44 protein-coding genes and 2 pseudogenes (1 of these 46 only partly in view) are annotated in these 49,470 nt (G+C 61.0%); 19 read left to right on the plus strand and 27 right to left on the minus strand.

Annotated features, from left to right (window positions below):
- On the plus strand, positions 1–154 hold the end of the coding sequence (locus tag AC1DMK_RS24520) for an efflux RND transporter permease subunit (protein WP_477862724.1). 3,044 nt of this gene lie to the left of the window's left edge; only the last 154 of its 3,198 coding nucleotides appear in the window; its start codon lies beyond the left edge, outside the window; the stop codon is at positions 152–154.
- Here the strand turns inward: AC1DMK_RS24520 and AC1DMK_RS24525 are convergent.
- The 4 genes from AC1DMK_RS24525 to AC1DMK_RS24540 all read right to left on the minus strand — a co-directional run bounded on the left by AC1DMK_RS24525 (position 149) and on the right by AC1DMK_RS24540 (position 4,527).
- Positions 149–1,156 (minus strand): acyltransferase family protein, encoded by a 1,008-nt coding sequence (locus AC1DMK_RS24525; protein WP_477862726.1) that lies wholly within the window; start codon positions 1,154–1,156, stop codon positions 149–151. The two genes, AC1DMK_RS24520 and AC1DMK_RS24525, sit on opposite strands and share 6 nt — an antisense overlap.
- A gap of 53 nt (positions 1,157–1,209) precedes the next feature.
- Complete coding sequence (locus AC1DMK_RS24530; RefSeq protein ID WP_477862727.1) at positions 1,210–2,475, minus strand: O-antigen ligase family protein; 1,266 nt, start codon at positions 2,473–2,475, stop codon at positions 1,210–1,212.
- Positions 2,476–2,484: 9 nt separating this feature from the next.
- The gene (locus tag AC1DMK_RS24535) at positions 2,485–3,771 is read right to left on the minus strand and encodes a polysaccharide biosynthesis/export family protein (RefSeq protein ID WP_477862729.1); all 1,287 of its coding nucleotides are present in this window, start codon (positions 3,769–3,771) and stop codon (positions 2,485–2,487) included.
- Positions 3,772–3,846: 75 nt separating this feature from the next.
- Positions 3,847–4,527 carry a sugar transferase gene (locus tag AC1DMK_RS24540; protein WP_037062496.1) on the minus strand — a complete coding sequence of 227 codons (681 nt, stop codon included), beginning with the start codon at positions 4,525–4,527 and terminating at the stop codon, positions 3,847–3,849.
- Between the two features lie 767 nt (positions 4,528–5,294).
- Between AC1DMK_RS24540 and AC1DMK_RS24545 the strand changes: the two genes are divergently transcribed.
- The gene (locus AC1DMK_RS24545; RefSeq protein WP_037062497.1) at positions 5,295–5,567 is read left to right on the plus strand and encodes an exopolysaccharide production repressor protein; all 273 of its coding nucleotides are present in this window, start codon (positions 5,295–5,297) and stop codon (positions 5,565–5,567) included.
- Positions 5,568–5,700: 133 nt separating this feature from the next.
- Entirely contained in the window at positions 5,701–6,702 is a 1,002-nt protein-coding gene (locus AC1DMK_RS24550) for a glycosyltransferase family 2 protein (RefSeq protein ID WP_477862732.1), read from the plus strand.
- A gap of 25 nt (positions 6,703–6,727) precedes the next feature.
- Here AC1DMK_RS24550 and AC1DMK_RS24555 read toward each other — a convergent pair whose 3' ends face one another.
- Positions 6,728–7,687, minus strand: a complete 960-nt coding sequence (locus AC1DMK_RS24555) for a glycosyltransferase family 2 protein (protein WP_477862734.1) — start codon at positions 7,685–7,687, stop codon at positions 6,728–6,730.
- A gap of 583 nt (positions 7,688–8,270) precedes the next feature.
- Between AC1DMK_RS24555 and AC1DMK_RS24560 the strand changes: the two genes are divergently transcribed.
- The 7 genes and pseudogenes from AC1DMK_RS24560 (at position 8,271) to AC1DMK_RS24590 (ending at position 16,675) form a co-directional block, all read left to right on the plus strand.
- Complete coding sequence (locus AC1DMK_RS24560) at positions 8,271–9,353, plus strand: acyltransferase family protein (protein ID WP_477862736.1); 1,083 nt, start codon at positions 8,271–8,273, stop codon at positions 9,351–9,353.
- 3 nt (positions 9,354–9,356) lie between these two features.
- A complete protein-coding gene (gene exoK, locus AC1DMK_RS24565) occupies positions 9,357–10,148 on the plus strand; it encodes an endo-1,3-1,4-beta-glycanase ExoK (protein WP_477862738.1) in 792 nt (263 codons plus the stop codon).
- Between the two features lie 30 nt (positions 10,149–10,178).
- Positions 10,179–11,315: pseudogene (locus AC1DMK_RS24570) on the plus strand (glycosyltransferase family protein); the annotation flags it as partial.
- 72 nt (positions 11,316–11,387) lie between these two features.
- Positions 11,388–12,386, plus strand: a complete 999-nt coding sequence (locus AC1DMK_RS24575) for a glycosyltransferase family 2 protein (protein WP_477862806.1) — start codon at positions 11,388–11,390, stop codon at positions 12,384–12,386.
- Complete coding sequence (locus AC1DMK_RS24580; protein ID WP_477862740.1) at positions 12,383–13,309, plus strand: glycosyltransferase family 2 protein; 927 nt, start codon at positions 12,383–12,385, stop codon at positions 13,307–13,309. Before AC1DMK_RS24575 ends, AC1DMK_RS24580 begins: the two co-directional genes overlap by 4 nt.
- Positions 13,306–14,313, plus strand: a complete 1,008-nt coding sequence (locus AC1DMK_RS24585; protein ID WP_477862742.1) for a glycosyltransferase family 2 protein — start codon at positions 13,306–13,308, stop codon at positions 14,311–14,313. The genes AC1DMK_RS24580 and AC1DMK_RS24585 overlap by 4 nt, the downstream gene beginning before the upstream one ends.
- A 4-nt stretch (positions 14,314–14,317) precedes the next feature.
- Positions 14,318–16,675: a polysaccharide biosynthesis tyrosine autokinase gene (locus AC1DMK_RS24590; RefSeq protein WP_477862744.1), complete on the plus strand. Its 2,358-nt coding sequence runs from the start codon at positions 14,318–14,320 to the stop codon at positions 16,673–16,675.
- Here the strand turns inward: AC1DMK_RS24590 and AC1DMK_RS24595 are convergent, their stop codons facing one another.
- Complete coding sequence (locus AC1DMK_RS24595) at positions 16,676–17,413, minus strand: metallophosphoesterase family protein (protein WP_037062507.1); 738 nt, start codon at positions 17,411–17,413, stop codon at positions 16,676–16,678.
- A 197-nt stretch (positions 17,414–17,610) separates the two neighbouring features.
- On the opposite strand from AC1DMK_RS24595, the gene AC1DMK_RS24600 reads away from it, so the two are divergent.
- Entirely contained in the window at positions 17,611–18,717 is a 1,107-nt protein-coding gene (locus AC1DMK_RS24600) for a monooxygenase (RefSeq protein ID WP_037062508.1), read from the plus strand.
- A 4-nt stretch (positions 18,718–18,721) separates the two neighbouring features.
- Here AC1DMK_RS24600 and AC1DMK_RS24605 read toward each other — a convergent pair whose 3' ends face one another.
- From AC1DMK_RS24605 to AC1DMK_RS24620, 4 genes are all read right to left on the minus strand, one after another.
- Positions 18,722–19,186, minus strand: coding sequence for an RrF2 family transcriptional regulator (locus tag AC1DMK_RS24605; protein WP_037062509.1), 465 nt, complete (start codon positions 19,184–19,186; stop codon positions 18,722–18,724).
- A gap of 223 nt (positions 19,187–19,409) precedes the next feature.
- The gene (locus AC1DMK_RS24610; RefSeq protein ID WP_477862747.1) at positions 19,410–19,634 is read right to left on the minus strand and encodes a hypothetical protein; all 225 of its coding nucleotides are present in this window, start codon (positions 19,632–19,634) and stop codon (positions 19,410–19,412) included.
- Between the two features lie 53 nt (positions 19,635–19,687).
- Positions 19,688–19,891, minus strand: coding sequence for a hypothetical protein (locus tag AC1DMK_RS24615; protein ID WP_477862749.1), 204 nt, complete (start codon positions 19,889–19,891; stop codon positions 19,688–19,690).
- A 79-nt stretch (positions 19,892–19,970) separates the two neighbouring features.
- Positions 19,971–22,022: an NAD(+) synthase gene (locus AC1DMK_RS24620; RefSeq protein WP_477862751.1), complete on the minus strand. Its 2,052-nt coding sequence runs from the start codon at positions 22,020–22,022 to the stop codon at positions 19,971–19,973.
- A 270-nt stretch (positions 22,023–22,292) separates the two neighbouring features.
- Between AC1DMK_RS24620 and AC1DMK_RS24625 the strand changes: the two genes are divergently transcribed.
- Both AC1DMK_RS24625 and AC1DMK_RS24630 read left to right on the plus strand, forming a co-directional pair.
- On the plus strand, positions 22,293–23,390 hold the full coding sequence (locus tag AC1DMK_RS24625) for a Rossmann-fold NAD(P)-binding domain-containing protein (protein WP_477862753.1): 1,098 nt from the start codon (positions 22,293–22,295) through the stop codon (positions 23,388–23,390).
- Positions 23,391–23,737: 347 nt separating this feature from the next.
- The gene (locus AC1DMK_RS24630; protein ID WP_477862755.1) at positions 23,738–24,769 is read left to right on the plus strand and encodes a porin; all 1,032 of its coding nucleotides are present in this window, start codon (positions 23,738–23,740) and stop codon (positions 24,767–24,769) included.
- A gap of 172 nt (positions 24,770–24,941) precedes the next feature.
- On the opposite strand, the gene AC1DMK_RS24635 is transcribed toward AC1DMK_RS24630, so the two are convergent.
- Both AC1DMK_RS24635 and AC1DMK_RS24640 read right to left on the minus strand, forming a co-directional pair.
- A complete protein-coding gene (locus AC1DMK_RS24635; RefSeq protein WP_037062512.1) occupies positions 24,942–25,415 on the minus strand; it encodes an Rrf2 family transcriptional regulator in 474 nt (157 codons plus the stop codon).
- A 174-nt stretch (positions 25,416–25,589) separates the two neighbouring features.
- A complete protein-coding gene (locus AC1DMK_RS24640; RefSeq protein ID WP_477862757.1) occupies positions 25,590–26,618 on the minus strand; it encodes a CorA family divalent cation transporter in 1,029 nt (342 codons plus the stop codon).
- Positions 26,619–27,308: 690 nt separating this feature from the next.
- Here AC1DMK_RS24640 and AC1DMK_RS24645 point away from each other — a divergent pair.
- The gene (locus AC1DMK_RS24645; RefSeq protein WP_477862759.1) at positions 27,309–28,058 is read left to right on the plus strand and encodes a hypothetical protein; all 750 of its coding nucleotides are present in this window, start codon (positions 27,309–27,311) and stop codon (positions 28,056–28,058) included.
- Positions 28,059–28,077: 19 nt separating this feature from the next.
- The gene (locus AC1DMK_RS24650; protein ID WP_477862761.1) at positions 28,078–29,394 is read left to right on the plus strand and encodes an alpha/beta hydrolase; all 1,317 of its coding nucleotides are present in this window, start codon (positions 28,078–28,080) and stop codon (positions 29,392–29,394) included.
- A 27-nt stretch (positions 29,395–29,421) separates the two neighbouring features.
- Here AC1DMK_RS24650 and AC1DMK_RS24655 read toward each other — a convergent pair whose 3' ends face one another.
- Positions 29,422–30,315: a LysR family transcriptional regulator gene (locus tag AC1DMK_RS24655; RefSeq protein WP_477862763.1), complete on the minus strand. Its 894-nt coding sequence runs from the start codon at positions 30,313–30,315 to the stop codon at positions 29,422–29,424.
- Positions 30,316–30,542: 227 nt separating this feature from the next.
- On the opposite strand from AC1DMK_RS24655, the gene AC1DMK_RS24660 reads away from it, so the two are divergent.
- Complete coding sequence (locus AC1DMK_RS24660; protein ID WP_477862765.1) at positions 30,543–31,784, plus strand: flavin monoamine oxidase family protein; 1,242 nt, start codon at positions 30,543–30,545, stop codon at positions 31,782–31,784.
- 71 nt (positions 31,785–31,855) lie between these two features.
- Here AC1DMK_RS24660 and AC1DMK_RS24665 read toward each other — a convergent pair whose 3' ends face one another.
- The 3 genes from AC1DMK_RS24665 to AC1DMK_RS24675 all read right to left on the minus strand — a co-directional run bounded on the left by AC1DMK_RS24665 (position 31,856) and on the right by AC1DMK_RS24675 (position 34,977).
- On the minus strand, positions 31,856–33,169 hold the full coding sequence (locus AC1DMK_RS24665; protein WP_477862767.1) for a multidrug effflux MFS transporter: 1,314 nt from the start codon (positions 33,167–33,169) through the stop codon (positions 31,856–31,858).
- 5 nt (positions 33,170–33,174) lie between these two features.
- Entirely contained in the window at positions 33,175–33,915 is a 741-nt protein-coding gene (locus AC1DMK_RS24670; protein ID WP_477862769.1) for an SDR family oxidoreductase, read from the minus strand.
- 72 nt (positions 33,916–33,987) lie between these two features.
- Positions 33,988–34,977, minus strand: a complete 990-nt coding sequence (locus AC1DMK_RS24675) for an aldo/keto reductase (RefSeq protein WP_477862771.1) — start codon at positions 34,975–34,977, stop codon at positions 33,988–33,990.
- A gap of 354 nt (positions 34,978–35,331) precedes the next feature.
- Here AC1DMK_RS24675 and AC1DMK_RS24680 point away from each other — a divergent pair, with 354 nt between their 5' ends.
- Complete coding sequence (locus AC1DMK_RS24680; protein ID WP_477862773.1) at positions 35,332–37,893, plus strand: GcvT family protein; 2,562 nt, start codon at positions 35,332–35,334, stop codon at positions 37,891–37,893.
- Between the two features lie 36 nt (positions 37,894–37,929).
- Here the strand turns inward: AC1DMK_RS24680 and AC1DMK_RS24685 are convergent, their stop codons facing one another.
- From AC1DMK_RS24685 to AC1DMK_RS24715, 7 genes and pseudogenes are all read right to left on the minus strand, one after another.
- The gene (locus AC1DMK_RS24685; RefSeq protein WP_477862775.1) at positions 37,930–38,283 is read right to left on the minus strand and encodes a hypothetical protein; all 354 of its coding nucleotides are present in this window, start codon (positions 38,281–38,283) and stop codon (positions 37,930–37,932) included.
- A gap of 46 nt (positions 38,284–38,329) precedes the next feature.
- Entirely contained in the window at positions 38,330–39,238 is a 909-nt protein-coding gene (locus AC1DMK_RS24690) for a DUF1214 domain-containing protein (protein ID WP_477862777.1), read from the minus strand.
- A gap of 92 nt (positions 39,239–39,330) precedes the next feature.
- Positions 39,331–39,462: pseudogene (locus AC1DMK_RS24695) on the minus strand (DUF1254 domain-containing protein); the annotation flags it as partial.
- Positions 39,463–39,958: 496 nt separating this feature from the next.
- On the minus strand, positions 39,959–40,354 hold the full coding sequence (locus AC1DMK_RS24700) for a sulfatase-like hydrolase/transferase (RefSeq protein ID WP_477862779.1): 396 nt from the start codon (positions 40,352–40,354) through the stop codon (positions 39,959–39,961).
- A 50-nt stretch (positions 40,355–40,404) separates the two neighbouring features.
- On the minus strand, positions 40,405–40,782 hold the full coding sequence (locus AC1DMK_RS24705; protein ID WP_477862781.1) for a response regulator transcription factor: 378 nt from the start codon (positions 40,780–40,782) through the stop codon (positions 40,405–40,407).
- A gap of 89 nt (positions 40,783–40,871) precedes the next feature.
- Positions 40,872–41,504 carry a response regulator transcription factor gene (locus AC1DMK_RS24710; protein WP_477862783.1) on the minus strand — a complete coding sequence of 211 codons (633 nt, stop codon included), beginning with the start codon at positions 41,502–41,504 and terminating at the stop codon, positions 40,872–40,874.
- A complete protein-coding gene (locus AC1DMK_RS24715) occupies positions 41,504–43,345 on the minus strand; it encodes a sensor histidine kinase (RefSeq protein WP_477862785.1) in 1,842 nt (613 codons plus the stop codon). The genes AC1DMK_RS24710 and AC1DMK_RS24715 overlap by 1 nt, the downstream gene beginning before the upstream one ends.
- Before the next feature lie 301 nt (positions 43,346–43,646).
- Between AC1DMK_RS24715 and AC1DMK_RS24720 the strand changes: the two genes are divergently transcribed.
- Both AC1DMK_RS24720 and AC1DMK_RS24725 read left to right on the plus strand, forming a co-directional pair.
- The gene (locus AC1DMK_RS24720) at positions 43,647–44,615 is read left to right on the plus strand and encodes an HAD family hydrolase (RefSeq protein WP_051974012.1); all 969 of its coding nucleotides are present in this window, start codon (positions 43,647–43,649) and stop codon (positions 44,613–44,615) included.
- Positions 44,616–44,719: 104 nt separating this feature from the next.
- Positions 44,720–45,547, plus strand: a complete 828-nt coding sequence (locus AC1DMK_RS24725; RefSeq protein WP_477862787.1) for a hypothetical protein — start codon at positions 44,720–44,722, stop codon at positions 45,545–45,547.
- 87 nt (positions 45,548–45,634) lie between these two features.
- Here AC1DMK_RS24725 and AC1DMK_RS24730 read toward each other — a convergent pair whose 3' ends face one another.
- The 4 genes from AC1DMK_RS24730 to AC1DMK_RS24745 form a co-directional block, all read right to left on the minus strand.
- Positions 45,635–46,066, minus strand: coding sequence for a DUF2721 domain-containing protein (locus tag AC1DMK_RS24730; protein ID WP_477862789.1), 432 nt, complete (start codon positions 46,064–46,066; stop codon positions 45,635–45,637).
- Positions 46,067–46,125: 59 nt separating this feature from the next.
- Positions 46,126–46,776, minus strand: coding sequence for a hypothetical protein (locus AC1DMK_RS24735; protein WP_477862791.1), 651 nt, complete (start codon positions 46,774–46,776; stop codon positions 46,126–46,128).
- A 104-nt stretch (positions 46,777–46,880) separates the two neighbouring features.
- Positions 46,881–48,554, minus strand: coding sequence for an arylsulfatase (locus tag AC1DMK_RS24740; RefSeq protein ID WP_477862809.1), 1,674 nt, complete (start codon positions 48,552–48,554; stop codon positions 46,881–46,883).
- A gap of 516 nt (positions 48,555–49,070) precedes the next feature.
- On the minus strand, positions 49,071–49,283 hold the full coding sequence (locus AC1DMK_RS24745; protein ID WP_477862793.1) for a hypothetical protein: 213 nt from the start codon (positions 49,281–49,283) through the stop codon (positions 49,071–49,073).
- Between the last annotated feature and the right edge of the window lie 187 nt (positions 49,284–49,470).

Here is a 49,470-nt window from a genome sequence, read left to right on the forward strand (position 1 = left end):
CGTTTTCTCCGGGATGCTTGGCGTAACGATCTTCGGCCTGTTCCTGACACCCGTTTTCTACGTCGTGCTGCGTGCACGCCGGCGGAAGCCTGCCCCGACCGCCGGAGCCGAAACGTCCGCCGCCGAAGAACCGGCGGTCGAAGCCTCGTCATGACGGCCGCCGCGCGAGCGCGCCCTGCTTCGGCCGCGTGCGGGAGAACAGCTTTCTCAAGGGCTTTTCGACGAGTTCGTAGGCCGCAACGCCAAGGATCGTTCCGCCGATGACCGCTACAAAGACGGTAGCGGCAGTCGAGAGGCCGACAACGCCGGCCGCCTTGACGATCACCGAGATTGCCAGCGTATGCCAGAGATAGATCGAGTAGGACGCATCGCCGAGATAGGTCAGAACCGGGACGCGGCCGATGCTTCCATCGGCTTCGAGCGACACCATGCCGTAGACGAGAGCCATTGCGAGGGGACCGCAGATCGCCTCATCGAAATCGGCTCCGATCAGGAAGATGGCAGCGAAGCCGGAGAGCGACGCGCCGATACAAGCCAACCCCAGGCTTGTGCCGGCAATCCAACGCCGCAGCCAGAGCTCCGCCAGGAACACACCGCCAAGAAATTCGAGGATGATCGGCCGGGTGTAGGTATGGAGAGCCGGTGACGCCGGTTGGACGATCAGTCCGATCAGGAAGAAGCCGCCGAAGGCAGCCGACAGGAAAATCAGCCTCCGGTTTCGCGGCAGGAAAAGAGCGCCCGCGAAGAGCACATAAAAGAAGATTTCGAAATTCAGCGTCCATCCCTGCACCAGAACCGGCCAGATCTCGCCGTTGCTCGGCGATATCATGGGAACGAAGAACAGCGAGGCGAGAACATGCGCCCCCGTCAGCTGGAGGTTCGGAAAGAGGCCTGCGACGGCACCGAGGATCATCACGGCAGTCACCAACCAGTAGGAGGGGGCGATCCGGCGAATGCGGTCGAGCAAAAAGCCCTGCGGCGTCATTGGCCGGCGCTCGCTGATCACCCACATGATGAAGCCGCTGATGACGAAGAACACGTCGACGCCCGCCGCACCGATCGCAAAGTGCTCGCCCGACTTTTCCGCCGCGTGAAAGACCACGACGGCAAGCGCCGCAAAGGCGCGCAGATATTGGATGCCGTAAAGAGTCTTCATCCGGTTCCCTCGAACAACCGGTCAGTGCCGGTCTGAAAATGCAAAAAATGACGTTATGGCATAACCGGTTGTGGCGGCCTCTCGCGTCGCCATGTCCCGGCAACCGGCTGGCGACGTGAGACCGCCAGTTTCCCGGCAGCGAAATAGAAGAGAAACGTGCCGACGTTGTAGGGCGTCAGAATGTCGATCTCGACGAAGGAGCGGATCGTGAGCAGCACCGCAATCGAGAACAGCAGATGCGACTCGTCATTCCTCAGGTCCTCGATCAGACGGCGAAGATGCCCCCACAGAACCTTCAGGAGCGTCACAGCAAGGATCAGCACCCCGGCCAACCCAAGCTCGACGGCCGCCTCGATGTAGGTATTGTGAAAGTGGAAGCCGCTTCGCGAGCCGATAAAGAACTCTTCCCACAGGCGCTCGGGTTCGGAGAACCCCTGAACCCAGTAGGCCTGGTATCCGACACCGAAAATCGGGTTCTGCGTTGCCGCCTCGATGCCCTGCTGCCAGAGATAGGTGCGCCCCGTCAGCGTCGAATCCTTGCCGAAGATACCGAGCACGGCATCGACCGCACCGAGATAGACGCCGGCGACCGCCAGCACGATGAAGGCGACGCCCCCGCCCACGACCAGCAGCTTTCGCTGATCGGGCGACAACGACAGGACGACCCGAAGCCCCAACATCAGCGCGATGACGACCACCGTCGTCAGCACCGATGTTGCCGATTGGCAGGCAAGCAGGCAATAGGCCGACAGCATCCCGACCACGCCCGCAGCTGCCATCCAAAGACGGCGCTCACCGAAGATGAAAACGGCAGCAACACAGACAATGAGACCGAGCGACGCATAAAAGCCGAGCTGGTTCTTGGAGGCGAAGGCACCGACGAAACTGAACGTGCCGTCAAGCGGGTCGTACTCGTAATAGCCGAACAGCAGGGAATAGATGAGCACGATGCCGACACCTGCGATCATGCCGACCGTCAGCGTCCTCACATCGAGCACCCGCACGGCAACCAGGGCGCAGATCACCTGCGTCAGATACTGGATGCTGGCGCGCATCGAAACACCGGGAACCGCAGACCAGAAGACCGACAGGAACGCCAGCGCGGCGAAGGCAAAGAGCCAGGTGTATCTGTTGTAGTTCCCAAGCACGGTCCGATAGTCGACCGCGATCAGCGGCAGCCAGAGCGCATAGTACAGCAGGATCGCCACCTGCCCGAATTTGATCGAATAGGCGAAGCAGAAAAGCGATAGCGCCACGGCGGGAACGGCATAGGCTGCATTCCCGCCGGGCTGAATGAGCGCCGACTTTGCGATACGCATGCTGCCTCGCTACCTCATATACAGTCCGGCAGTCACCTTGATCAGGTCGCCGGGCTGCAGTGCGGTATTCTCCTGCACCGGAATTTCCTTCGGCTGTCCGTCGACGTCGCGAATGATCGAATAGGCGATGCTCGCCGCACCGCTCGCATTGTCGAAACGCGCCGCGTCGGTCGACTGCGTGAGCGCCTCGGACATCAGCGAATTGCTGGTCGTGAGCTTGAGGTTGAGTTCGTCAAGCTGCGCATCGGCATTTTGAAGCTCCTGCGCAATCTGAGCATCCCGATCGTTTCGAAGCGTAATCTCGTCCTGGTTGGCCTTGCTGATGTCCTGCTTGGCCTTCAACGAATTGGTATCGATATCGAGAAGCGTCGCCTCGATATCTGCGGCACGCTGTTCGGCGGCCATCTTGCGGGCGCTCAGCGCCAGACCCTTCTCCGCCAGATCCTCGACCTTGTCGCGGTCTTCGGTTGCCAGCTGAAGCTGGCGGCTCTGCGTCTCGGTCTTCTTGGCCAGCGTCTCGACTTCGCTCTGCAGCAATGCCCTGAGATCATCGAGGGCCTGAAGCTGCAGCGTCAGCCGCTTCTTGCGCGACGTCATCAAARCCGCCTCGCTTCCAAAAAGCGCCTTTGCCTCGGGCTTGTCCTGAAGCTCCTTCGGCATCTCGAACGTCTCCTGGTTTGCTGCTTCGGCGCGCAGGCGGGCCTGCTTCACCAGCAGCCGTGCCCGATCCGCCAGGTAAACGACGGCATCGCCCTTGGCGTTGATGAAGTCGCGGGCGAAGCGTTGGCCGGCCTCTGCGCGGCGGAGCCCGCCGGCAATACTCACGGCCTTGACGACCGTAAGGTTCGGGGCGAAGGGATATTCGCCCGGCTTTTCGATGTCACCGGATAGATAGACAGGCCGGAACTGCGACAGCTCGACGGAGGCGGACGGCCGATCCTTCAGGGCAAATTGCTTCTGCAGAGCCGAACCGATCTCCTGTGCGATCGCATCCGTCGTCTTGCCGGAAGCAGGCATATCGCCGACGAACGGCAGGGAAATGCTTCCGGATGGCCCGACCGTGTAGTCCCCGCTGATGACAGACCAGTCGCGGATCGTTCCGTCCGCCGTCTGCCACTCGGCGACGCGAATAGCGAGCTTGTCCATCACCCCAAGGCGGTATTCATCCGCGCTGACAATGCAAGAGGACAGCAGAAAAGCACCCAACCCGGCCGCAACTGCGATACCGGATTGCAGAGCGCGGCTTCGCCCGGCCTTGCCATTCCCGACCTTGCCATCAATGAAGCGTTTTTCCATAACTTTACCCGTATGTCGGCACGACAAAGCCTAAGGCGTTGCCGCGCAGTTTCTCGTTGAGCTTTGGATGCGCGGCTAGTAGCTGCCGCGTTGAGCGCAAACCGCGGGGATCGTGCGTGCGATGATCACGACATCCCGGACCAGGGACCAGTTTTCGACGTAGTGGGTGTCGAAAGCAACGCGGGCTGCATAAGAGACATCGTTGCGTCCGCTGACCTGCCAGAGACCGGTGAGGCCCGGGCGCGATTGCAGATAATAGACGGCCGCATGCTCGTACATTTCAAGTTCGTCTTGAACGACGGGACGCGGGCCGACGATGCTCATTTCGCCGCGTATGATGTTGAAGAGCTGTGGCAGCTCATCAAGGCTCAACTTGCGCAATACGGCACCGACAGCAGTCACTCTGGGGTCATGCTGCAGTTTGCGCGTTGCACGCCATTCTTCCATGGCTTGGGGATTGTTTCGCAGATACTCCTGCAAGACCTTGTCCCCTTCGGTGACCATTGTCCTGAATTTCAGGCAACGGAACTCCTGGCCGTTATGGCCGATACGGCGATGCCCATAGAAGGCCGGACCTTTGTCCGACAGCTTCACAAGCAACATCACCATCAAAAAAATCGGGCTTAGAAAGACAAGCCCGAGGAAGGCAGCGGACACATCAAATGCCCGTTTCGCGAAACCGCCGGTGGGCGGAAACACGCTTTCGTGAACTACGCCATAAAATGGCGAACTGTCCGATCTCGTCGCAGACTTCATAGAGGTAACTCCACTTATGTTTGCCGTTTGGTCGGTGACTCAGGACGCTTAGCTAGCGCTGACGAATTCCAAGTGTATGAGCGGATTTTGTTTTTTTAAGCCACATTTTTAAAACCAATTGTTTTCGAAGGGTTTTGGCAACGTTTGTTCAACTTTTTGTTTTTCAGAAGTCACTTATACATCTCTACATCCGGACGACTTCCTTGAAATAACCTTGCTGCGTTGTAATAAAACCTGCCGGCATTGCTTCGGCGTCCAAAACTACTGAAGTCTAGGTCGATGCGGTGGATCGGCGCAAAGTCATCGTTTGCACGAACGGCTTCTGCATCAACCGGATATTTGATCTTCACGCACTGCATTTTATTGCATCGCAGCATTGATTTTGCGGCGCACGCGCAAATCGTTTGAAATTAAAACTGTGTAATAAAAGTTGAACGCACAACGACGTCGGACCCGCCCCGGGAGGCCGAATTGTGGCACGAACAAGAACGTGTATTGCCAAATTCGACGCAACCTTTGCGCATAACGCAACTTTAATGATGTTGAGTGTTTCGCCGGGTTTGGCACCGATAAGTGGCATTTTTACCAAACGCCGGAACAAACATTTAAGATCGTGCTTGTACTACCAGACCGCGGACGCAAAAAACGTCTCCAGAGCTTCAGTTATAAGGCGAAGTCCTGTAAACATATCTACATAAAGGTCCTGGTGGGAGCTTTCGTACTCAATGATTGTTCATTGAACGAGGCCCCGATGGGGAGGCAACACAATGTATGCACCTCGCGTTTTTGTCAGCATGCTCGGCGCACTGGGCGTTTTTGCTGTCGCGACCTATTTGCTGAGCGGCTCGGTCTCCGGCACCCTCATCAAGACGGCGATTTGTGCGATTCTCCTGCAGGCGGGCTATTTCGGCGGTGTATTGTATCTCGTCTGGAAAGAAGCCAGGAGCCGCAACGCCAACCAGGCTGCTCCCAGCCGAAGCGAAGAGCCTGAAAAGCTGCACGTGGCACCCTTCAACGGCTCCGAACCCTTCAACCGCTGAGCATCCCTGCTGCGCGAATATTCTCTGCCGCCTTCAGCCTGGGAACGCCCCTCCGTAACATCATGTGAACCGCCATGCGTTGTCTGCTGCGCTCCAACGTCCTAGTTCTGGGGCGAAACAACGGAGGTAAAGCGTGGCTCAAACGGCTAGCATATGTGTGATCATCGCCGCAAAGAACGCGGCCGACACGATCCAGACCGCTGTAAAATCTGCTCTTCTCGAGCCTGAGGTGGCCGAGGTTGTGGTCGTCGACGATGGATCCGATGACGACACCGCCGAAGTGGCCAGGCGCGCGGACGACGCCAGCGGCAGGCTTACGGTCGTTCGGTTCGAAAAGAACAAGGGGCCGTCGGCTGCCCGCAACCACGCAATCGCAATCTCCTCTGCGCCGCTGATCGCAATTCTCGATGCCGACGATTTCTTCTTCGCCGGGCGCTTCCGCCGCATGCTCGCGCAAGACGACTGGGAGTTCGTTGCCGACAACATCGCCTTCGTGGACGCCGAGACCGCGGCACAAGCGCCGCAGAAACTCGATCAGTTCGCGGAGAACCCGCTTTTTCTCGACCTGGCGACCTTCGTGGATGGCAACATCTCCAAACGCGGCGTCCGGCGCGGCGAGATCGGCTTTCTGAAGCCTGTCATGCGACGGAGCTTTCTCGACCAGCACGCGCTGCGCTACCGGGAAGACATGCGCCTTGGCGAAGACTACGACCTCTACATACGCGCTCTTGCAAATGGTGCGCGCTACAAGGTCATCCATAGCTGCGGCTACGGCGCCGTCGTGCGTGGCGATTCCCTGAGTGGCAGCCACCGTACGGAAGATCTCGGCCGGCTGTACGAGGCAGACCGGGCGTTGCTGTTGGCCTTCACACTGCCGCCGCAAGCCGCCGAAGCCGTGCGGCGGCACGAGCGGCACATCCGCGGCAAGTACGAGCTGCGCCGGTTTCTCGACATAAAGGGCAAATTGGGACCAGCCGCCGCTATCGCCTATGTCGCAGCACACCCCTCAGCCTTTCCGGCAATCGCCACGGGCATCTTGTCGGACAAGACCGAACGCTGGCGCAATCCGTCCGGCGTATCGGTCACCGCCCGAGGCGACAGGCTGAGATATCTGCTGGACGCGGCGGCGAAGTAGCCCGGCTACTTCACAATTTGCCGGGCTACCTGGCGAGTTTTCCCGCCGCGAGCTGCAGAGCGCTCTGCAGCAGGCGGGGATCCTGAAGCAACCAGCGCGCAAGCAAGGCGAAATCGGGACGACGGCGCTGGCGAAGCAGGCCAACCTGGCTCCATAGCGCCTGCTTTCTCGCCTGGCTCTTGTGCGCCTTGATGGTGGCGATCTCACGCGGCCTTGCCGAGAACCGGCTTTCGAGCCGGTCGAGCGCCATCCAGGTGATGAACTGCTGCTTCAGGAATTCCGGCGACGCGTTGTCGACGCCATGGAAGATGTTGACGCCCTCCCCGCGCAGCGCTCCCGCATCGGCGCAAAGCAGGATCTTTCGGGCGGCCAGCATGCAATCGCAGAAGAACAGCACGTCTTCGGCAGCCAGCCTCAAGGCCGCGTCGAAGCGCACGGTCTCGATCAGCGGCCGGCCGATGACCATGCATGACATATGCAGGAAGGCCCAGTTGTTGACCATCACGCCGGCGACATCAGGAACGTCCAGAACGAGCGGCTTTTCCATCAGCCGTCTTGCGCCCTCGATCTGCTCCAGCGCGGCAATACCGAAATGGTAGTCAAATTCCTCGCCGCCCTCGATCGACGCCCAGTAGCAATCGCCGCCAAGCGTCTGCATCGCGGTGAAGGCATTCTCAAGGTGATCCGGCGTCCAGATATCGTCGGAATCGAGAAAGGCCACATACTTCGTTTCTGCCGCAACATGGTCGAGGCCGGTGTTGCGGGCCCCGCCCGGTCCGGCGTTCTGCTGGCTGACGACCGTAATCCGCGCGCGCTCTGGTTCGGTCAAAGGCGCCAGCTCGTCTGCCGGCGAATACGGTGACTGGTCGTCGACGACAATGACCTCGAAATCCTCAAAGGTCTGCGAGAAGGCCGACGCAAGCGCCCGGCGGAGAATACCGTCATCCCGCTGATAGAACGGAATGATGATCGTGAACGTCGCCATACTCTCTCCTTGAGAGGTTCGAATTGGTGCTTCAGTCCATGCACCTAGCGTCCGAGGTGGCTGGGCGCAAGCTGCTGCACTGCACAATCATCAGGGTCATTTCGTCCGAAATTTGTCAAAGCCTGCAAACAGGAGTACAGCCCACCCCTGTTCCAAAATGCAGCGCCGTCACCGCGGATTGCCCCATTCTGGCCACAAAAGGCGCGGTGCAACGCCTCTGCGATTGTAACATTCTTCACCAACCCGCAAAAACTTTCGTGTTCGGCTGCGGGTCGGAAACGGCTAAGCCAGTGAATATAATCATTTTCTTGAATGCACTGCTGACGCTGGCTTTGACACTGCCTCACCGCACTCTGCAGATCGCCAATTGAGCTGCCGTTACGGCAGGCGGGGATCGTTTCAAAGCGGGACCGACGATCACTTTTTGCTGCGGTGCCATATTTTCTTCCGTGAATTAGCCCTAGCTTCTGGGCTGCGGGCTCGAGTCTGCTCTGATTGAAACGGTCGCAAGGGGAGGTGCGGCCCAAAAGGGGTGACTGATAGCGTGAATGTTGACGCCAACGTATCCTCACGGATCAACCTGATGCGGATCGTGCTCATCTCGGGCATTGTGTTCGTTCATATACCATTCGATGTCGGGAGCAGTCCGTTCGACGGGGCCTATGGCACCTTTGACTGGATCAGAGTGTTTCTGACGGAAGCGCTGTTCCGGGTCGGCGTGCCATGCCTTAGCGCGATCTCCGGCTACCTGCTGTTTCGCGGCGGGCTGGAGAACTTCAGCTATCTGAAAACCGTGCGCACGAAATCGCAGACGGTTCTCTTGCCGTTCCTGCTTTGGAACCTTGCGTTCTTTCTGGTGATCCTTGTCGCGCTCGGCCTGGGGATCGGGAATGGGTACGTACCGGATCCCTGGCACGCATCCGCCCGCGATCTGATGACGCAATTGCTTGCAGTAGAGGATTTCCCCGTCAACGTTCCGCTTTATTTCCTGCGCGATCTCTTCGTCTGCATCCTGCTCTCGCCTCTCCTGGCGTGGCTGATCCGTCGTGTGCCCCTGCTCACGCTGACGGCGTTGCTCGTGCTGGCGTTGATCCCGGAGATGCCGCTGTACTTGGTCCTCAAGCGTTCGATCCTTTTCAGCTTCAGCCTCGGCATCTATATCGGCCTCTACAAGGTCGACCTAAAGGCGCTCGATCGCTTCGCCCCGGTCGGCGTGGCACTTTTGATCGCCTGTTCAGCGCTTCTGGCAACCGCCATCTACACGACCGGACCGGTCATTCCAGACTGGGTGCAGCTATTGCGGAACATGCTGGCGATCGCCGGCGCGCTCGGCTTCTGGCTGCTCTCGGCGCCGCTGATCAAAACGCAGATCGGTCAACGCCTGTCGAAGACCGGGAGCCTGAGTTTCTGGATCTTCTGCGCCCACTACCCGCTCCTCGTCCTCCTCTGGATCGTCTGGGGCAAGACGGGCGTAAACATCTATCCGCTGTTCTTCATGCTCTCGCTGGCTCTCTTGTTTCCGTTCTTGGCACTCTCCAACAGCCTCTGCCGCAAAGCGGCCCCGCGCCTCTACGCGGTGCTGACGGGCGGACGCACCAGGAAACAGCTGGAAAAGCCGGTATCCGCCAGGAACACCCCACCCGAACTCGTCTCACAGCAAAGGTGACACATGACGACCAAAATCGCCCATGCGCGAAAACTTTGCCCGACCCTCAGCCTTTTCGGCGCCCTGCTGCTCGGCGCCTCGTCGGCGATCGCCCAGCCGGCCAGCACGTCCTTCGTCGAAAACTTCGACACGCTCGACCGCAGCATTTGGTACATATCCGACGGCTGGAACAACGGCGCGCATCAAAACTGCACCTGGTCGAAGGACCAGGTCAAGGTCGACGGCGGATCGCTGCAGCTGTCGTTTTCGGAAGGACAATCCAAGGATCGCAACTATCTTTGCGGCGAGATCCAGACCAAGAAACGCTACGGATATGGAACCTATGAAGCGCGCATGAAGGCCGGTACGGGCTCCGGCCTGAACTCCGCCTTCTTCACCTACATCGGCCCCGCCGACAAACAGCAGCAAGACGAGATCGACTTCGAGGTGCTGGGCAAGAACGCCGGCCAGGTGCAGGTCAATCAGTACGTCAAGGCCAAGGGCGGCAACGAAAAGCTTATCCCCGTCGGCAGCAACGCCGACGAGGGCTTCAACGACTATGCCTTCGTCTGGGAGCCGGGCCGCCTGCGCTATTACCTCAATGGCAAGCTCGTTCAGGATGTCACCGACCCATCGAAGATACCGAGCAGCCCGCAGAAGATTTTCTTCAGCCTCTGGGGCTCCGACACGTTGACCGACTGGATGGGCCGCTTTGCCTACACAAAGCCGACGACGCTCGAGGTCGAGCGCGTTGCCTACACGGCCGCCGGCGACAAGTGCCAATTCCCTCAATCCGTCGCGTGCGCGCTCAACTGATCGAAGCCATCGGCTCGTAAAGGAACATTGATGCTCAAAGTCCTCTATCTCGTGCACGATCTGGCCGATCCTGCCGTCCGGCGGCGGGTGCTGATGCTGCGCGAGGGTGGCGCCGATGTCGTGCTCGCCGGCTTTCGGCGGGGAGAAAACCGCCTTGCGGACGTGCATGGTGTGACGCCGATCGAACTCGGGCGGACGGCCGACGCCAGGTTCGCCCAGCGCATGGGCGCCGTCGCAAAGGCGATGGCCGGACTGAAGACCCTTTTGAAGAGCGTCGACAGGCCCGATCTCATCATCGGGCGCAATCTCGAGGCGCTGGCAGTCGCGCATCGCGCCAACAAGCTGTTCGGCGGCAACGTCCCCGTCGTCTACGAGTGCCTGGACATTCACCGCCTTCTGTCGCGCGACGATATCGTCGGCAAGGCGATGCGTGGAGCCGAAGCGTATTTCGGCCAGGACGCCAAACTCGTGCTCACGAGTTCGCCGGCGTTTATCGAACATCATTTCGCAAAACGCTCCGGCATCCGCGCAAGCAGCCTGCTCGTCGAAAACAAGGTCATCGCGCTCGATGAAGCCGCGACCGACACGTCGATCGCCCGCCCGCTCCGGCAGCCCGGCCAACCCTGGAAAATCGGTTGGTTCGGAGCCCTTCGCTGCCGCAAGTCGCTTGGTCTCCTCGCCGCCTTTTCCCGGCGCATGGAAGGGCGTGTCGAGATCGTGCTGCGCGGTCGCCCGGCCTATTCGGAATTCGAGGATTTCGACGCCTTCGTCCGCGACGAACCCTATCTCAGCTTCGAGGGTCCCTATCGCAACCCGGAGGATCTGCAGGCGATCTATGACGACGTCCATTTCGCCTGGGCGATCGATTTCTTTGAGGAAGGCCTCAATTCGAGCTGGCTGCTGCCGAACCGGCTCTACGAGGGCTGCCTCTACGGCACCGTCCCGATCGCGCTCGACGGAACCCAGACCGCACGCTTCCTGAGCGAAAGGGGTATTGGCCTCGTTCTGCCAGAGGCAAGCCCATTGGGGCTGGAAACGCTGTTCGAAGACCTGACGGGAGAGCAATACCGCGCCTTGAGCGGGGCCGTTTCTGCCCAGGACCGTAAAACCTGGCTTGCCGACCGCAGCGACTGCGAAGCGCTCGTTGCAAGCCTTTCCCGTCTTGCTCCGGCTTTCGCAAACAGGGGTGAAGCCGGAACAGCCATTCCCCAAGCAATACCTCAAGAAGGGTGGACAACCATGAAGCCTGATGTTTGTACAAGCGTCTCCAGTCTCATCATCATCCCCTGCCTGAACGAAGAAAAACACATCGAGCCCCTGCTTGCAAAGTTGAGCAAGGAGATCGACCACATGAACGCGACGATCGTCGTCGCCGATGGAGGCAGCAAGGATGCGACGCGCGAGATCGTCGCCGGCGTCAGCACCGCCGATCCACGCACCCTGCTGCTCGACAATCCGCGTCGCATTCAAAGCGCCGCCGTCAATCTGGCCGTCGCGACCTTCGGCCGCGACCATGACTATCTGATCCGCATCGATGCCCACGGAGACTACCCCGACGACTACTGCCGAAAACTGGTTGAGGAGGCTGTTTCGACACAGGCCGACTCCGTCGTCGTGGCAATGGAAACGGTCGGCTTCGGTACATTCCAGAAGGCGACGGCAGTTGCCCAGAACTCGAAGCTCGGCAATGGCGGCTCCAAGCACCGCGAGGGTGCAAAGGGCCACTGGACCAACCATGGCCATCACGCATTGATGCGCATCGCGGCCTTCGATGCCGTCGGAGGCTACGACGAGACCTTCAGCCACAACGAGGACGCCGAACTCGACTACCGCCTGAAGAAGGCCGGCTTCGGCATCTGGATGACCGACAAGACCCGGATGGTCTACTATCCGCGCGCAAGCGTCGGAAAGCTCTTTCGCCAGTACCTCGGCTACGGCCGCGGCCGGGCAAAGAACATTCTGAAGCACGGCAGCATGCCCAATCTGCGCCAGATGATGCCCCTTCTCGTCGTTCCGGTCTTCATCGGCGCCTTCCTCGCCGTTTTGAACTGGGCGGCGGTCATCCCCTTCAGCCTCTGGGCTGTTGCCTGCGTCGGCTACGGCTTCTGGATTGCCGTCGGGCAGCGCAACCCCTACGGGCCGCTGGCAGCGCTCTCCGCCATGGTCATGCACTTTGCCTGGTCGGCCGGCTTCTGGATGGAGCTTCTGAACTTCCGCGGACGAAAGGTGTCCCAATGAGCCACGAGAGATCCATCCTTTTCGATATCGGCATTTGTACCTACCGCCGCGCTTCGCTTGATGAAGCGCTGCTTTCGCTTGCCGTCCTTGCGGTGCCGGCCGGCACGAAACTGCGGATCATCGTTGCCGACAACGACAAGGCGCCAAGCGCGAGAGAACGCGTCGATGCCCTGCGCCCCACCATTCCGCACGAGATCGCCTACGTGCATTGCCCGGGCGCAAACATTTCGATCGCCCGCAATGCCTGCCTCGACAATGCGACCGGCGATTTCCTGGCATTCATCGACGACGACGAGGATGCCAGCGAAGAATGGCTGATCGAGCTCCTCGCCACCGCCGAAACAACAGGGGCGGATGCCGTCCTCGGCCCTGTTCGCAGCGTCTATTCGTCGACTGCTCCTGACTGGATGCGGGAGGGAGATTTCCATTCCACGCTGCCGGTCTGGGTCGGCGATGAGATTCGCACCGGCTACACCTGCAATGTCCTTTTGCGCCTTGCCTCTCCGCATGTCGCCGGTCGCCGCTTCAACCTCGCGCTCGGGCGCACGGGCGGCGAGGACACGGAGTTCTTCAGCCACATGCATGCCGAGGGCGGCAAGATCGCATTTGCCGAGAAAGCCTATGTCTACGAGCCGGTGACGGAAAGCCGCGCCGACCTTGCCTGGCTCGCCAAACGCCGCTTCCGCTTCGGACAGACGCACGGGCGACTGCTGCAGGAGAAGAGCCCGGGCTTCAAGCGGCTGAGGCAGATCGGTCTTGCCTCGGCAAAGGCCCTGTTCTGCTACGCGGCTGCCATCGGCTGCGTTTTCTCTGCTGTTCCCCGCTATCGCTATGCGCTCCGCGGTGTCATGCACTCAGGCGTCGCCAGCGGCCTGCTGGGGGTTCGCGAAATCCGTCAGTACGGAACGGCGGAGGCTGTATGACGCAAACCCAGCCGGACGTGAGCTTCATCATTGCCGCCTACAACGCGGCCGGAACGCTTGCCAAGGCGATCGACAGCGCCCTTGCCCAGCGCGGCGTCTCGGTCGAGGTGATCGTCGCAGATGACTGCTCGACGGACGAGACAAGAGCGGTTGCGGAGAGCTATGGCGGGCAGAATGTCCGCCTCCTGGCGCTCTCGCGCAACGGCGGCCCTTCCGTCGCCCGCAACACAGCGATGGCGAACGCCAGCGGCCGCTGGCTTGTGGTCCTCGATGCCGACGATACGGTGGAGCCGGACAGGCTGCTGCGCATGATCGCGCGTGCCGAAAAAGCAGGAGCGCAGATCGCCGTCGACAACCTGCGTGTCGTCAGGACCGATGGCACGCCGCCTGAGACGATGTTTGCCGAGCGATCGCTGTCGCAGACCCCCGAGCTGACGCTGCCGGCATTCATCCGCTCCAACGCCCTTTTTCAAACGACGCATAATTTCGGCTATCTCAAACCGATCTTTCAGCGCGCCTTCATCGAGAAACATGCACTTCGCTTCGATGAAGCGTTGAAGATCGGCGAGGACTATCTGTTCCTGGCGGCCGCAATGGCACGCGGCGGACGCTGCGTCATAGAGCCTGTTGCCGGCTACGACTACCATATTCGGGAGGGTTCCATTTCACGCGTTCTCGCCCTTCATCACATCGACGCCATGATCGAAGGCGATAAGGCCTTCCTTCGAAATCACACGCTGGATGCAGAGGCGGCCGCCGCGCAGGAATTCAGGACACGAAGCCTGCGCCGGGGACATGCGTTCCTCGTCCTCGTTCAGAATATCAAAGACAGGTCGGTCTTCGGAGCGATCAGGACAGCCTGGGGCAACCCGTCGGCGGTGGCGCATCTCAGCATGCCCATCGCCGCGCGGGCCAGCCGCGCGATCGCGCCGCTCCGCAAACTGATTGGCCAGCAGGCCGACCTCACAGCCATCGATGGCGCGACCCGCTCGCGCAAAGGATAGAGCCATGAACCAACGGAACCTCACCTTGCACAGCACTCTGCCGAAAGCGGCCGACGACTCCGATTCTTTCATCGACATCGACCGCTTGATCGCAATCGTGATACGCCGCGCCGGCTCTGTCGCGCTGTGCGTCGGCGCAATGGTGGCGCTGGCACTGGTCTATCTGCTGTTTTCCACGGCCCAGTACACGTCGATGACACAGATTCTGCTCGACGACAGCATGACCAAATACGCGCAGGACGCCGCTCCCGTGGCAAATTCCCAGCAGGTGGACATGCAGATCGCCAGCGCCGTCGAAATCCTGAAATCGAACGAGCTGGCCCTGCGTGTCGTCGACGCGGAAAAACTAGAGGACAACGGCACGATCCTCGATCCGCCACTATCGCCCGTCGCTCTCGTCAAATCGGGCGTCAGGCTGATCGCCAGCGCGCTGCTTCCGGGCAGACCGCCGGGCAACGAGGACGACGCCCGCAACGGACGCCGCCAGAAGGCAGCCGCCCTTCTGCAGGACGCCCTGACGGTGTCCCGCGTCAACCGCAGTGCGGTTCTTGCCGTTTCCTTCCGCTCCACCGACCGGCTTCTCGCCKCGCGCATCACCAAGGCCTATGCCACCGCCTACCTCAGCGACCAGCTGAACGCCAACTTCGACGCAACGGAAAGCGCTTCCGTCTGGCTCCAGCAGCGTCTGACCGATCTCAGAGGCCGGTCGCAGCAGGCGGCACTGGACGTCGCCACGTTCAAGTCCGATAACGGCCTGACATCGGCCAACGGCGAACTGATGTCGGAGCAGCAGCTCGCCGACCTCAACAAGCAGTTGATCGTCGCCCAGGCAGATAGCGCCAGCGCATCGGCACGCTACAACCAGTTCAAGTCGATCGTCGATCTCGGGCCCGATAGTGCGGTCAACAACGCTGCCATCTCGTCCGGCCAGACCGACAAGACCGTCATCCAGGACCTGCGTACGCGCTACATCTCGGTCACCAAGCGTGAACAGGAAATATCGACGAATTTCGGCGAGGACCACCCGCAAGCAGTCGCATTGCGCTCCGAAAAGCAGGATCTGACCCGCCAGATCTATCAGGAACTGCAGCAGCTGACGTCGAGCTACCGCAACGAGTTCGAGGTTGCCCGGTCTCGTGAGGCATCGCTGCGCCAGAATGTCGCCCACCTGACGGGCAAGAACTCAGAGTCCGACAAGTCTGTGGTGCGGCTGAACGATCTGGAACAGCGTGCGGCCGCACTGAAAACGCTCTATGAGTCCTACCTCGGCAAGTACGAGGAAGCCTCGCAGCAGCAGTCTTTCCCGATCGCCAAGGCGCGCGTGATCTCCGAAGCCGGCGTCCCGGCCTCGCCGTCCAGTCCGAAGAAGACGATGACGCTTGGGCTTGCCATCGTGCTCGGCCTCATGGCCGGCGGCGCGCTGACGGCATTCCAGGAATTTCGCGAGCGCTTCTTCCGTGTTGAAGGCGATGTCCGCACGATTCTTGGCCTCAAGTTCCTCGGCTATCTGCCGCTGGTCGGAAAGGGACCACGGGAAAAGAAGATCTTTCGTCCCCGCGCCCAGCCGGCAATGCAGCCGGCCGATCCTGCTCCCGACAGCGGCGCGACCTTCCAGCGCATCATGCGTGTCGTCCTCGAGGCGCCGCGTTCGGTCTTTGCCGAGACCCTGCGCAATGCCAAGCTTGCCAGCGACGTGATGTTCCAGGGCAAATCCGACCGCGTGATCGGTGTGGTCTCCGCGATGCCGGGCGAAGGCAAGTCGACCACGGCCGCAAATTTCGCCGCCCTTCTCGCGTCGAGCGGCAAGCGCACGCTTCTGATCGACGCCGACCTTCGCAACCCGGGCCTGACCCGTATGCTGAAGACGCCGCCGCAGTATGGTCTGGTGGAGGCTGTTCTCGGCGACGTTCCCTGGGCGAGCGCGGTCAAGGTTGATCCGGTCACCAAGCTTGCGATCCTGCCGGTTCTGCCGAACGATCACCTCATGCACACCAGCGAGCTTCTGGCCTCGCAGGGCATGTTCAACCTCATGGAAAATGCCCGCAAGATGTTCGATTACATCGTCGTCGACCTTGCACCGCTTGGTCCCGTGATCGATGCCAAGGCTTTCGCCCCGCAGGTCGACGGCTTTCTGTTCGTCGCCGAGTGGGGTGCGACGCCGACCAATGTCGTGCGCGACATCCTCAACGCCGAGCCCCAGATCAAGTCGAAGATCCTGGGCGTGATCCTCAACAAGACCGATATGACCGAACTCGGCAAGTTCACCAATTTCGGCGGTGCCGAGCGCTACCGCCAGAAGTACGTGAGCTACTATACCGACGAAACGCCGAAGGTCCGGGAGCCGGCGGACGCCCGCGCCTGATCAGGTCGAGAAGAGATGCACGCGCCCTTGCCATAACCGCGCGACGGTAAGCCTGTCGCTGTGGAAGGCGCCAGTATCGATGTTCAGCCGGGTCGGCTGCGTCTCCGGCCGCTCGACGGGTGTATGGCCGTGAACGATCAGCTTCGGCAGCGGCACTTGGCTTTCGAAGAAGCGGTGGCGGATGTAGACCAGATCATCGTCCTTCTGGTCTTCGATGGACCGCAGCGGATCGATACCGGCATGCACGAAGAGCACGTCAGGCGTATCGACGAGGATCGGCAGCGACCGCAGGAATTCGATATGCGGCTTGGGCAAGGATTGCCGGATGAACGCATCTAGCTTTGTCGCCGCGGGAAAGATCAGCGGCAATTGCTCGGCATCCAGGCCATAGGAGCGAAGCAGCGCATCCGCCCCCATCGGCATCCAGTCGGAAAAGGAAATCCGTCCGTCGACGTAGTCGAGCATGACAATCTCATGATTTCCCGTCAGACAGATGCGGTCGAAATGCTCCGGCGGGGGCGCCATGAGATGCGAGATGACCTGCGCCGAGGATGGGCCGCGATCAACGTAGTCGCCGAGCGTGACGATCAGCTTGCGGCCCGGCAGTCTTGAGGCATCATCGACGATTGCCTGCTCTGCCTGCTGCAACAGATCAAACCTGCCGTGTATGTCGCCGATTGCATAAATCGGCATGTCGCCTGGATCGAGTGTAAGCCGCTTGCGGCCGGCCGATGGCATATGGGACCTCACCCTCCACTACATGTTCAGCCGCCGGGACACGCCCGAAAGGCAGGAAAACCATAACTACCCCGCTCGTTGCCACAATCAAGCAGGTAATAAATTTTCAGTAGCGCCTGCATTTCTGGAAAAACACGCCTTATCATCGCAGCTTCGATCGATCACTCCTATAGCCGTCACAAAATAGAGAGCAGCCGATGGGAACCGTATCGCAGTTTCACGACCGCACAAGGCCCGCAGCGCGGCGTATCGAAAGCGAAGAAGAAGCGATCGGCACCGCCCGCAGCCTTTCTGCGGCCTTCGCCGTTCAATCGAGCGAGCGCGATATCAATCGTATTCTTCCCTATGCCGAACTGGACGCGCTCTCACAATCGGGACTGACTGCAATTACTGTCCCGCCGGAACATGAAGGCCTCGACGTCGCCAATGCGCTCCTTGGCGAGATCGTCGCGATCATTGCCGAAGGCGATTCGTCGATTGCGGAATGCCTGGAGCTTCACTTTCGCGTCCTGGAACAGCTTCGCGTTCAGGCGGGCGAGGAATTGAAGAGCATCCTTTTTGCCCGGGCGCTCGCCGGCGAGCGGTTCGCAACCGCGGTGTTTGCCGCACCGGGCGCAATCGTCGCCTCCGGCTTTGGCTACCGGCTGGATGGCAGGAGCGGACCCTCGCCCGGGGTTCTGTTCGCCGATTGGGTCGCCGTCCACGGCGTCATCGCGGAAGCGACCGGGATCACGCTCTACCTGCCGCGTGAAACCGAAGGTCTGCAATTCGTTGACGATTGGGATGGCTTCGGACAGAGAACGAATGGGACCGGCACGGTCATCGCGAGCCAAATTCCGCTAACCACCGACTCCGCCGTGATCGGTCCTGAGCGCGATCCCTCGACCGTCTCGGCACTGGGAGCATTGCTGCATGCGGGCACCGACCTCGGCATCGCCCGGGCGGCACTCGCAAACCTCCACGGAGCGCCATACACCTCGCATGTCGGCAAGCTTGCCGTCGATGTCGAAAGTGCCGCCGCCCTTATCGAGCGCGCCGGCGGCAAGCTGGACTTCGCACAGGTCAATCCCTCGGCGCGGTCGATCGAAATCGCGTTGTTTTCCGCATCCGCCGCAAAGATAACCGCAAGCGCTGCAGCCGTGGAAACCGCCAACGCGCTGTTTGAGCTTTCCAGCAGCAATGCGACAAGCATCGGCCGGAACCTTGACCGGCACTGGCGCAATGCCCGCCTGCGCGGCGTGGGAACGGAAGCGGATGATCTTTACCGGAAGGCGGCTGCCCACCATTTTGGCGAGAGCCGCTGAACGCTCACTTGGCTGCCGACATCGGCAACATGTCGTCGGCCTCGTCGAGCTTGTTGCCGCAAGCAACGAACTGCTCCAGCGTCATGTTATCGAGAATGTCGGCTATGGCATCCCTGACCTCTGTCATCGAGCGCCGGACCTGACAGGTCTCGGGATCGGAACAGTCGTCGCAAGCCTCAAACGCCGTGCGGCTGGCGCAGCGGATCGGTGCCAGAGGTCCATCGAGCGTGCGGATGACGTGACCGATTCGGATCTCAGAGGCTGCTCGCGAGAGGGAATAGCCGCCGCCAGGCCCCTTCTTCGAGCGAAGGATGCCGACGTTGCGCAGTTCAAGCAGGATGGTATCCAGAAACTTCTTCGGAATGTTGTTGCGTGCTGCAACGTCATTGATGAAGGCCGTTTCACCTGGGGCAAGCCGCGCCAGGTCCACCAGTGCCTTCAGGCCGTATTTCCCTTTTTTTGTCAGCATTTTCCGATCGCCTTGCGGCCCCCGCGTTTCGTCCCCTATCAACCAGCAAATAACGCCAAAAGCGTGGACAAACAACAAATAGCTAGAATTTATATAGTTTATGTTCACGTTTAGCCCGGTGATCGGAATTTCTGACCTTGCTTGCGGTCGGCAGGAGTAATATTTTTCCCCTCAGTTCAAGTAGGCATTGAAATTGACATGGAAATGCTGAGCAATCTTGGCTCTACCGGACAGTTGTCGTGGTCGCCTCGCCGGAAGGATCGGCAGGCGTGGGATTTGGACCACCGCTTGTCCAGACGCCGAATGCGAGGGCCACCATTCCCATGACAACGGCCAGGGCGCTGACCAGTGCCCAAACAGAGAGCCTCCGCCCCTCACTGAGCATGTGTTCTTCTTCTGCCTGGTGGTCGATCTTTCTCTCAGCCGGGCGGTCATCGTTTCCGCTCATGCAAGCATCTCCAGTGATGCAAACGCCGATCCTACTCGGTCCGTTCGATGAGGTCAGATCAGCGGATCGCGTCCTTCCGCACAGCTTCGGTTCAACTCGTCGGCGATGTCCCGCGCGTCTTCCTTTGCGAGACCGGTGAGATCCCGTCCGTCCGTCGCTGCGGGAAGCAACGTCAATGTGTCGACGACGGTCCAGCGACCGGTCGTCTCCGCCCGGATTTCATAACGGGGAAGATCCTCGCAACGGTCGCGTATCATCGGCAGGTTCCTCCTGAGCTTCTGGATACACTATCTGCGGCAAAGGCCACTTTCGGCAAGGACGGGCGTGACGATCTTGTCAGGTATCGACATCGGGCACGTTTGCTTTCAGTTCCTTGATCCAGATCCGCGCATTGCCGTCGGAGGGTGCACGCCAGTCCCCGCGCGGCGAAAGCGAGCCGCCGGAGGTAACCTTCGGCCCATTGGGCGACGCCGACCGTTTGAACTGGCTGATCGTAAAGAAGCGGAACAGGAATACTTCCATCCAGCGCTTGATCACAGGCAGGTCGAAGCTCCGGCGCTTGTCGTGGGGAAAATGCGGAGGCCAAACGCCTGCTTCGGCATCCTTCCACGCAGTGTAGGCAAGGAAGACGACCTTCGACGGACGCAGCCCAAAGCGCGTCGTATAGTAGAGCGCAAAGTCGTGCAGGTCGTAGGGGCCGATCTTGTCCTCGGTGCTTTGCATGACGCCATTGTCGTCGGCGGGGACGAGTTCCGGCGAGATCAGCGTGCCGAGAATGCGCTCCAGCGTCGCCTTGGTCTCGAGGTCGAAATCGCCGGTACGGATAACCCAGCGGATCAGATGCTGGATCAGCGTCTTCGGAACCGAGGCATTGACGTTGTAGTGGCTCATCTGGTCGCCGACGCCATAGGTGGACCAGCCAAGGCCGATTTCCGACAGGTCTCCCGTGCCAAGCACAAGCGCGTTGCGCTGGTTGGCGGCCCGGAACAGGAAGTCGGTGCGCAATCCAGCCTGCACGTTCTCGAAGGTCGTGTCGTAGACCGGCTTGCCACCGGCGAAGGGGTGCTTCAGATCCTTGAGCAGTTGCAGGGCAAGCGGCCGTATGTCCACTTCCTCGGCGGTGACGCCCATGCTCCGCATCAGCGCCCATGCGTTCGACTTGGTTTCGTCGCCCGTCGCAAACCCCGGCATCGTGAAGCAGAGGATGTCCGAACGGGGCCAGCCCAAGCGATCGAAAGCCCGCGCTGCGACGAGCAACGCATGCGTTGAATCGAGTCCACCCGAAATACCAAGGCAAAGCCGCCTGATCCCTGTCGAGCGCAGACGCTTCATCAACCCCTGCACCTGGATATTGAAGGTCTCGTAGCAGTCCTGGTCAAGCCTGCTCTCGTCGGCGGGAACGAACGGAAAGCGCGCAATGTCGCGCTCAAGGCCGATATCGCCTTCCGGCTTGACGAACTCGAACGAGACCCGTCGGAATTGGCGCTCGGCGGTCAAATTGAGCGTCGCCGCGTCGTTGAACGTCCCTGTCCTCAATCGCTCCAGCCGCAAGCGCTCGACGTCGATATCGGCAACGCACATCTGCGAGGAGGTCGGAAAGCGCTCGGTCTCCCCAAGCAGGTCGCCGAGCTCGTAGATGCAGGCCTGGCCGTCCCAGGCCAGATCAGTCGTCGATTCACCCGGTCCAGCCGCCGAATAGACATAGGCCGAGAGGCTGCGCGCCGATTGCGCCGAGCATAGCAGCTTGCGGATGTCGGCCTTGCCGACGGTGACGTTGCTCGCCGAAAGATTGGCAAGGATCAGCGCGCCGGCCAGCGCACCGAAATCGCTGGGCGGCGCCGGCGCCCAGAGATCCTCGCAGATCTCGATATGAAAAACGAAATCCTCGATATTTTCGGCAGCAAAGATCACGTCCGTGCCGAACGGAACCGTCTCGCCGCCAACACGGATGCTCTTTCCGCGGACGCTCCGGCCCGATGCAAACCAGCGTTTTTCGTAGAATTCGCGGTAGTTCGGCAGATGCATCTTCGGCACGACGCCGAGAACGCGGCCGGCGTGTATGGCGACCGCGCAGTTGTAGAGACGGCCTTCGCTCTGCAGCGGGGCACCGACGAGCAACACCGGCGTCAGCTCCCGGCTGGCTCGAACAATCTCGGCAATGGCAGTGTCCACCGCTTTCAGCAACGCATCCTGCCCGAGCAGATCGTCGATCGAATAGCCTGAAATGCCGAGCTCCGGAAACACCATCAGGCCTACGCCTTGCGCATGCCCCTGACGGGCAAGCTCCAGAGTGGCGGTCGCATTGAAATCCGGGTCGCCGATCTCGCAGATCGGCGTGCAAGCCGCCACGCGGACAAATCCCTGATCATAAGCCGAATAGAAATTCACAAATGCCTCCAGCTGCCAAGCGCTTCGATACAACCATTACATCCAAATGCGCCCGTGCAAAACCGGGTCTCGCTTCAAGATGCGTTTCGAACACGCCGTTCATTGCAAGCTTTCGGAAAGTCTTTCCCGACAAGAGTTTACCTGAGGTTGAAGACCCTGAAAAATGGACCGCGTTTGTCGGTGCAAAATTACCAAACCGTCATAAAACTATGGGGGAGACAGCCTATATCGCTCCCGCGCCCCTTCGAATGCCCTCTGACAGAGCGATGAATGTCCGACCTTGCCCACGTCCATGCAGGACTGCTTCGGGAAACCTATCCCGGTGAGCGCCGCGTTGCACTAACGCCGGAGGATGTGGCCCGGTTGTCCATGCGCGTGAAGGTCAGCTTCGAGCCGGGTTGTGGAGCTGCGGCTGGCCACGCCGACGAAGCCTATGTGGCCGCCGGCGGAAGGCCGGCCAGCCTCGGCGACATCACGGCGGGCTGCGAGATCATCGTCAGCGTCCGGCGAGCGCAGGCCGCGGCCACCGTCCGGAAGGCTACAGTCCTTATCTTCCTTGGAACACATGCGGCATCTCCTGAAAGTTTGCGTGCTGATGGCGGGCCGCTGGAACTTGATCTTGCCAGGATTGAAGGCCTGCATGGCGCCGGCTGCATGGATGCGGCAACGACACAAGCGACAATCAGCGGCCACGCGGCCGTCTTGGAAGGCGTCCGCCAGCTCGGCGTCGGACACCCGATGCTGATGATCGACGGAAGCCTTGTGCGGCCGATCAGGATGGCCGCATTCGGTGCAGACGCGGCGAGCCTTCAGGCGATCGCCACCGCGCGGCGGCTGGGCGCCCTCACCCACGCGTTCACATTCACCGACGAGGAACGGCAGAAGACCGAACAGCTCGGGGCAAAGTTCCTTGCAGCATGCCCGCCCTTCGCCTCGACGGACCGGGGACAATCATCGGCCGATCAGGCAGCGCTCTACAGGCAACTGGCCGGACATCTGGCTCAGATGCAGCTGGTCGTCATAAGCGTCGGCGGCTCGATCCGGCCGGCACCGATGATCCTCAACGATGAGACAATATCGACCTTGGCAGCGGGAACGGTCGTGATCGACCTCGCCGCGTCGAGAGGCGGCAATTGCTCCCTGACAAGAGCCGACGAGATCGTGACGGCCAGCGGTGTTCGCATACTCGGATCGACCACTTTCGCCAGCCACGAAGCGAAAGAGGCCAGCCGGCTACTTAGCGAAGGCATCCGGACTGCTCTGGAACGCCTGATCGGAGATGACAGGCGTCTTCGGCTGGACCGTCATGATCCGATCATCGATCGGCTGCTCGGCCGGCAGCCAGAAGGAGCCCGAATCGCCTCGTAGCCGACGCCGCTCGCAAAGCGCGCGGGCCCGGAAATGCTGCAGTGCAGCATCGATGGTAGCCGTTGGATTCGGCCGCACAGCATTGAGAATGGACGACTTTTTGTCCTTCTCGTGAGGCGTCCAATTGCGCGAAACGCAACAGTTGCCATTCTGCAACATGTCGATATTGCATCGCAAAAAAGCTCGATTGTGACTGCATCTATAATTGATACATTCAACGCAAAATGTAATTTGGCGGCGCGGGAAACACCACGTCTTCCGTGAGGGCTTGTATGAACATTGGGGTAGGTAGGGCCGTTTTCGGCAATGATGACCTGTGCCCAATCCACAAACGATTGGACTCGACTATGAATATTAAAATGATGCTCATCAGCTCCGCAGCGGCTCTCAGCGCCATCTCCGGCGCTCACGCAGCGGATGCTATCGTCGCTGCCGAGCCGGAAGCGGTCGAGTATGTCCGCGTCTGCGATGCCTATGGCACCGGCTACTTCTACATTCCGGGCACGGAAACCTGCCTGAAGATCAGCGGCTACATTCGTTTCCAGGTCAACGGCGGCCCGAACGCTGTTACCGGTGGCGCATCGTCCGCCGGTACGTCTGACTGGGATGCAGTTACCCGCGGCCAGCTTCAGTTCACGGCCAAGAGCGACACCGAATATGGTCCGCTGACGGGTGTTATCGTTCTGCAGACGAATGCCGACAATGCATCCGGCCAGATCTCCAAGCTCGACTCCGCCTATATCGACGTCGCCGGCTTCCGCGCCGGTCTGTTCTACAGCTGGTGGGACGATGGCCTCTCGGGCGAAACCGATGATATCGGCAGCAAGGTAACCCTGCACAACTCGGTCCGTTATCAGTACGAGACCGCCAGCTTCTACGCCGGCATCAGCGCCGACGAGCTTGAAGACGGCTACTACGCCGCCGGCGAAAAGCCGAACAACATCGGCATTGCCGCCGCTATCGGCGGCAAGGCTGGCGCGTTCACCTACCAGGTCACCGCAGGTTACGACACGGACAACGAAGAAGGCGCCATTCGCGCCATGGGTACGGTTGCTATCGGTCCGGGTACGCTCGGCCTCRCAGGCGTCTACTCCAGCGGCCCGAACTCCTACTATCAGGCAGCTGAATGGGCGATCGCCGCCGAATACGCGATCAAGGCAACTGACAAGCTGAAGATCACTCCCGGCGTTCAGTACTACGGCAATTACGGCATCGTCGCAGGCGACTTCAACGACAACAACGACGCCTGGAAGGTCGGCTTGACGGTTGACTATCAGATCGTTGAAAACTTCTACGCCAAGGCGACCGTAAACTATCTCGATCCGGACGTCGGCAACGACGTAACGACGGGCTTCTTCCGTCTCCAGCGCGCCTTCTAATCAACGATCGAGCGCCGCTCGATGCCAAGCGCTGCGCCTGCAAGGCCGGCGCGAAGGTGGCAGCGGCGCTCGAGCATGATGTTTCTGATCAGATTGACCTCCGATCAGTAGCGGGGGGTGGCACGGTTCCCTGCCGGACCGCCCCTCTTTTTGCCATGACCGGCTTACCGGCTTACTCTGCGGCGTGACGGCCATCGGCTGCCGCTCCGTTGTGTTTCTCCAGGTCGAGACGGCGAAGTTCGGCAATGCTGTCTTCTATGGTAACCGACCCAAGCATGTCGACCACGGCCTGCTCCGCCCGATCGCAGAGATATTCCGAGAGATCGCCGATATTCTGGCCCACGAAACCCTCGTGGGGAATCTCGTGCCGCGTGGCCCAGAGCTTCTTGTCGCCCGTGACCGATGAATAAATCTCGCTCAGCAGAATCTCGTTGCGCGGTCGCGCCAGACGAATACCGCCATTGCCGCCGGCCGACGCGGCCAGAATGCCGCTTTCGCTCAGAGGTAGAAGCAATTTCCGGACGAAACTTGCATTGGTGTCGAGCCCCTTTGCAAGAGTCTGGCTGGTCGTGCGAACGTCAGCCTGCTCGTTCACGGCGACGCTTATGACAATCTGCATCGCGGTCGAAAAGCGAGTATCGATCATGCCTATCCCGGCCTTACTTTAACGCGATCCGTCGGCGCGCCGCGCCTGATGGCTTGTGACGTCTGCACGAGAGATATTTCCGGTCAAAAACGATTGTCAAGAAAGGTGAATTAAAATCACGGTTGTTTGATGAAAAATATACGCGCGGCAAACGCCCTTGCATCGTCAATCCACTTAGAGCCAACCAATCCGCCGGAGCGCCCAGAGCGTCGCGATCGAGGTGATCGTCACGAATGCGACGATGACGACGAAGGCCCAGGTGTCGTTGACGCCGGGTATCCCCCCCACATTCATCCCGAAGAGCCCCGCCACCAAGCTTGGCGGTAAAAGCAGAGCAGCGAGCGCCGCCAGCCGGTTTGAATTGCGCGCGATGCGCTCGCTGATAACAGTCGAAAGGTCGTCGTGCAGGATGCCCGTCCGGTCGCGGATGGCGTCGAGGTACTCGATAAAGCGCATCAGCTTGTCAATCACCTCGCGCAGCCGCAGCTTGTCCCGCTCGATAAGCCACGTCGCGTCGTCGTGCTCTATCCTGTTCAAGGCGTCGCGCTGCGGCGCGAGATAGCGGCGAAGTTGCACCGAGCGGCGCCTCAGCAGCTTCAGCCGCCCCCGCACTTCGCCCGCGTCCCCATGAAAGATCATCTCGTCGAGCTCATCGACCTCTTCATCCATTGCATCGAGGACCGGCTCGAGGTCACGAACCAGCTTTTCGCCGATCAGCGCCAGCAGGTCGCCGGTGCGCTGCGGCCCCTTGCCCTTGTCGAACGCCGTCCGAATGTCGCGCAGAGCAGTGATGTAGTGACCGCTGTCGCGGAGCGACACGACCCTGTTGCCATCGACCCACAGATGAAGCGGCACAAGGTCTATATCCGGGTGCGGCTCATCGGCTTCTTCGGGTGAGGTGGCGCACACCCCCCGCAGAATGATCAGCAATCCGTCATCGACAGGCTCGACGCGTGGTCGCGTCTCCTCCTCAAGCAGTGCATCGGCCACGAAGGGATCAAATCCACCTTGTTTGTTCACCCATTCAGCGGCAGCCGGGTGATCGCGTTCGAAGTGCAACCAGATCGCACCGTCCTGCGGCTTCCAGGCACACACACGCGCCATGTCGATCTGCCTGCCGCCGCCATGCCCGTCGAGCAATAACGCAAAACGAAGTCCGGGCTCCGCACCATAGCTTGCCGTCGACGTATTGATCGCCTTCATTGCGCCCCGCCTGAACCTATCAAAAACGCTGGAAACACAGACGCCATGATCAAATATCTGCAACGATTCTAGCAGTTTGCGCGCAAGGCGCAACAACATTGCGGCTTGTTCGCAGCCTCATCCCGAAGCTCGAAGTCAATGCGGTGGGCGCCGCATTTTCGGACACCTCACTTGCGAGCCGGCACCCAAATTTCCCGGTTCCGAAGACCCCGATCTGCTCGATCGAGCGAAGTTTCCACCCGCTGCGGCAATCAACTCATCCGGTCGTTGCCTTGACCGTCAAGCGATTACAGCTCATAACATGTAAACCATCAGGCGAATCTAATAAAACTTTAGGCTGATGGATGAGGAGCCGAGGGGGCTCGTTTATGGCAGTCGTGTCGATCAGGTATCTGGTCTGTATGCCTATGTTGCCAGCTGCAGCCGCTTGGACCTGGTCCGAGGGGATATTGGCCAGTGCCACAAACTGGCTGAGCAACTTGGCTGTATCCACAATCCCGCAATTGCGTTCGCCTCTGGATCAAACCCTGGTCCTGGCGTTGCGCAACCGCGCATGGAAGTGCTGCGCACAGTTGTATGTTCACCTTGCGGGATGAAAGCATGAGTTGAGCCGTCCTTGACGCGGCGATTGATCTTGGGGGATAGGATTTGAAATATAGTGTCGCATGTGCCGCCGCCTTTTTGGGGGCAATGACCGTCTTCAGTTCAGCAAACGCAGCGGATATGGCCCCGGCTCTCAGCCCGGAAGCAAAGCCCGCCGAAACTCAAAGCGGATGGACCTTTACCGTTGCGCCATATTTCTGGGGCGCCGGCATGTCCGGCGACGTTGCCGTGTTCGGATTGCCGCAAGCCCATATCGACGCCAGCTTCAGCGACATCCTCAGCAATCTCGATTTCGCGGCAATGGCAATCGGCGAGGCGAGCTACGGCCGCTACAGCGTGTTTAGCGATATCATCTACACCAAGCTCTCCAATGATGCGACGACGCCATTCGGCGTGGTCGCCGACAATGTCGAGGTCACGTCCAAGACGTTTATCGGCCTCTTGGGCGCTGGCTACACCGTCATCGACGGTCCCGACGGCCATCTTGATGTCGTCGGCGCCGTCAGGCTCTGGTCTGCGGATACGGAAATCTCCTTCAACGGCGGGCTGCTCGGCGGCGTGCAGAGGGACGACAAAGCCACCTGGGTCGACGCCCTGGCCGGTGTCAAAGGCAACTACTTCTTCACGCCGAATGTCTACCTGACGGGCTGGGCCATGGCCGGCGGCGGCGGCGCGGATCTCGACTGGGACGTCATGGCGGGGCTGGGATACAAATTCAACGACAAGGTTTCCGCCATCGCCGGCTATCGCGCCCTAGGCGTCGACTATAGCAACGACAGCTTTGTTTTCGATGTCGTTCAGCAAGGGCCGATCCTCGGCGTTGCAATCCACTTCTAGAGTTCAGAAGGAAGCGGCAATGGCCAGCAGCAATGGCGGTCTTCGTGTTCTGTCCGCCATTCCGCTCAGGCGGTTATTGACGGTTGCCGCGCTGGTTGTTCTGTCGGGGTGCGGCGGCCATCCGAAGGATGTGCTGTTGCCTGTTGCCGACACTGCCCCTGCGGCAAGCAAGATCAGCATGCTGGTCGCAACGACGCGCCGCAAGTCGACGATACCGGGTGAGATGTTTACGGGCGAGCGTGGTCTGGAGCCGGCGTTTGCGGACATCACCGTTTCCATCCCCCCGAAAAATGTTCGCAAGGAAGGCGACGTCGCGTGGCCCAAGCGACTGCCCGCCGACCCTGCGACCGACTTCGCGACGCTGAAGGCAGAGGAAATCCCGCTGGATGCAGCCAAGAGCTGGCTCAGCGCATCGGTACAGAAAAGCCCAGATCACAGCGTTCTTGTTTTTATCCACGGGTTCAACAACCGGTTTGAAGACTCCGTCTATCGATTTGCCCAGATTGTCGAGGATTCCGGTGTAAAGAGCGCCCCCGTGCTCGTCACCTGGCCGTCCCGCGGCAGCCTGCTGGCCTATGGTTACGATCGTGAAAGCACGAACTATACGCGCAACGCCCTTGAACAGCTTTTCCAGTATCTGGCACGCGATCCCCAGGTCAAAGAGGTGTCCATTCTCGCCCATTCGATGGGCAACTGGCTGGCATTGGAATCGCTGCGCCAGATGGCGATCCGCAACGGCAGACTACCCGAAAAGTTCAAGAACGTGATGCTGGCAGCGCCCGACGTGGACGTCGACGTATTCCGCTCCGAAATCGTGGACATGGGCAAGCAACATCCGCAGTTCACGCTGTTTGTATCTCGCGACGACAGGGCGCTGGCGTTCTCGCGCCGGCTGTGGGGCGACATTCCGCGTCTCGGCGCCATCGACCCCGAGCAATCCCCCTACAAGGAAGAGCTGGAAGCCAACAAGATCGCAGTGATCGATCTGACCAAAGTAAAGGTCGGCGACAAACTCAACCACAGCAAGTTTGCCGAGTCACCCCAGATCGTCCAGTTGATCGGCCAGCGTATTTCCGAAGGCCAGACGTTGACGGATAACCGAATTGGTCTCGGCGACCAGATCCTGGCGGCGACAACCGGGACGGCGGCCGCGGCCGGCAACGCGGCCGGGCTGATACTTGCGGCGCCGGTTGCCGTGATCGACGCAAACACGCGTGACAACTATGCAAACCAGGTGAACGCGCTGGCCGGCGCCCCTACTGGCGGCAAACGGACGACAGCGACGAACCCCAAGTGCAAGGATGACCAATCCGCCTCGCCCCCGTGCCATCGCTAGATCTTCAGCGCCCAGAAGACGGCATGATCATGCACGATACCGGAGCGCTTCCACCAGAACCGCAAAAGCAGCCGAGGGCTGCCGACGGCTGGGATAATAGAGGTGATAGCCCGCAAACGACGGGCACCAATCCTCCAGCACGCGAACCAGGCGTCCGTCCGCCAGATGCGCCTCGACCTGGTTCTCCATGACAAAGCCGAGACCGAACCCGGCCGTGGCCGCGCGGACGATCATCTGGACGTTGTTGAAGGCGAGCTGCCCTTCGACCCGCACGCGCAGCTCGCGGCCGTCCTTTTCGAGTTCCCAGGCGTAAAGTCCGCCGTTGCTCAGCAGCCGCAGATTGATGCATTGGTGGTCGGCCAGGTCCTGCGGCGTGTTCGGGATCGGCCACCTGTCGAAATAGGCCGGCGAACCGACCACCGCCATCCGCAGGTCTGGGCCGATGCGCGTCGCGATCATATCCTTCGCAAGCGCTTCGCCCAAGCGGACGCCGGCGTCGAACCGTTCCGTCACGATGTCGGTAAATCCGGAATCGATGCTGAGTTCGACATGAATGTCGGGATAGGTCGCAAGCAGCTTCTCCAGCGCTCGCCACACGATGGTATCGGCAGCATGTTCGGAGAGCGTAATGCGGATCGTTCCGGCCGGTCGTTCCCGCAATTCGCTGAGCGACGCCAGCTGCGCGCCGATACTGTCGAGCGCCGGTCGCAGGGTGGCGAGCAGTCTTTCGCCGGCCTCGGTGGGCGCCAGGCTCCTCGTGGTCCGGGTCAGCAGACGCACGCCAAGCCTCGTTTCCAGCCGCCGGATCGTGTGGCTCAGTGCCGATTGGGAAGTCCCCAGTTTCGCCGCCGCCCGGGTAAAGCTTCGTTCCTCGGCGACGGCCAGGAACGCATTCAGGTCGACCAGTTCCTCGCGCTGCATTCATGAACTCCTGATATAACTGCTTACCAGACATAGCGGCTATTCGGCGGAAAGTCTTACCGCTAGACTGGCACGCCGGATGTTGTTCGTTGCCGCCCATCCGCAGGCTATGGTGTCCGGCATACTGAGGAATGGCGATGCAGACAAAGAATGATGGCTTGCGGCGTCCCGTATCGCCCGACGGCAGCGGCCGGTGGAGCCTCGTCCGAAAGACGGCGCGATAGCCCATGACGCTAGAACCAGACATCGTGATCGTCGGCGCCGGTGCGGCAGGAATTGGCGCGGCACGAAGGCTGGCCGGCGGCGGCCTGAGCTCGCTGGTGCTTGAGGCCCTGCCGCGAACCGGCGGGCGCGCCTGGACGCGCAAAGCTGCGGATGTTTCCCTCGACCTCGGCTGTGGCTGGTTGCATTCGGCCGACCGAAATCCATGGACCCGCATTGCCAAGGAGGCAGGCTTGGAGGTGAGGAGCGGCGAAACCGCCTGGGGCACCCAGTTCCGCGATCTCGGCTTCTCGCGTGCCGAACGGGACCTGGCACGGCTCGCATTTGCCCGGTGGAGCGAGCGTATCGCCGCCACGCCTCCCGCCAGCGACAATGCCGCCGACGCCCTGGAGCCGGGCGAACCTTGGATGCCCTACCTCCAGGCATTGAGCGGCTTCATCAGCGGCGACGAGCTTGAGCGTATTTCGGCGAAAGACTATGGTGCCTACGACGCAGCCTCGACCGACTGCAACTTTCGAGTGCCGGCAGGCTATGGCACGCTGATCACGGCGAGCCTGCCCGCCCAGGCCAAACTGCGCCTTTCCACGCCGGTGGAAGCGGTTTCGCTCGATGAACGACGCATTGCGCTCGCGACGCCMTCAGGCGTGGTTCGTGCCCGTGCCGCCATCATCACGGTCTCGACCAATGTCCTTGCCGGTCACAACACCGGCTGGCCTTCGGCACTCGATCCCTGGCGGGATGCTGCCGCGCGCCTTCCGCTCGGCTCCAACGAAAAGCTGTTTCTGCAGATCCTCGGAGATAGTCCCTTCGCTCCGGAGAGCCATGTGCTGGGAGACATCCATGATGCTTCGACCGGCTCCTATTACATCCGACCATTCGGTTGGCCGGTCATCGAATGTTTCTTCGGCGGAGCAGGCGCACGGGCGGCCGCCGAGCGTGGCGTTGAGGCCGGGTTCGAGCGTGCGATCGACCAGCTCGCCAACCTGTTCGGTTCGTCGGTCCGGCGCAACCTCAAGCCGCTCATCGCCTCAGACTGGGCGGGGACGGCGTCGATCGGCGGCGCCTACAGCCATGCCCTTCCAGGCGAGGCGGATGCCCGCCTTGTACTCGCCCGTCCGTTTGACGGCCGGCTCTTCTTCGCGGGCGAGGCAACGCATACGACCGACTTCTCCACTGCGCATGGTGCTTTCCAAAGCGGCGTTCGCGCAGCCGAAGAGGTGATCGCGGCACTCGCACCGGCTCGCTGAGCCGCGTGCCGACGCGGCCGCTGGCAGCGCAGCATCTCTTTCAACGCCCGCGATCTTCACCGTCGGCCCGCTCAGCGTGCTGCCGAACGCGCGGGCGGCCGGGCAAGCAGCCGCGCGCAGAGCAGGCTCCCTATTCCGGCAAGCCCGATCACCCAACCCATCGGCCAGGGCGTACCGTCGGCGAAGGCGCCGACGAGTACCGAACCGACGATGCCGCTGCCATAATGGATTGCACCGACGAGCGCCGAAACCGCACCCGCGCGCTCGGGGACATCGTCGAGCGCGCCGGCAATCGAGTTGGCGACGATGAACCCCGCAACGGAGATGAACAGGAACAACGGCACCGCAAGGCCCCAGAGGCCGCCCCAGCCGGTCCATGCCGTCACCGCAAGAGCGATGCCGGAGAAAGCCGCCACGACCGTGCCGCGCAGCAGCATGTGTGAACCTCCACGCCGCATGACCAGACGCGAATTGATGAGGTTGGTTGCCATGATACCGACGATGCCGACAGCAAACAGCAGGCCGTAAAGCTCGGCCGGCACATGGTGATAGGTGATGTAAGCAAACGGCGTGCCGGCGATATAGGCGTAGATACCGCCGTAGAAGAAGCCCCCCGCCCCCGCATAGCCGAGCAATTGGCGATGGCGCAGCAGCTCGCCGTAGTGCGCCAGGGCGCGGCCGAGCGGCTCTTTGTTGCGCCGCCCAACCGGCAGCGTCTCGGGCAGGGTGAGCAGAGCGGCGAGCGTCAGCAACCCGACAAGGACGAGGACGCCGAAGATCGCCCGCCATCCGGCCAGTGCGAGAATCTGCCCGCCCGCGATCGGCCCGAGAAGCGGTGCGATCGCCATGACGGTCATCAGCGTCGACATCATCTGCGCGGCGCGATCTCCCGCGTAGAGGTCGCGTACCATGGCCCGCGACAGCACCACGCCGGCACAGGCGCCGACCGCCTGCACGATGCGCCAGCCGATCATGGCCCAGGCGCTGCCGGCGAGGCCGCAGCCGGCCGAACCGATCACGAACAAGACCAGCCCGATGGCCACCGGCATGCGACGGCCGTAGCGGTCACCGATCGGTCCCCACAGTAGCTGGCCCAGGCTGAAGCCGACGAGATAGCTCGATATGGTCCATTCCATAGCCCCCGCACTGGCGCCGAGCGACTGACCCATGGCAGGCATCGCAGGAAGATAGAGATCGGTCGAAATCGACGCGAAGCCCATCAGGGCGCTGAGCATCGCGAGAATGCGCCAGCTCTGGTGGTCTGACGTTTGAGCGCGCAGCGAGGCAATCTCGCAGGCGCCGTCGGAAACGGTGGCGGAGCAAGATAACGCCGTATCGCTGCCAACCGTGTCCGGCGCTCCTCCGGCACTGGTCTGGTCGAGCATCGCCGTCACAGCTCCTGCGCCGTCGGACGGAAGAGGATCTCGTTGACGTCGACATCGTCCGGCTGGCTGATCGCGAAAGCCACCACGCGCGCAAAACGCTCGGCCGGAATGGCAAAGGCCCGATAGAAGTCCTGGATGCCCCTGGCGACATCGGCTTCCGTGATGCTCTGCGGCAGCTCGGAACCGACGGCACCCGGCGAGATGATCGTCGTGCGGATATTGTACGGCTTCACTTCCTGGCGGAGCCCCTCCGACAGCATGCGCACGGCAGCCTTGGTGGCTGCATAGACGGCGCTGCCGGGACGGACCTTGTGGCCGGCGACCGAGGAAACGTTGATGATATGTCCGCTCTTCTGCCGGGTCATGTGCGCAAGTGCTGCGGCAATGCCGTAGAGCACACCCTTGAGGTTGACGTCGATCATCCGGTCCCAGTCTTCCACCTTGCCGCGCTCGAGCGGCGAATGCGGCATCAGGCCGGCATTGTTGATGATCACGTCGACACGGCCATGGGCTGCGACCGCCGTGTCCACGAGGCGCTTGACCTGCTCGCAATTGGTGACGTCGGTCTGGACGGCGGCATCGTTGCCAAGTCCAAGCTCGTCAGCCAGCGCCTGCAGCCGGTCGAGGCGACGCGCCCCGAGCACAAGCCTGGCGCCCTGGCCCGCGAGGTGTCGCGCCGTTGCCTCGCCGAGCCCGCTGCTGGCTCCCGTGATGACGACGACCTTCCCGTCGATGTTCTGTGTCATGCTGTGCTCCGATCCTGGAAATGACGGAGCCCGCGCCGCAGATGCGCACGGGCTCGCAGGGTGACGACGGCATCAAAGGCCGGTGGTCTTCATCAACTGCTCGGGATAGCGTTCGCCCTCGACAGCGATCTCGGCTGCGGCACCTTGTATCTCGGCGAGATCATCAGCCGTCAGTTCGACGTCGGCCGCAGCGAGGTTCTCCTCCAGGCGGTGCAGCTTGGTCGTACCGGGAATGGGCACGATCCAGGGTTTTTGCGCCAACAGCCAGGCTAGCGCGATCTGGGCAGGCGTCGCCTTCTTCTCATCGGCGATCTGCTTCAGGAGGTCGATCAGCGCCTGGTTCTTTTCCATCGCTTCGGGTGTGAAACGCGGCAGGATCTTGCGGAAATCGTTCTCGCCGATCGTCGTTTCCTTGCTCATTGCCCCGGTCAGGAAGCCCTTGCCGAGCGGGCTATAGGCGACAAGGCCGATCCCAAGCTCTTCGCAGGCCTGCAGGATGCCGTTCGTCTCCGGTCCACGCGTCCACAGCGAATATTCATTCTGGAGCGCCGTGATCGGCTGCACCGCATGGGCGCGTCGCACGGTCTGGGCACCCGGTTCCGACAGACCGAAATGCCTGACCTTGCCCGCGGCGACGAGATCCTTGACCGCGCCGGCGACGTCTTCGATCGGCACGTGCGGATCAACGCGATGCTGGTAGAAGAGATCGATCACCTCGACGCCGAGCCGCTTGAGCGATGCATCTGCCACCTTGCGGATATTCTCCGGTCGGCTGTCCAGACCCGCTTGCTTGCCGTTCTCGTATTTGAAGCCGAACTTCGTGGCGATGACGACCTGGTCGCGAACCGGAGCCAGTGCCTCGCCGACGATTTCCTCATTGGTGAAGGGGCCGTAGACTTCGGCCGTGTCGAAAAACGTCACCCCGCGCTCCACCGCCTGCCGGATAAGCTTGATGCTCTCATCATTGCTCAACGCGTGGCCGTAGCTGAAATTGAGGCCCATGCATCCGAATCCGATCGCCGAAACCTCGAGTCCGCCGTTGCCAAGTGTGCGCTTTTTCATTTCTATCCTCCTGCTCACTTCGCGAGAGCTGAGTGGTTGCGATGGGCTAAGGATAGGGCACACGGGATATGCCGATTAGACGGCATAATCGGCATGAGGTTATGTCTGCATTTCATGAGTGTGAGCGCCACGGAGCCGTCGCCTCCCCGCCTTGACGCAAAACGCCGTCCGGAGCCATCGAATAGAGCCCGTCCCCGTCCACTGCCGCGCTACCAAGGTCCACGGTTGGGTGTATCCTTGCTGGGGACTGGACGGCTCTGGTCGTGCAGCAGGATGATTATGTCGTAGACAGGCTCTAGTCGCAGCCTGGCAAATCCTAAAATCGGTTTTCAGTATCAATCAGGGTCGCACGCAATGGCAATATTCCCTCAAAAGGCGAAGGTCGTAATTATCGGGCTTGGCGGTATCGTGGGCGCATCGATCGCTCATCATCTGATCGAGCGCGGTTGGGACGATATCGTCGGCATCGACAAATCGGGCATCCCGACGGATATTGGCTCGACGGCACACGCTTCCGACTTCTGCTATGCGACCAGCCACGACTTCTTGTCCTGCTGGACGACCCTCTATTCCATCGATTTCTACGACAAGATGGGCCACTACGCGCGCGTCGGCGGCATCGAGGTCGCCCGCGTCGGCGACGATGACCGCATGGAGGAAATCAAGCGCAAGGTCGCCTCCGGCAAAGCCTTCGGCACCCGCGCCCGCCTGATGGAACCCGCCGAGATCAAGGAGAAGTTCCCACTAATCGAGGAAAACATGGTGCAGGGCGGCCTCTGGGATCCCGACGCCGGCCTGGTCATTCCGCGGTCGCAGACCGTTGCCGGCAAGCTGATCGACGCCGGCGAGCAGAGCGGCAAGCTGACGTCCTTCGCAAACACGCCGGCACAGTCGCTGATCATCAAGGACGGCCGCATCAAGGGCGTGGTCACCCACCGCGGCACGATTGAGGCCGACTACGTGGTGGTCTGCGCCGGCCTTTGGGGCCGCCTGATCGCTGAGATGGCCGGCGAGGACCTGCCTGTCATGCCGGTCGACCACCCCCTCACCTTCTTTGGCCCCTACAACGAATTCGCCGACACCGGCAAGGAAATCGGCTTCCCGCTGGTGCGCGACCAGGGCAACTCGGCCTATATGCGAGACACTGGCGACCCGAAGACCGCCGAAGGCGGCCAGATCGAGTGGGGCTACTATGAGGAGAAGAACCCTCGCCTTTGCCACCCGCGCGACCTCCTCGAAAAACACGAAGCCCGTCTTTCCCCGTCTCAGCGCGACCTCGACATGGAGCAGATCCTCGAGCCGCTGGAGCGTGCCATGGAGTTGACGCCGATCCTGGGCGAACTCGGCTACAACGAAAGTCATTCCTTCAACGGCCTGCTGCAGGTGACGACGGACGGCGGACCGTCGATGGGCGAAAGCCAGAAGGTCCGCGGCCTGTGGTATGCTGTCGCCATCTGGGTCAAGGACGGCCCGGGCATGGGCAAGCTGATTGCCGACTGGATGACGGACGGCCGCACGCCGATCGATCACAACAAGATCGACTATTCCCGCTTCTACCCCCACATGCTGGAGGAGAGCTTCATCGAGAGCCGCTGCACCGAGGCCGCGCAGAAGATCTACAATCCGGCGGTTCATCCGCGCGAACCCTACGCGACCGGCCGCAACCTGCGCCGCTCGCCCTTCTACGAACGCGAAAAGGAACTCGGCGGCTATTTCATGGAACTCGGCGGCTGGGAACGTGCCCACGGCTATGCCGCCAACGAACACCTGCTCGAGACTTACGCCGACCGTGTGCCGGTGCGCGAAAACGAATGGGACAACCGCCATTTCTGGCGCGTCTCCAATGCCGAACATCTCGCCATGAGCGAGGACTGCGGCATCGTCAACCTCTCGCATTTCGCCATGTACGACATAGAGGGTCCGGACCATGTCGAGCTGCTGGAATGGCTCTGCGCGGCGAAGATCGGCGGTGACGCCAATGTCGGCAAGGGCATCTACACCCACTTCCTCGACGACCAAGGCATGGTGCGCGCCGACTTCACCATCATCCGCATGGCCGATCGTTGCCGGCTGATCGACGGCGCCGATGCCGGTCCGCGCGACTTCAACTACATGAAGCGCGTTGCGCAGGACAAGGGCTTTGACGTCACCATTACCGATGTGACGGAGACGTACGTGACGATCGGCATCTGGGGTCCGAACGCACGCACCACCCTGCAGAAGGTCGTCGAGAATGCCGAAGGCCTTTCGCCGGAAAACTTCCCATTCGCGGCGATCAAGCAGATCCGCATCGCCGGCAAGACCGTTACCGCCTTCCGCATCTCCTATGTCGGTGAACAGGGATGGGAACTGCACATGGCCTACGGCGACGCGCTCGCCGTCTGGGACGCACTGCGCGCCACCGGCGTGATGCCGTTCGGCGTCGAAACCTACGCCAACAGCCGCCGCATGGAAAAAAGCCTTCGCCTGCAGAACGCCGACCTGCTCACCGAATACAATCTGCTTGAGGCTGATCTTGCGCGCCCGAAGGTCAAGGAAGCCGATTTCTGCGGCAAGGCCAAGCACCTGGAATACCGCGCACGCGAGCACCAGCCTGCCATGCTCTGCACGCTCGTCATGACCGACAATATCGACGCGAAGGGTGTGGCGCGCTATCCCGTCGGCATCCTGCCCGTCATGGATCCCGAAACCGGCGAGACTCTCGTCGACGAACTCGGGCGGCGCTCGTTCACAAGCTCGATCGCCTTCGGGCCGACGATCGGCAAGAACATTGCACTCGCCTACCTGCCATGGTCCCACGCCCAGCAGGGCCGCAAATTGAAGGTCGAGTATTTCGGGGAGACCTATCCGGTCGAAGTCATCAGCGTCGGCTACAAGCCGCTCTACGACCCCGAGAACCTCAAGCCCCGGACCTGATTAATTCTCTGACCGCTAAGGTTTGAGGGATACGCCCTATCGAATGCCCGCCTCATCGCTGAGCGGGCATTCGTGCATGCGGCAGTGTGGCAAAGGGATGCTGAGATGCAGCGGGAACGCACTATCGGCGTGCGCCTCTTCACGCTCTGAAAAGAGGGAACCCAGCATTTGCGTCAATCCAAGCGCCACCATTCCAAGTCCGCCCGCCTGCACGGCCGCAACGGACAGTGTCCATGGGCAAGCCCACCAAAGCGTGATGTTCTGCATGAAGAGTTCGCCTGTCGGCCACTGAGCGCCGATGCAGTCGTGGGCAACGATGCCGAATGTCAAAAACACTCCGAAGATAGAGAGGCCGAGCCCCCATCTGGCGAAACCTGCACCCAGCTGCATAACGATCCCTCCGACCCAAGGCCATCGTTTCCTCCGCGCGCGTGCATCACTCCAGCTTTACCAAGACGGGTGGCCAGTAGGTGCCATTCGCGACCCCGTCGAGCGGTCCGTAGAAACGGAATGTCAGGCGGAACTTCTGCCCCTTCGGGATCGGAAGCCAGTTTCCGTCCGGTGCATCGGCGGGCTTGCTCGTTGCGAAATAGAGCATCAGCGAGCCGTCCGGACCGTACTGCGGATGCGTCTGTTCGTTGAGGAGATAGCGGTTCGAAGGATTGGGCAGGACACGGAAGTGGACATTGTCGACCGCAATAACCGACCAGAAGTACTTTGCGAAGCGTGAAGGCAGCGCATCCTTGGGGAAGGTCATCTTGTAGACGTGGTCGCCGGTCAACTCGTCGCCACTGTCGTCCCTCCAGCCGCGATAGTAGAGAACCTCCGGCTTGACGTTCGCCCAGATGCCGCCATTGTTCACCAGCGTCCGTGCCATATAGTCCAGTCCGTATTCTCCGACGACGCCCGGACGCGCCCAGCCGTTCAGTATGGTACCGTGGCCGATCGTGAGGCCCGCTTTGGCGATCTCAGGGAAAGCGTGCTGTTTGACGACGGCGTCCACCCGCTTCCGCTCTTCCGTGCTATCCTTGACGGCGGCAGCGACTTCGCGGACATCCGTCTGGAGCTTCTCCAGTCCCGGGTTGAGGTCTGGCTCGCTGTCGAGCGCAGTGACCGCCGCATCAAATGCCTCCACGCCCGGAAGCCGTTCCAGTTCGAAGATCGGCGTCTTCGGGATATCCGGCAGCTTCGGCGCGCCGGTCGCCCGCAGCTTGAACTCATGTTGCAGCAGGACCGCGCGATCCGGGTCGTTGCCGAGGGCCACGCGGGCAAGGACCCGAGCATGCGCAACAGGAAGATCGATGCGCAGGGCGCCGCCCGGCAACTCCACGCGCCTCGCAGACAAACGGCGAAATCGCCCGACGCCCTGTCCGGGAAGACGCGCTCGTTGATATTGGCAAGCGTCTCGCCCCAGCCATTCAGGAATTGCACGGTATAGTAACGGTCTTTGATCTCCGGGACCGTGACGATGGTGCAACTAGTCCCGTCGACCGCAACCCAGGCCTCGGAGTAGGCGACGTCCAGGTTCGGATTGGGCCAGTCGACCGCACCCGGTTTTTTGTGGACCAGCTGTTTCCCTTGAAGCCTTCGCGGAAGTCGAGCTGCTGCTGGCGCGTGATCAGCAGGCGGCCAAGAAGGTAGATATAGGCTTGACTGATCTCTTCATCGCCGACCTGTCGCGATTGCGCTGAGGTGTCACCGGCAATCATTGAAAAAGCGAGCAAGAGCAAAGCAGGACAGCGTAGCGGCTTCATGTTCCCGACCTCCCCGGCAGCGTTGGGAGCATCTTGTCCCTTCCGAGCGCGAAAGGAAGTACGTTACGGTAAATGTCGCCGAATCCTGCAACACGGACAGCCGCATTGGCCCGGAAGCGGAAGACTTCGCTCGGCCGGAATCAGGATCGGAAGAACACCATTCGGCAGCTGAGCGACCGCGCCGCCAGGGGCCGCCCTCGCTTGGCAGCGTTCGACGATATGCTCGACCGGCTGGTGGAGAAGCGCCGCCGCGAGGTCGCGCGCTGGAGCGAAACGGCGAGGCAGGGCCGCCAGGGCCTGCTACTGTCCGGTCACAATCGGAATTCGAGGCTCGTCCTTGGATTTTTTGTTTCGCCGCGATGCGCCCACCCGCTCCTGCACATCGGCGCCATGTTGCTATCATGGCACCCGGAGCGAACGGAATAGCGCCCCGTCATCAGTGCGGCTCGAGATGGGGTGCAGGATGGCTCGACCAGAAACTGCGTCAAGCGCAGCCCCTGCGAGGCCAGTTGGTCAATACGCGGCGTCGGCGACCCTCGAGGTTCCCCGCCGCCATAGACGCCGATGTCTCCGTGGCCGATGTTACTGCCAGAATGAACAGGATGTTCGGCGTCGGCTGCTGCGCGGACGCCGAACACGAAAGGAACGGGGGGCCTGTGAAGCCGAGGCAAACACCAACGCCTTGGCTGTCGTGCGCCATGGTCCATGCCATCCCATGCTCTGCCTCCGCTTGAGTACAGCAGTCGCTCCGCTCTCGTCAGCTTCCCAATCCAAGCGCCTTGTTCACCGCCGCGATGAGAACGGACCCCGCGTAGGGTTTTCGCAGAAAGGCGACGCACCCTGCCCGCTCTGCCTCGGCGCTCAGGCGGCCGCCGTCCAGGCCGGTGATAAAGATCACCGGCAGGGTCGCCCCCGCCTTTTTCAGCCTGAGCTGCAACTCGATGCCTGATATGCCACCGAGGTCGATGTCCAGAACAAGACAGTCGATCGCGGCCTTCGGATCGCGAGCAAGGAAGGCTTCCGCGGATGCATACTCCACGGCGGCAAACCCATAGGCATTGAGAAGTCGCCCTACGCTGCGGCGCAAGCTTTCGTCATCGTCAATGACAGCGATCGTGCGGCGCGGGTTCCCCACCTCAAGCCCCTCTCGTGACTATACGCGGTCCCCGTCACAGTAGGCTTGTCAGCGCTCGATTGATATTGTCCTAAGGGGAGGTCTCCCGATCAGCTCCCTTTGCGGGATGCCTGCCGGTCGATGAGATCGATACTTGCGGCCATCGATACCGCCTCGGCGAGTGATCTTACCCCGAGCTTTTCCATTACACGATGGCGGTGCACCTTCACGGTTCGCTCCGATATGCCAAGGACGTGCGCGATCTGCTTGTTGAGATGCCCCCGAATGATCAGCCCAAAGACTTCGGCCTCGCGCGCGCTCAAGCTCGCCACCAAAGTCCGCTGTTTCTGAAGACGCTCGTGCTCGACCCGGTTCTGTTCATAGTGAGCCAGCACTCGCTCGATTACCTCCATCAGCACCGCCGGCGAGCTGGGTTTTTCGAGAAAATCCTTTGCGCCCGCCTTCATCGCGTCGACGCCGGCCTTTATGTCTCCTTCGCCCGTCAGGAACACGACCGGCATATGAGGTGCAACCTCTGACAACCGATGTTGAAGCTGCGGTCCAGATAGGCCGGGCATCTGCAGGTCGAGAAGGACGCAGCCTGGCTCGCAATTCGGGAGGCTGGCGAGAAACTGGTCTCCCGATTCATACGCTTCGACCTTGAGCCCGTAGGCAGTGAGCAGCCTTGCTGTGGCAGTTCGGTAGGATTTGTCGTCATCGACGATATGGATGACCGCTTTCATCAGCCTCGCTCCTCCCGTCGGGCTAGAGGCAGGACCATGCGAAAGATGGCTCCGCCTCCTGGCCCGTTGCAAGCAGAGATCGTGCCGCCGTATGTCTCGACAATGGCGCGCGCTATGGAAAGACCCAATCCTGTCCCCGCCTGCTTGGTCGTATAGAACGGCTCGAAGATACTGGACAGGCGCTCTTCAGGAATGCCGTTGCCGGTGTCTGACACACAAAGCTCGGCCTTCTCGTCAGCCAGTCCTGTTGCAAAGGTGAGCATTCGCGCGGTTGGGACGGCCTCCATCATGGCGTCCATCGCATTGGTCGCCAGATTGAGGACGACCTGTTGCACATGCACCTTGTCTGCCCGCACCGGCAGTTCGGTCGTGGGTTGATTGGTATTGAGCGTAATTCCTCTGCGTTCGGCCTCGCCGTGTATGATGTGGATTGCGCTCGAGGTGACATCGTTCAGGTCGAACTCCTGCCAGTCGATCTCGTTTCTCTTCTTGAGCAACCCTCTCATCCGGCCAATGATATCACCCGCACGCTGGTCGTCCTCCTGGATGTCGAGAAGAATGTGCTGGATCAACGTCAGATCGGGATTGCCGGTTCGAAGCAGTTTAGACGCCGCTTCGGCATTGTTTCGAATGGCAGACAGCGGCTGGTTCAATTCATGCGCGATCGATGAGGACAGTGCCCCGGCCGTCGCCGATTGGTTGAGATGGACGGCTTCCAGCAGATGAAGTCGTGACCTCTCCTCGGCATCGCGGCGACGCCGGCGCTCGACCAGGAGCGCCAGGATGACCGCAGCCTGCAACAGAACGATGCCGAGGGCCACCATGATGGCGAGCCGACGCTCTTCCCAGAGGCTCTTTTCCCGATGTATCTGGAGGGTGCCCTGGGGGAGGTTCTTCTCCGCCAGGCCCCAACGCCGGAGCTGTCGGGCATCTGCGATGAATGTCTGGGGTGCCTCAAGATCTGCCACCGGCTTGCCAGCGATGGCATCGAGGACGAGATTGCCGACGGTCCTGCCCAGGGTATCAAACGTAACGGTACTTCCGCCGACCACGCCGTAGTCGATATATGTCTGGTAGGGGCCGTACATGGGTGCGCTTGCGGTCGCTGCGATCTGCCGCAGCGCTTCCCGCGGGATGAAGTTTCGCCCAGCCCCATCCTTGAAAATCGTCAAGGCAAGAATGATGCTGTCAGGTGGCACATGAGACGCCCTTTCAGTGAATTCGTCGATCGTTAGACCTTCGAGATACGTCGTCTCGTATGATTTGGAGAACTCGCTGAGATCGGCGCGCGCCGTCGCCAACCATCCTCGGTCGAAGTCCGACGAGCCCCCGATAATATAGAGGCGGCGAGCGTTGGGCTGGAGATCGCGGGCCATTTCGGCCGTCTTCAGAATGTTGAACGTGGTGAACGCACCGATCACGTCGTCAGGCAAGTCGGTATTCTCGGCGGCGGAGTTTCCAAAACCCGCCGCGACAATTTTCGCAGTGGGTGCGATCGAGTTGCGGTTCGCCGCTATGAAGCTTGCGGACTCCTTGCCGAGTGCGACAACGATATCGGGGCGATGGGCGGCGTATTTCTCCGCGAGATATCGAGCCGTGCGTGCGACATGGTCGGCCTCTGGAAATCTGGCCAAATCCAGGAACTCTGAAAACAGATCGATCTTGCCGTCCTTCGCTTCGAGCAAGCGGTTTCGCAACGCTTCGCCGGCAGCCGTCGTCGCCGCGATCCTTTCATTGTAGGGATAGAGAATGAGGACGCGCGGAACACGCTCGGCGATCGCAACCAACGTTTCAGAGGCAACTGCATAGCTCCCCCAGACGGTCGCCAAGACAGCCGGCATCAAAGTGGCTCGCGACAGAATAGCTGCACACCTGGATCCCCAGCTCATCAGCCGCCCCCCTTGTGGCGGCGGAAATAATACCAGTTTCGCGCTTCAGCGTCATCCGAGCAAAGCTACCACTAACGATTGTCTGTCGTGGATTCCCTAAAGTGCAATATCGCGTGGCAAGTCCATTCGATAGAGTCGCCTTGGATGACACTCCTTGCGCCGTTGTCGCCGTCGTATGGGCCAGGTTTCGGAGGATTCCCAAATGCTCGTTTGCCGCCGTGAATTCCTTGGATGGGCGCGAGATGGCGCCTCGATGATTGCCCTATCTGCCATCCTTGCTACGCCAAAGGTGACGCTGGCGCAGAGCGACCCTCTGCCCTCCTGGAACGACACTGCGCCGAAGCAGACGATCCTCTCCTTCGTCGGGAAGGTGACCAAGCAGGGCTCGCCCGAGTTCGTTGCGGAACCTGAGCGCATTGCCGTGTTCGACAATGACGGCACGCTGTGGGTCGAGCATCCCATGTACACCCAGCTTGCCTTCGCCCTGGACCGCGTCAAGACGCTGGCTCCTCAGCATCCGGAATGGACGAACATGCAGCCGTTCAAGGCGGTACTCGAAGGCGACATGCAGACACTCGCCGCATCAGGTGAAAAAGGCCTTCTGGAGCTCATCATGGTCACCCATGCGGGAATGACGACTGAGGAGTTCCAGAAGGTCGTGACAGATTGGCTTTCGACGGCACGCGACCCGAGGTTCAAACGACCCTACACCGAACTCGTCTACCAGCCGATGGTGGAGTTGCTCTCCTACTTGCGCGCCAACGGCTTCAAGACGTTTATCGTCTCGGGTGGCGGCGTGGAGTTCATGCGGCCATGGACGGAGAAGGTCTACGGCGTCCCGCCGGAGCAGGTTGTCGGTTCCTCGATCAAGACACAGTTCAAGATGCGGGACGACACGCCGACCCTATACCGCCTGCCGGAGGTCAACTTCATAGACGACAAGGCAGGCAAGCCGGTCGCGATCAACCAGCAGATCGGCCGCCGGCCGATAGCAGCGTTCGGCAATTCCGACGGCGATCTGGAAATGCTGCAATGGACGACGATGGCGGGTGCGCCTGCGCGTCTCGGCATGCTTGTCCATCACACCGATGCAGAACGCGAATACGCCTACGACCGCACGACCGAGTTCGGACGCCTCGACAAGGCGCTCGATGCGGCAGCGATCACCGGCTGGACCGTAATCGACATGAAGGCCGACTGGAAGCAGATCTTCAAGGACTAGGAGCCTGCGCCCCCACTCTGGGCGCGCCAAGGCTTGTGACATGAGACCTCAACCGCGTTCACCAGGGGCAGGCGTAGCTTGCATCCAACTGGGAGGATACCGCCATGAAAGTCGATCATATCGCCATGCTGATCTTTGTCGGAGGTTTTGCGCTGACAACCCCTGCCCTTGCACAGGACGCCCCGAAGAAACCTCATGTACCGCTCGAAAAAGCAATTGGCATAGTCACGCCGACCGGTCCGGTGCCGTCGCTGGCGGTCATCAATTCAGCCGGCGCCAAGATCGAGAACGGAAAGCTTGTTCTGACCGGTGTCTCTGCCAATTCGATCGTCTTTGCCGACCGGCCGGTGCGCGCTGCCGGACATGTGGCAACCGAACAGTTCATCATGCAATGGGACGACGGCAAGGACAACTTTGCCGTCGATCCTCCGAATGCCACCGTGTCGGTGCTGGGCGGCGACGGATCGGATGTCAGTGACGCCGTCGTCACGCTGAAAACACCCAAACTCGACGGAACCACGCTGACATTCGACATTGCCGTTTTGGAGGGAAGTCTAAGTGGTGCGTCCGGGCCCGCAGCCGTCTTCATCGATCATTTCGGGGGCGGAGGTGGCTTCGGCGGCGGCGGTGGATTTGGCGGTGGAAGCTTCGGGGGCGGCGGCATGCGCGGCGGAGACTTTGCCGGGGGTGATTTCCGTGGCGGTTTCCGCGGAGACGACGTGCATATAGGCGACACGAACATCGACCGTGTTGGAGGCAACTACTGGCATGCGCCGGTCTACCACGGAGCCTGGTATCGCGGCGCTCCCGTTGCCGCGGGCGTGGTCGCTGGCGCTGCCGTTGGAGCGGCGGCAGCCCGCCCCTACTACTACAATTCCTACTACGACAACAACCGGCAATGCGGCTACTACCCCTTCCCGCCTTGCTACTAGCATCCTGTTTTTCGCGTCACGCAGCAGTGGCGGCGTGACGCGCCACCTCCGGTGATCAGCGACGGGCCGCTTCGCGTCGTTTGATGGTCATCTTGCCCGGTGATCGTCGTGTTCGCTCTGAGAAAGCCTGATGTCCTGCAGGAGCCGGACGAGCGACGCCGCCAGGAAGCCGAGAGCCGCCATGAACAGCGCGGCGGCTCCCGGTTCGTGGCGATATCCCATGAAGGCGACGACGAAACCGAACAGCAGCAAAAATGTCACGCCGATTCCCGCCAGCACGGCGAGGCGCAACGCACTGTTCAAGAGGAGTTCCCGTTTCCTCAGCTCCCCGATTTCGTTCTTCAGCCACACTCGGGAGACATCGCTTTCATCGATCTCGCGGAGGCTCCTTATCCGCTCCGTGACCCCAGAAATCCGATTGACCAGAACCGCCACCATGGCCGCAACGCCATTGAGCACGAACGCCGGCGCGACCGCGTGGTTGATCATGGCTGATAGCTGATCAGCTTCGACTGACATGCAAGCACCTACGATTGCAATGCTCGGCATAAGCGGACGACCGCAGCGCCGTTGAGACGCTACGGAATGACATTGACTGCACGCGCGGCCACGAGAACGAGCGTCAGGAGCGAAATAGCGCTTTCGAGCATCATGAGGACCTTCGCACGTGGCGTGAGTGGCAGTACATCGGTCGGACTGAAGGCGGTCGCCGTGTTGAATGCCAGTGATAGATAATCGACGTAGAGCGGCCGCCAATCGGGCGATGCGAGTTCGGGCGCCGACGCCTGGGGAAACAGCCAGTCGGGTCTTCCCGCCATCCCACGCGCGATGCGCGAGGGGCCACCCGCGTCGACCTGCCAGTAAAGCAGGGAAAAGGTGAGAACGTTGGTGATCCAGATGGTAAATGACGACGTCAACAGCGACACTGATCGCGTCTCGGGCGGGTGGATGGTAATGATCCCGACCATATCTCCGAGTTCGGCCGCCGTATTGCCTGCGTAGACACTGGCAAGCAGCATGATGGCGACGTGCTCGATTCGTAGCCACACAGCGTTGTCAGTCGACACCGTTACCATGATCATTGGTACGATAGCTGCCACCAGGACCGCGTATGACACCCATCGCGGCATGGCATAGACGTGGTGCGGCAGCACCTCCAAAAGGGCGAACACCGCCAGGATCGCCACCACCGGAGGCCAGCGTGGTTCGTCACGACCTTTGGATGACATCGCTCATCGTTCCGCCCTCAGTCGGCCCCAAGGACCTGTCAGGTGAAGCATTGTAGCGGACGCCGCGAAGGGCGTCCGCTCCGACGTCGTTGCGCTACTGTGCGTCAGTCGTGACCAGTCTTCATTTCGCGGACCTGCTGCATCACTTGCTCCAGATTGTAGCTCGCAGGGCTCTGAAGCGGCGGGAAGTCGATGTAGGTCTCGAGATGCCTCAGCCACAACTGCTGGCCGATGGGCAGGATGTTCCAGTCATAGACATAGGCGGTGGACGGTGACGCGATGGCGCCGCCTGTACCGAAGAGTGTCTTCAACTGTTGTCCGACCGAGGTTTCAAATGGGTCGCGCTTGATGTTGACGACCTGGGTCCAGGCGTAAGGCTGCACGCCGCCAATGAATCCAGCCGGATCGTCGGAGACCATGGCGAAGTACATCTTCCAGTTCTTGTAGCGGACAGCCGACGGCTCCTTGCCGGAATAATACAAGAAACTGTCGCGCGCGGATGGCGACTTGCCTTCCAGGAAGTCGCGCTGATCGATCCCGTCGAGCGTGGTCTTGACGATCCCCGGATACTTGCCCGTCTCGATCTCTTTCTTCAGGCCGTCGCCCTTCGGACCACCGGCGATATTCACAAGCGTCGGCAGCCAGTCGAGGGACGAGAAGATGTCGTTCTTGACCGTACCGGGCTCGATGTGCCCCGGCCAGCGAACCACAAGCGGCGCACGCATGCCGCCTTCCCAGGTGCTGAGCTTTCCGCCCTTGAACGGGGTGGTGCCGCCATCTGGGAAAGTGATCGTCTCGGCGCCGTTATCGGTCGTAAAGACGACGATGGTGTTGTCGAGTTCTCCCATCTCCTCGAGCCTCTTCAAAACGTAGCCGATGTTGTCGTCCATCTGCTTCATGCCGGCTTCGTTGACGCCCCAGTCCTTGCCGCCGGGCTCGCCGACCATTGCCAAGTACTTGTCAGGCAGCACGGTGGTGATGTGCATGCGGGCCGGGTTGTACCAGACGAAGAACGGCTTGTTGGTCTTCTTCGGGTCATTGCGGTCGAGGAAATCGATGACCTTGCCCGAGATCTCCTCGTCAATCGTCTTGGAGCGCTCAAGCGTCAGCGGGCCCTCATCCTTGCAGCTTTGGTTCGCCGGGGATCCGTCGGACGATTTGCACGCAAGCATCGGACGCGGCGGCGTCAGGCAGGTCGTGGTCTTCGGGTCGACGGACGCCGGGTCTTCCGTTAAGCCGGGAACCGGCGTGTTTCTGCAAGGTGGCGCGATCCCCTGCTCGGTTGGGGTCTTGTTGATGTCGGGAAAGCTCACCCCCTGCATGGCGTCGAGGTGATAGAGGTAGCCCCAAAATTCCTGGAACCCGTGTGCCGTCGGCAGGGATTCGGTGGTATCTCCGAGATGGTTCTTGCCGAACTCACCTGTCGAGTAGCCGAGATCATACAGGAACTTGGCAAGGTGAGGCGTGCCGGCCCGCAGGTAGGACGGGCTTCCGGGAATCTCCGGCAGAACCATGCCGACGCGCACCGGCTGCATGCCGGTGATGAACGCGGTCCGCCCTGCCGTGCAGCTCTGCTCGGCATAGTAGGTCATGAACTTCGCCCCTTCCCGGCCGATGCGGTCGATATTGGGTGTTTCGCCGACCATCAGGCCCTGATGATAGATGCTCGGCTGCATCCATCCGATATCGTCACCCATGATGAACAGGATGTTGGGCTTCCTGGTCTCCTGCGCATGTACTGCCGCCGTGCTCGCCAAGAGGCTGCCAGCGACTGCCATCGCTGCCGTGAAGAACTTTGTCGTCCGTCTCATGTCGAATGCCTCCCTCAAGGGGCCGTCACGTGGACGACCAAGGTTGGTTGAAAGACGAGTCAAAGCAAAGCGATGGGCGTTTCTTCGGCTCCTGGGTCAAAACACAGGAATTTGGACAGACCATTCGATCGGGATGCGCGATCCGCAGCGCATATTCTCCCTCGCCTTGCGGAAGATGGAAGACCCACACTTCCGCCGGCATCTTTACATTGTATTAGCGATTGCCGATATTGGCCTTTGGGGAATCCGTTGCCGCGGTTCGGCCGTGAGTTGGTCAGCGATGCATTTCGTTGATGAAGCTGTCGGCACGTCGAACTCAGATCAAGGCTCCCGAAAGGACGATAGGCAGCGAGCCGCGTCGCGTGCCACAGGCGTGCTGACGGAGCTGGTTTCAGCAAGGACAGTGCGACGACTGGTTTGCTTGGCTGTGAACCGCCTGGGTTCGAAACGCCGTAGCGGCGGTCGTGCCGTCAATTGGTCCTCTTATGCTTTTGCAACCAATGCTGCCGTGGCCTTTGCTGTGTCTTGAACTTCTTTTTCCAGTCGGGCCGCGCGAAGGCGCAACGTCTTTTCCTCGCGAGCCGCAACGATCGAGTCCATCTCGTCGACTGCAGCGCTTCGGGAGAAGAACTGGGTCTGCGTGCGCGCGAACGCGGCCTCGGCCCGCTCGCGGGATTTTGAAAATGCCTGTGTCATATTGTGGGTTTCCTAGTGGATGGCGCGCTTTCCGCAGCATCGGGTAGGAGGAAGTTTTTCGGCTCCCTCCCCCCACACCACCGTGCGTACGGTTCCGTACACGGCGGTTCATCGAGCGTGATTTAGGCGGTGGAGTTCCTGTTGTAAAGAAAGCAGCCCGAGTTGGTCGAAGAAGGCTTTTCGGTAG

This window comes from Rhizobium sp. 05L419, assembly GCF_056397845.1.

Excerpts from the sequence above, each read along its gene's own strand:
- AC1DMK_RS24525 (WP_477862726.1), bottom strand. The coding sequence starts at position 1,156 with ATGAAGACTCTTTACGGCATCCAATATCTGCGCGCCTTTGCGGCGCTT.
- AC1DMK_RS24530 (WP_477862727.1), bottom strand. The coding sequence starts at position 2,475 with ATGCGTATCGCAAAGTCGGCGCTCATTCAGCCCGGCGGGAATGCAGCC.
- AC1DMK_RS24540 (WP_037062496.1), bottom strand. The coding sequence starts at position 4,527 with ATGAAGTCTGCGACGAGATCGGACAGTTCGCCATTTTATGGCGTAGTT.
- AC1DMK_RS24545 (WP_037062497.1), top strand. The coding sequence starts at position 5,295 with ATGTATGCACCTCGCGTTTTTGTCAGCATGCTCGGCGCACTGGGCGTT.
- AC1DMK_RS24555 (WP_477862734.1), bottom strand. The coding sequence starts at position 7,687 with ATGGCGACGTTCACGATCATCATTCCGTTCTATCAGCGGGATGACGGT.
- AC1DMK_RS24560 (WP_477862736.1), top strand. The coding sequence starts at position 8,271 with ATGCGGATCGTGCTCATCTCGGGCATTGTGTTCGTTCATATACCATTC.
- exoK (WP_477862738.1), top strand. The coding sequence starts at position 9,357 with ATGACGACCAAAATCGCCCATGCGCGAAAACTTTGCCCGACCCTCAGC.
- AC1DMK_RS24575 (WP_477862806.1), top strand. The coding sequence starts at position 11,388 with ATGAAGCCTGATGTTTGTACAAGCGTCTCCAGTCTCATCATCATCCCC.
- AC1DMK_RS24580 (WP_477862740.1), top strand. The coding sequence starts at position 12,383 with ATGAGCCACGAGAGATCCATCCTTTTCGATATCGGCATTTGTACCTAC.
- AC1DMK_RS24585 (WP_477862742.1), top strand. The coding sequence starts at position 13,306 with ATGACGCAAACCCAGCCGGACGTGAGCTTCATCATTGCCGCCTACAAC.
- AC1DMK_RS24595 (WP_037062507.1), bottom strand. The coding sequence starts at position 17,413 with ATGCCATCGGCCGGCCGCAAGCGGCTTACACTCGATCCAGGCGACATG.
- AC1DMK_RS24600 (WP_037062508.1), top strand. The coding sequence starts at position 17,611 with ATGGGAACCGTATCGCAGTTTCACGACCGCACAAGGCCCGCAGCGCGG.
- AC1DMK_RS24605 (WP_037062509.1), bottom strand. The coding sequence starts at position 19,186 with ATGCTGACAAAAAAAGGGAAATACGGCCTGAAGGCACTGGTGGACCTG.
- AC1DMK_RS24610 (WP_477862747.1), bottom strand. The coding sequence starts at position 19,634 with ATGAGCGGAAACGATGACCGCCCGGCTGAGAGAAAGATCGACCACCAG.
- AC1DMK_RS24615 (WP_477862749.1), bottom strand. The coding sequence starts at position 19,891 with ATGATACGCGACCGTTGCGAGGATCTTCCCCGTTATGAAATCCGGGCG.
- AC1DMK_RS24625 (WP_477862753.1), top strand. The coding sequence starts at position 22,293 with ATGTCCGACCTTGCCCACGTCCATGCAGGACTGCTTCGGGAAACCTAT.
- AC1DMK_RS24635 (WP_037062512.1), bottom strand. The coding sequence starts at position 25,415 with ATGATCGATACTCGCTTTTCGACCGCGATGCAGATTGTCATAAGCGTC.
- AC1DMK_RS24640 (WP_477862757.1), bottom strand. The coding sequence starts at position 26,618 with ATGAAGGCGATCAATACGTCGACGGCAAGCTATGGTGCGGAGCCCGGA.
- AC1DMK_RS24645 (WP_477862759.1), top strand. The coding sequence starts at position 27,309 with ATGACCGTCTTCAGTTCAGCAAACGCAGCGGATATGGCCCCGGCTCTC.
- AC1DMK_RS24650 (WP_477862761.1), top strand. The coding sequence starts at position 28,078 with ATGGCCAGCAGCAATGGCGGTCTTCGTGTTCTGTCCGCCATTCCGCTC.
- AC1DMK_RS24655 (WP_477862763.1), bottom strand. The coding sequence starts at position 30,315 with ATGCAGCGCGAGGAACTGGTCGACCTGAATGCGTTCCTGGCCGTCGCC.
- AC1DMK_RS24665 (WP_477862767.1), bottom strand. The coding sequence starts at position 33,169 with ATGCTCGACCAGACCAGTGCCGGAGGAGCGCCGGACACGGTTGGCAGC.
- AC1DMK_RS24670 (WP_477862769.1), bottom strand. The coding sequence starts at position 33,915 with ATGACACAGAACATCGACGGGAAGGTCGTCGTCATCACGGGAGCCAGC.
- AC1DMK_RS24675 (WP_477862771.1), bottom strand. The coding sequence starts at position 34,977 with ATGAAAAAGCGCACACTTGGCAACGGCGGACTCGAGGTTTCGGCGATC.
- AC1DMK_RS24680 (WP_477862773.1), top strand. The coding sequence starts at position 35,332 with ATGGCAATATTCCCTCAAAAGGCGAAGGTCGTAATTATCGGGCTTGGC.
- AC1DMK_RS24685 (WP_477862775.1), bottom strand. The coding sequence starts at position 38,283 with ATGCAGCTGGGTGCAGGTTTCGCCAGATGGGGGCTCGGCCTCTCTATC.
- AC1DMK_RS24700 (WP_477862779.1), bottom strand. The coding sequence starts at position 40,354 with ATGGACCATGGCGCACGACAGCCAAGGCGTTGGTGTTTGCCTCGGCTT.
- AC1DMK_RS24710 (WP_477862783.1), bottom strand. The coding sequence starts at position 41,504 with ATGAAAGCGGTCATCCATATCGTCGATGACGACAAATCCTACCGAACT.
- AC1DMK_RS24715 (WP_477862785.1), bottom strand. The coding sequence starts at position 43,345 with ATGCCGGCTGTCTTGGCGACCGTCTGGGGGAGCTATGCAGTTGCCTCT.
- AC1DMK_RS24720 (WP_051974012.1), top strand. The coding sequence starts at position 43,647 with ATGATTGCCCTATCTGCCATCCTTGCTACGCCAAAGGTGACGCTGGCG.
- AC1DMK_RS24725 (WP_477862787.1), top strand. The coding sequence starts at position 44,720 with ATGAAAGTCGATCATATCGCCATGCTGATCTTTGTCGGAGGTTTTGCG.
- AC1DMK_RS24730 (WP_477862789.1), bottom strand. The coding sequence starts at position 46,066 with ATGTCAGTCGAAGCTGATCAGCTATCAGCCATGATCAACCACGCGGTC.
- AC1DMK_RS24735 (WP_477862791.1), bottom strand. The coding sequence starts at position 46,776 with ATGTCATCCAAAGGTCGTGACGAACCACGCTGGCCTCCGGTGGTGGCG.
- AC1DMK_RS24740 (WP_477862809.1), bottom strand. The coding sequence starts at position 48,554 with ATGGCAGTCGCTGGCAGCCTCTTGGCGAGCACGGCGGCAGTACATGCG.
- AC1DMK_RS24745 (WP_477862793.1), bottom strand. The coding sequence starts at position 49,283 with ATGACACAGGCATTTTCAAAATCCCGCGAGCGGGCCGAGGCCGCGTTC.